Annotated in this window: 57 protein-coding genes, 1 pseudogene and 1 riboswitch (2 of these 59 cut by a window edge); of the genes and pseudogenes, 32 read left to right on the forward strand and 26 right to left on the reverse strand. The window is 37.2% G+C overall.

Annotated elements, in window-relative coordinates:
• The 6 genes from HNP36_RS09320 to namA form a co-directional block, all read right to left on the reverse strand.
• Positions 1–1,041, reverse strand: partial view of a phospholipase effector Tle1 domain-containing protein gene (locus tag HNP36_RS09320; RefSeq protein ID WP_184158173.1) — the 5' portion only. Its footprint begins 426 nt before the window's first position; only the first 1,041 of its 1,467 coding nucleotides appear in the window; it begins with the start codon at positions 1,039–1,041; its stop codon lies beyond the left edge, outside the window.
• A gap of 31 nt (positions 1,042–1,072) precedes the next feature.
• Entirely contained in the window at positions 1,073–1,243 is a 171-nt protein-coding gene (locus HNP36_RS09325) for a hypothetical protein (RefSeq protein WP_184158171.1), read from the reverse strand.
• Between the two features lies 1 nt (position 1,244).
• The gene (locus HNP36_RS09330) at positions 1,245–3,176 is read right to left on the reverse strand and encodes a type VI secretion system Vgr family protein (protein WP_184158169.1); all 1,932 of its coding nucleotides are present in this window, start codon (positions 3,174–3,176) and stop codon (positions 1,245–1,247) included.
• Between the two features lie 158 nt (positions 3,177–3,334).
• Entirely contained in the window at positions 3,335–3,739 is a 405-nt protein-coding gene (gene tssD / locus HNP36_RS09335) for a type VI secretion system tube protein TssD (protein ID WP_184158167.1), read from the reverse strand.
• A 182-nt stretch (positions 3,740–3,921) separates the two neighbouring features.
• The gene (locus tag HNP36_RS09340; protein ID WP_184158166.1) at positions 3,922–4,215 is read right to left on the reverse strand and encodes a DUF2752 domain-containing protein; all 294 of its coding nucleotides are present in this window, start codon (positions 4,213–4,215) and stop codon (positions 3,922–3,924) included.
• Positions 4,216–4,223: 8 nt separating this feature from the next.
• Positions 4,224–5,276 (reverse strand): NADPH dehydrogenase NamA, encoded by a 1,053-nt coding sequence (gene namA, locus HNP36_RS09345; RefSeq protein ID WP_184158164.1) that lies wholly within the window; start codon positions 5,274–5,276, stop codon positions 4,224–4,226.
• A gap of 103 nt (positions 5,277–5,379) precedes the next feature.
• On the opposite strand from namA, the gene cdd reads away from it, so the two are divergent.
• The 3 genes from cdd to HNP36_RS09360 all read left to right on the forward strand — a co-directional run bounded on the left by cdd (position 5,380) and on the right by HNP36_RS09360 (position 9,114).
• A complete protein-coding gene (gene cdd, locus HNP36_RS09350) occupies positions 5,380–5,862 on the forward strand; it encodes a cytidine deaminase (RefSeq protein WP_184158162.1) in 483 nt (160 codons plus the stop codon).
• Positions 5,863–6,008: 146 nt separating this feature from the next.
• Positions 6,009–6,185: riboswitch (cobalamin riboswitch) on the forward strand.
• Between the two features lie 30 nt (positions 6,186–6,215).
• Complete coding sequence (locus HNP36_RS09355; protein WP_184158160.1) at positions 6,216–8,057, forward strand: TonB-dependent receptor plug domain-containing protein; 1,842 nt, start codon at positions 6,216–6,218, stop codon at positions 8,055–8,057.
• A 13-nt stretch (positions 8,058–8,070) separates the two neighbouring features.
• Entirely contained in the window at positions 8,071–9,114 is a 1,044-nt protein-coding gene (locus HNP36_RS09360; RefSeq protein WP_184158158.1) for a hypothetical protein, read from the forward strand.
• Between the two features lie 167 nt (positions 9,115–9,281).
• Here HNP36_RS09360 and HNP36_RS09365 read toward each other — a convergent pair whose 3' ends face one another.
• From HNP36_RS09365 to HNP36_RS09410, 10 genes and pseudogenes are all read right to left on the reverse strand, one after another.
• Positions 9,282–10,703: a CCA tRNA nucleotidyltransferase gene (locus HNP36_RS09365; RefSeq protein ID WP_184158157.1), complete on the reverse strand. Its 1,422-nt coding sequence runs from the start codon at positions 10,701–10,703 to the stop codon at positions 9,282–9,284.
• Between the two features lie 44 nt (positions 10,704–10,747).
• Positions 10,748–11,092 (reverse strand): nuclear transport factor 2 family protein, encoded by a 345-nt coding sequence (locus tag HNP36_RS09370; protein ID WP_184158156.1) that lies wholly within the window; start codon positions 11,090–11,092, stop codon positions 10,748–10,750.
• 106 nt (positions 11,093–11,198) lie between these two features.
• Entirely contained in the window at positions 11,199–11,747 is a 549-nt protein-coding gene (locus HNP36_RS09375) for an L-threonylcarbamoyladenylate synthase (protein ID WP_184158155.1), read from the reverse strand.
• 300 nt (positions 11,748–12,047) lie between these two features.
• Positions 12,048–12,473 carry an IS200/IS605 family transposase gene (tnpA, locus tag HNP36_RS09380; RefSeq protein WP_184162154.1) on the reverse strand — a complete coding sequence of 142 codons (426 nt, stop codon included), beginning with the start codon at positions 12,471–12,473 and terminating at the stop codon, positions 12,048–12,050.
• A gap of 138 nt (positions 12,474–12,611) precedes the next feature.
• Positions 12,612–13,118, reverse strand: coding sequence for a DinB family protein (locus tag HNP36_RS09385; protein ID WP_184158154.1), 507 nt, complete (start codon positions 13,116–13,118; stop codon positions 12,612–12,614).
• An 84-nt stretch (positions 13,119–13,202) separates the two neighbouring features.
• Positions 13,203–13,655: a GNAT family N-acetyltransferase gene (locus HNP36_RS09390; protein ID WP_184158153.1), complete on the reverse strand. Its 453-nt coding sequence runs from the start codon at positions 13,653–13,655 to the stop codon at positions 13,203–13,205.
• Positions 13,656–13,660: 5 nt separating this feature from the next.
• The gene (locus HNP36_RS09395; protein WP_184158151.1) at positions 13,661–14,143 is read right to left on the reverse strand and encodes a nuclear transport factor 2 family protein; all 483 of its coding nucleotides are present in this window, start codon (positions 14,141–14,143) and stop codon (positions 13,661–13,663) included.
• Positions 14,144–14,162: 19 nt separating this feature from the next.
• Positions 14,163–15,305: pseudogene (locus tag HNP36_RS09400) on the reverse strand (cystathionine gamma-synthase); the annotation flags it as partial.
• 67 nt (positions 15,306–15,372) lie between these two features.
• Positions 15,373–15,699 (reverse strand): gliding motility protein GldC, encoded by a 327-nt coding sequence (gene gldC, locus HNP36_RS09405; protein ID WP_184158149.1) that lies wholly within the window; start codon positions 15,697–15,699, stop codon positions 15,373–15,375.
• A gap of 142 nt (positions 15,700–15,841) precedes the next feature.
• Positions 15,842–16,825: a gliding motility protein GldB gene (locus HNP36_RS09410; protein WP_184158148.1), complete on the reverse strand. Its 984-nt coding sequence runs from the start codon at positions 16,823–16,825 to the stop codon at positions 15,842–15,844.
• Between the two features lie 52 nt (positions 16,826–16,877).
• On the opposite strand from HNP36_RS09410, the gene HNP36_RS09415 reads away from it, so the two are divergent.
• The 7 genes from HNP36_RS09415 (at position 16,878) to HNP36_RS09445 (ending at position 20,829) form a co-directional block, all read left to right on the forward strand.
• The gene (locus HNP36_RS09415) at positions 16,878–17,519 is read left to right on the forward strand and encodes a leucine-rich repeat domain-containing protein (protein WP_184158147.1); all 642 of its coding nucleotides are present in this window, start codon (positions 16,878–16,880) and stop codon (positions 17,517–17,519) included.
• Positions 17,520–17,526: 7 nt separating this feature from the next.
• Positions 17,527–18,054 carry a GNAT family N-acetyltransferase gene (locus HNP36_RS09420; protein WP_184158146.1) on the forward strand — a complete coding sequence of 176 codons (528 nt, stop codon included), beginning with the start codon at positions 17,527–17,529 and terminating at the stop codon, positions 18,052–18,054.
• Between the two features lies 1 nt (position 18,055).
• The gene (locus HNP36_RS09425; RefSeq protein ID WP_184158145.1) at positions 18,056–18,589 is read left to right on the forward strand and encodes a GNAT family N-acetyltransferase; all 534 of its coding nucleotides are present in this window, start codon (positions 18,056–18,058) and stop codon (positions 18,587–18,589) included.
• 12 nt (positions 18,590–18,601) lie between these two features.
• Positions 18,602–19,396 (forward strand): NAD(+) synthase, encoded by a 795-nt coding sequence (nadE, locus tag HNP36_RS09430; RefSeq protein WP_184158144.1) that lies wholly within the window; start codon positions 18,602–18,604, stop codon positions 19,394–19,396.
• 26 nt (positions 19,397–19,422) lie between these two features.
• The gene (locus HNP36_RS09435; protein WP_184158142.1) at positions 19,423–19,923 is read left to right on the forward strand and encodes a ribonuclease domain-containing protein; all 501 of its coding nucleotides are present in this window, start codon (positions 19,423–19,425) and stop codon (positions 19,921–19,923) included.
• A gap of 76 nt (positions 19,924–19,999) precedes the next feature.
• Positions 20,000–20,521, forward strand: coding sequence for a matrixin family metalloprotease (locus HNP36_RS09440; RefSeq protein WP_184158140.1), 522 nt, complete (start codon positions 20,000–20,002; stop codon positions 20,519–20,521).
• Positions 20,518–20,829, forward strand: a complete 312-nt coding sequence (locus HNP36_RS09445) for a barstar family protein (RefSeq protein WP_184158138.1) — start codon at positions 20,518–20,520, stop codon at positions 20,827–20,829. Before HNP36_RS09440 ends, HNP36_RS09445 begins: the two co-directional genes overlap by 4 nt.
• A gap of 82 nt (positions 20,830–20,911) precedes the next feature.
• On the opposite strand, the gene HNP36_RS09450 is transcribed toward HNP36_RS09445, so the two are convergent.
• Positions 20,912–22,228: a T9SS type A sorting domain-containing protein gene (locus tag HNP36_RS09450; protein ID WP_184158136.1), complete on the reverse strand. Its 1,317-nt coding sequence runs from the start codon at positions 22,226–22,228 to the stop codon at positions 20,912–20,914.
• A 293-nt stretch (positions 22,229–22,521) separates the two neighbouring features.
• On the opposite strand from HNP36_RS09450, the gene HNP36_RS09455 reads away from it, so the two are divergent.
• Both HNP36_RS09455 and HNP36_RS09460 read left to right on the forward strand, forming a co-directional pair.
• On the forward strand, positions 22,522–24,027 hold the full coding sequence (locus HNP36_RS09455) for a helix-turn-helix domain-containing protein (protein ID WP_228456299.1): 1,506 nt from the start codon (positions 22,522–22,524) through the stop codon (positions 24,025–24,027).
• The gene (locus tag HNP36_RS09460) at positions 24,024–25,154 is read left to right on the forward strand and encodes a hypothetical protein (RefSeq protein WP_184158134.1); all 1,131 of its coding nucleotides are present in this window, start codon (positions 24,024–24,026) and stop codon (positions 25,152–25,154) included. The genes HNP36_RS09455 and HNP36_RS09460 overlap by 4 nt, the downstream gene beginning before the upstream one ends.
• Before the next feature lie 63 nt (positions 25,155–25,217).
• Here HNP36_RS09460 and pafA read toward each other — a convergent pair whose 3' ends face one another.
• On the reverse strand, positions 25,218–26,864 hold the full coding sequence (pafA, locus tag HNP36_RS09465) for an alkaline phosphatase PafA (RefSeq protein ID WP_184158133.1): 1,647 nt from the start codon (positions 26,862–26,864) through the stop codon (positions 25,218–25,220).
• 236 nt (positions 26,865–27,100) lie between these two features.
• Between pafA and HNP36_RS09470 the strand changes: the two genes are divergently transcribed.
• The 3 genes from HNP36_RS09470 (at position 27,101) to HNP36_RS09480 (ending at position 29,714) form a co-directional block, all read left to right on the forward strand.
• Entirely contained in the window at positions 27,101–27,634 is a 534-nt protein-coding gene (locus tag HNP36_RS09470) for a GNAT family N-acetyltransferase (protein WP_184158132.1), read from the forward strand.
• A gap of 249 nt (positions 27,635–27,883) precedes the next feature.
• On the forward strand, positions 27,884–28,783 hold the full coding sequence (locus HNP36_RS09475) for an NAD(P)H-binding protein (RefSeq protein WP_184158131.1): 900 nt from the start codon (positions 27,884–27,886) through the stop codon (positions 28,781–28,783).
• A 16-nt stretch (positions 28,784–28,799) separates the two neighbouring features.
• Entirely contained in the window at positions 28,800–29,714 is a 915-nt protein-coding gene (locus tag HNP36_RS09480; RefSeq protein ID WP_184158128.1) for a helix-turn-helix domain-containing protein, read from the forward strand.
• Between the two features lie 160 nt (positions 29,715–29,874).
• On the opposite strand, the gene HNP36_RS09485 is transcribed toward HNP36_RS09480, so the two are convergent.
• Both HNP36_RS09485 and HNP36_RS09490 read right to left on the reverse strand, forming a co-directional pair.
• Complete coding sequence (locus HNP36_RS09485) at positions 29,875–30,612, reverse strand: SDR family oxidoreductase (protein WP_184158126.1); 738 nt, start codon at positions 30,610–30,612, stop codon at positions 29,875–29,877.
• A 66-nt stretch (positions 30,613–30,678) separates the two neighbouring features.
• Positions 30,679–31,380 (reverse strand): helix-turn-helix domain-containing protein, encoded by a 702-nt coding sequence (locus tag HNP36_RS09490; protein ID WP_228456301.1) that lies wholly within the window; start codon positions 31,378–31,380, stop codon positions 30,679–30,681.
• 463 nt (positions 31,381–31,843) lie between these two features.
• Between HNP36_RS09490 and HNP36_RS09495 the strand changes: the two genes are divergently transcribed.
• The 3 genes from HNP36_RS09495 to HNP36_RS09505 all read left to right on the forward strand — a co-directional run bounded on the left by HNP36_RS09495 (position 31,844) and on the right by HNP36_RS09505 (position 34,252).
• On the forward strand, positions 31,844–32,761 hold the full coding sequence (locus tag HNP36_RS09495; protein ID WP_184158122.1) for an alpha/beta fold hydrolase: 918 nt from the start codon (positions 31,844–31,846) through the stop codon (positions 32,759–32,761).
• 146 nt (positions 32,762–32,907) lie between these two features.
• A complete protein-coding gene (locus HNP36_RS09500; RefSeq protein ID WP_184158120.1) occupies positions 32,908–33,474 on the forward strand; it encodes a hypothetical protein in 567 nt (188 codons plus the stop codon).
• 190 nt (positions 33,475–33,664) lie between these two features.
• A complete protein-coding gene (locus HNP36_RS09505; protein WP_184158118.1) occupies positions 33,665–34,252 on the forward strand; it encodes a hypothetical protein in 588 nt (195 codons plus the stop codon).
• 91 nt (positions 34,253–34,343) lie between these two features.
• Here HNP36_RS09505 and HNP36_RS09510 read toward each other — a convergent pair whose 3' ends face one another.
• The 3 genes from HNP36_RS09510 to HNP36_RS09520 all read right to left on the reverse strand — a co-directional run bounded on the left by HNP36_RS09510 (position 34,344) and on the right by HNP36_RS09520 (position 38,154).
• Positions 34,344–35,270 carry a malate dehydrogenase gene (locus tag HNP36_RS09510; RefSeq protein WP_184158116.1) on the reverse strand — a complete coding sequence of 309 codons (927 nt, stop codon included), beginning with the start codon at positions 35,268–35,270 and terminating at the stop codon, positions 34,344–34,346.
• A 116-nt stretch (positions 35,271–35,386) separates the two neighbouring features.
• Entirely contained in the window at positions 35,387–35,938 is a 552-nt protein-coding gene (locus HNP36_RS09515) for a biliverdin-producing heme oxygenase (RefSeq protein WP_184158113.1), read from the reverse strand.
• A 26-nt stretch (positions 35,939–35,964) separates the two neighbouring features.
• Positions 35,965–38,154, reverse strand: coding sequence for an ATP-binding protein (locus HNP36_RS09520; protein ID WP_184158111.1), 2,190 nt, complete (start codon positions 38,152–38,154; stop codon positions 35,965–35,967).
• A gap of 557 nt (positions 38,155–38,711) precedes the next feature.
• Here HNP36_RS09520 and HNP36_RS09525 point away from each other — a divergent pair.
• The 5 genes from HNP36_RS09525 (at position 38,712) to HNP36_RS09545 (ending at position 44,780) form a co-directional block, all read left to right on the forward strand.
• A complete protein-coding gene (locus HNP36_RS09525; protein WP_184158109.1) occupies positions 38,712–39,872 on the forward strand; it encodes a porin in 1,161 nt (386 codons plus the stop codon).
• A gap of 18 nt (positions 39,873–39,890) precedes the next feature.
• Entirely contained in the window at positions 39,891–41,321 is a 1,431-nt protein-coding gene (locus tag HNP36_RS09530; RefSeq protein ID WP_184158107.1) for an anion permease, read from the forward strand.
• Positions 41,322–41,338: 17 nt separating this feature from the next.
• A complete protein-coding gene (locus tag HNP36_RS09535; protein ID WP_184158105.1) occupies positions 41,339–41,995 on the forward strand; it encodes a succinate dehydrogenase cytochrome b subunit in 657 nt (218 codons plus the stop codon).
• 11 nt (positions 41,996–42,006) lie between these two features.
• Entirely contained in the window at positions 42,007–43,923 is a 1,917-nt protein-coding gene (locus HNP36_RS09540; protein ID WP_184158103.1) for a fumarate reductase/succinate dehydrogenase flavoprotein subunit, read from the forward strand.
• A gap of 104 nt (positions 43,924–44,027) precedes the next feature.
• On the forward strand, positions 44,028–44,780 hold the full coding sequence (locus HNP36_RS09545; protein ID WP_184158101.1) for a succinate dehydrogenase/fumarate reductase iron-sulfur subunit: 753 nt from the start codon (positions 44,028–44,030) through the stop codon (positions 44,778–44,780).
• Positions 44,781–44,847: 67 nt separating this feature from the next.
• Here HNP36_RS09545 and HNP36_RS09550 read toward each other — a convergent pair whose 3' ends face one another.
• A complete protein-coding gene (locus HNP36_RS09550; RefSeq protein WP_184158099.1) occupies positions 44,848–45,861 on the reverse strand; it encodes a nucleoid-associated protein in 1,014 nt (337 codons plus the stop codon).
• 541 nt (positions 45,862–46,402) lie between these two features.
• Here HNP36_RS09550 and HNP36_RS09555 point away from each other — a divergent pair.
• The 3 genes from HNP36_RS09555 (at position 46,403) to HNP36_RS09560 (ending at position 47,415) form a co-directional block, all read left to right on the forward strand.
• Positions 46,403–46,759 (forward strand): hypothetical protein, encoded by a 357-nt coding sequence (locus HNP36_RS09555; RefSeq protein WP_184158097.1) that lies wholly within the window; start codon positions 46,403–46,405, stop codon positions 46,757–46,759.
• 80 nt (positions 46,760–46,839) lie between these two features.
• The gene (locus tag HNP36_RS19300; RefSeq protein WP_262889252.1) at positions 46,840–46,971 is read left to right on the forward strand and encodes a hypothetical protein; all 132 of its coding nucleotides are present in this window, start codon (positions 46,840–46,842) and stop codon (positions 46,969–46,971) included.
• A 48-nt stretch (positions 46,972–47,019) separates the two neighbouring features.
• The gene (locus tag HNP36_RS09560; protein ID WP_184158095.1) at positions 47,020–47,415 is read left to right on the forward strand and encodes a hypothetical protein; all 396 of its coding nucleotides are present in this window, start codon (positions 47,020–47,022) and stop codon (positions 47,413–47,415) included.
• Positions 47,416–47,548: 133 nt separating this feature from the next.
• On the opposite strand, the gene HNP36_RS09565 is transcribed toward HNP36_RS09560, so the two are convergent.
• Positions 47,549–47,881, reverse strand: coding sequence for a hypothetical protein (locus HNP36_RS09565; protein WP_184158094.1), 333 nt, complete (start codon positions 47,879–47,881; stop codon positions 47,549–47,551).
• 275 nt (positions 47,882–48,156) lie between these two features.
• Entirely contained in the window at positions 48,157–50,046 is a 1,890-nt protein-coding gene (gene dnaK, locus HNP36_RS09570; RefSeq protein WP_184158092.1) for a molecular chaperone DnaK, read from the reverse strand.
• 256 nt (positions 50,047–50,302) lie between these two features.
• Between dnaK and ppk1 the strand changes: the two genes are divergently transcribed.
• From ppk1 to HNP36_RS09600, 6 genes are all read left to right on the forward strand, one after another.
• Positions 50,303–52,375 carry a polyphosphate kinase 1 gene (gene ppk1, locus HNP36_RS09575; RefSeq protein ID WP_184158090.1) on the forward strand — a complete coding sequence of 691 codons (2,073 nt, stop codon included), beginning with the start codon at positions 50,303–50,305 and terminating at the stop codon, positions 52,373–52,375.
• 64 nt (positions 52,376–52,439) lie between these two features.
• Positions 52,440–53,285 (forward strand): hypothetical protein, encoded by an 846-nt coding sequence (locus HNP36_RS09580; protein WP_184158088.1) that lies wholly within the window; start codon positions 52,440–52,442, stop codon positions 53,283–53,285.
• Entirely contained in the window at positions 53,282–55,141 is a 1,860-nt protein-coding gene (locus HNP36_RS09585) for a hypothetical protein (protein WP_184158087.1), read from the forward strand. The genes HNP36_RS09580 and HNP36_RS09585 overlap by 4 nt, the downstream gene beginning before the upstream one ends.
• A 4-nt stretch (positions 55,142–55,145) precedes the next feature.
• Positions 55,146–56,030 (forward strand): exopolyphosphatase, encoded by an 885-nt coding sequence (locus HNP36_RS09590; RefSeq protein ID WP_184158084.1) that lies wholly within the window; start codon positions 55,146–55,148, stop codon positions 56,028–56,030.
• A gap of 204 nt (positions 56,031–56,234) precedes the next feature.
• Positions 56,235–56,999 (forward strand): hypothetical protein, encoded by a 765-nt coding sequence (locus HNP36_RS09595; RefSeq protein ID WP_184158083.1) that lies wholly within the window; start codon positions 56,235–56,237, stop codon positions 56,997–56,999.
• 295 nt (positions 57,000–57,294) lie between these two features.
• A protein-coding gene (locus HNP36_RS09600; protein WP_184158080.1) for an NAD-dependent epimerase/dehydratase family protein crosses the window boundary here: on the forward strand, positions 57,295–57,671 show its 5' portion. Its footprint extends 277 nt past the window's final position; the window shows 377 of its 654 coding nt (coding positions 1–377); its start codon is at positions 57,295–57,297; its stop codon lies beyond the right edge, outside the window.

Below are 57,671 nucleotides of genomic sequence, written 5' to 3' on the forward strand. Positions count from 1 at the left end.
GTTGCTTATTTTTGCCCTGTTTATAAAGGTTTCATGCCAGGAATTGGGACCTGTAACTTCGCTGCGTTTAAACCATCCCTGTTCTATAAGGTTATTCAAATCATTATTCAGAATGGTATCATACTGCTCATCGCTCAATCCGTCTCTCCAGGTATTATCAAAGTCCATAATCTGTTTATTTTCTGACATATTATGGGTATAGCAGCCTCCGACATCTGAATGTACTCCCGGCAGGAAATAATCTGTCCCGCCTGCAAGCCTTACCCTGGTCAGCATAAAATTCTCTCTGTGTTCATCCGATGCGGCCAGGTGGATAATTTTCTGTGCTTTGAGGGTATTCAGATGCAGCTCTGTAACATCATTGGTAAAATCCGGGCTGATTGTGGATTCCTTAGCGTTAGGATCATAAGAGGAAACGGTATCATATATTCCTAAAAATCTTATTTTAATTGCTTCATATTTTATACCGCCGCCTTCCAGAAGACTGCCAAGCAATCCGTTTTTCGGTTTCGTCTGGGTAACTTCAAACGTAAAATGCCTCGCTGCCGCGGCTCCCCTGCTGAACCCGTAAACATCAAATGTAATGATGTTTATTTCAAAATTTCCTTTTAATGTTTTGATTACATCAAGCGCTTCGGTGCAGCCTTTTTCCACTTTAGCCCTGATTCCTGTGGAACCGGAACCGTAAGCCACACCTTTATGATCCAGCTTTTTATCTTTATCTCCCAGGGAATTTTCGGTCCCGATACCTTCAATATAGATTTTTCCTACAGATTTGCTTTTGTTTTCTTTGTACCAGTATTCCTTTCTTGCCACATTGGAAAGGTCGTTGGTATAGCTGTCATCTTCTTTATTAGAATATTTGTTGTAAGCTTCCCTTTGCTCCGGAGTGGGTTTATGCCCGGGTTCATTTCCTCCGGCCTGTGTATTATTCCTGTTGTTTTGTGTACCATCGAAAAAGATACCTATACGAATATCTATCTGCCCTTTCGGGGGCGATGACGGTGAATAATCTGAAAAAACTATATTTTCCTCTGACATTGATTATTTTTTTAAACAAACGGTTCTACAATTATTTATTCCCTTCGGACATTATTTTTTTATTGCTTGCCAGAACAAGGTTGTTCCTTTGTGCTTCAACATTCAGTTTCTGGGCAATTTTTTCAACTTTTTTACCAACATTCAGCTGATAAGAGTCTGCCACTTTTATCTGTATATTCTTAGCTGTTTTAATGATGGCCATATCAGAAAAGTTTTGATTTTTCAGCACTGTTGAACTCCACAATCTTACCGCTCTGCATCGTCATATTTTCCAGCTCGCTGAACATGGATATTTCTCCGGCTATTTCATTGGATGTTTCGGATTGTCTTTTGAATTCTTTTTCTACCATTTCCGTTCTGGTATCCGATGTTTCGCGGATATCTCCGGCAGCTGTCTGAACGATATCTTTTCCTGCCGTGGAAATAATACTGTCATTGGCAGAACTGTTGATTCCTTCTCCGGCACTGATTGATATTTCTTTTCCGGCGGTCATGCTGATATTATCTCCGGCATTCACTGTGAAATTCTTTGGTGCTGTCAGGCTTATGTTTCCGGCTCCGTCCATAAAGTAGATATTTCCGCTTGGATCCATAATCTTTACACTTCCTTCTTCATCATTCATTAAAATTCTGATCCCGCTTCTGGTCTGGATAGATTTCAGATGGTTATTGATTCCTCCGCCTAAAGCTATCCCTCCATGGAACATTCCTCCCATAACGAAAGGTCTGTCCGGATGGCTGTGAACAAAGTTAACCATAACCTGATCTCCGACTTCGGGGATTGCAACATATCCTCTGTTTTGTGTGATCTGATCTGTTCCTCCCGCATCCGGGCTCATCATCCTGATAAAGTGGGTTGTATCGCTTGTCTGCCAGTCAAACTGCACCTGTATCCTTCCCTGTCCTTCCGGATCTTCATTGGATATTACCACGGCGGTTTGCGGTTCGGCTTTGGGAATTTTGTATTCCGGTCTTGGAAGAAATCCTGTATCTGCGGCTATTCCTGTAAAGCTTCCTTTATAATGTCCTATTGTATCGATCTCATGTTCAGCTTCTGTGATCATGATTCTTGTAAAATAGGAGGTTTCATTAGAGTCCTGTTTTCTCATCTGAACATCAGCGATACATCCCGGATGAAGGAATGGAACCGTTGTATTTCCTGAAATAGAAAAAACATTCACCGCTCCGCTTCCTGAAGCACTTTTCTGTGAATATTCCACATCAAGGTGTGTGGTTGCTTTAATCGGAGCTATCTGAAGTGCAGGGGTTTTGTAAATATTATTGTTATGATCGTAAGCTGTTTTTGCGAGATCACTGACGTGCTGAATGGGAGTAACACCTGAAGTAAGCTTCTCATTTTTGTTACTGTTGTAGCCATAGAACTGAGGTTTTGTATGTATAGCTTTCAGTTCAACTTTGATATCATTGGCACTGCTTCCGTAGGTCAGGATGATAGGTTTGTTCTGAGGCGGCAGTTTTCCGAAATGCAGCACTTCACCGTCATAAAAGAACTGTTCCCCATATGCTTCGGCCATTCTTGCCAGGTAATTGTAGTGTGTTTCGTCGTATTGGCTGCTATAAATGATCTGTGAAAAATTATTGGCATCGATCCTGATATCAAAGCGGCCTTTATCAATTCCCTGCTTGATAACTTCTTCTGCAATAATTCCTATATTGACCGGCTGCCCTCCTCCGAAACTCTGAACATGGGAGGCTCCATCCAAAAGAATAGTAGGACTGCTTCCTGTAAGCACAATATTCCCCAGGCTCATTTTTTCCTGGCTGAAGGCTACCCCGGTAATGATTCCTACAAAGGTTCTTTCCGGGCTGTTATCTATATCTTTATAGGAAATAACTGCGGTGAGACGTTTTCCGAGGAATTTATTGGCTTCTTCCAGGGAATGGGTCTGGCGGTCGCCCAAGCTGTCATGTGCCAGGGTAAGTGTAAATTCATGATGACGCTGGGTGCTCTGCTTAAGTTTAAAGTGCTTATAAAATTTGATAATTTTTCCCTCTATAACTAAGGAAAGCTTTACGAGACGATTGATCCCGGTATGATGATTTTCGGATACCCCGTCTGCATTCTGTGCCGGGCGAAAACTCGTTCCTTTTGATTTTTCAGGTGTACTAGACATATTTTATAAAGTGATTTGTGTTAAAATGTGTATATTATTCATACAAGCGGGAATTTTTGAGAATAAACAAAGATTCCTTACCAGCAAATAGCATTCACAACAGGTAAAAAAAGACCGTCTTGAGGGACAGTCTCTTTGTATTTTGTACTATTCCGGATCTAGCTTAACGGCCAGAATCCGTCATATAATGAATTCCCATAACTGATGCTTTCCGCACTTATTACAAAGCTTACCAGCATATTATTACTGTCGATAGCATCAAAATCCACTTCATGCTGAATTACATATCCGTTCTCCCATTTCAGGGTAATCAGGGTTCCTTCTTCGTGAGATTTATTGAATGTAATTTCACCGCTTGTAGGTTTGTATTTGCTGTTCAATAAACTTTCAAGAATATCAGATTTTTCAGTTGCCTCAACGGTTATTTTTATCAAAGCATTTGAAGGGTCTGATGCCACACGTCCTGAAACATCTGTAGATCTCGATACGCTGTAATTAAGCTTCAACAGCTTTTGTCCTTCTCCTCCATTGAATTTTAAGATTCCTCTTGAATTTCCTGCCATATTCTTATATTTTCATCATTAAAGGTTATACAATTTATAAAGTTATTCTAACAAAGATAGACTTCATGCTCTAATTTAAAAAGTTTTTACCAAACAGATTTATATTTTGTAGTAATTCTACGACTTTTTTTCTACCTACTTCTATTAAGCATTAAAAAAATACAGTACTTACATTGATTTTATCAATGAGAATGGATATAAAAGTGTTTATAATAATAGGATGTGATCATGATGATGAGATTTACCACAACCATGATCATAAGGATTTTGCCATACTTCCTTTTTCTGTCTGTAAAGCTCAGCCCTAAGATAAAAAGAAACAGAAGCAATGTATAAACTGCCGGATACAATTGAAAAGCCTCTGAAAACTTCCCTTCAAATACCAGCAGAATTGCCCTCTGGGCACCACACCCCAGGCATTCTATTCCCAGAAACTTCTTGCTGGGACAGGTAAGCATAAAGTCTTCAATATCCATTCCCTGTATTATGATGAAATTTTTGCTCTTGTGTACTGGTGGGGAAAGAAGCAGTCTTCTTTCGTTTCAAATGATCCTTGAACGGCAATATATGGATTTCTCAGGATCTCCCGTGCAATAAATATGAGATCTGCATCTCCTTTTTGCAGAATATCTTCAGCCTGTTCCGCTTTTGTAATGAGTCCCACCGCGCCGGTTTTTACGTTTGCCTGTTTCTTGATCTGAGATGAAAAAGGAACCTGATAGCCATCAAATACAGCTATTTTAGCCCCATGAATATTTCCTCCGCTTGAAACATCTATCAAATCTACAGAATGTTCTTTCAAGATTTTGGAAAGTTCTGCGCTGTCGTTGATATTCCATCCGTTTTCAGCATATTCGGTACCGGAAATTCTTACAAAAAGAGCGGTATTTTCGTCAAGCTCTTCATTAACGGCATCTACAATTTCAATAAGGAAGCGGATTCTGTTTTCAAAACTCCCGCCATATTCGTCTGTCCTGATATTGGAAAGCGGTGATAAAAACTGGTGGATCAGGTATCCATGTGCTCCATGAATTTCTATGACATCAAAACCGGCTTTTACAGCCCTTTTTGCCGCGTTTTTAAAATTCTGAACCTGTTCTTTAATTTCAGTAACAGTTAAAACATGCGGAATCCTTTCAGCAGGATGATATGGAATGGCGCTTGGCGCTACCGTTTCCCAGCCTTCTTCAAGAGAAATCTGCAGATTATTCCAGGTAGAACCTTTTCTTCCTGCATGGGCAAGCTGTATCCCGATTTTACTTTCTGAACGGGAATGAACAAATTCAACAATTTTCTGCAGCTCTTCTGCCTGCTGATCGTTCCAGATTCCCATACAGTGGTTGGTAATCCTCCCCCGTGGTTCCACACCCGTAGCTTCAACCACGATAAGTCCTGTTCCGCCCTGGGATCTGCTTCCGTAATGTACGAAATGGAAATCGTTTGCAAGTCCGTTTTCGCATGAATACATACACATGGGAGACATTACCCATCTGTTTTTCAGCTCTATATTCCTGAATTGTATTGGTGTATATAACATTATTATCTTTTTGAATTTCAATTTAATGGATGAATAAAAAAAACGTTGTCCAACTGGTGAAAAAGGAGTAATTTTAGCCCCCATTTTTTAGTCTGACTAATATATGAAAAAAGACATACAGATCGGTTACGAGCACTTTAAAAACAGCAGTGAACTGAACGAAATAGAAAAAAAACTGTTCGAAAGAGCCAAAGAGGCCCGTGAAAATGCCTATGCTCCTTACTCGAATTTCCTTGTAGGATGTGCTGTCCTGCTGGAAAACGGTGAAATTTATTCCGGGAACAACCAGGAAAACGCGGCTTATCCGTCAGGGCTTTGCGCAGAAAGAACCACTCTTTTCTGGGTAGCAGCCAATTTTCCTGATGTAAAGGTGAAAAAGATCTTTGTTGTGGGAGGCCCAAAAGAATTCCATGAAAAAAATCCTCCTATCCCACCATGCGGAGCCTGCAGGCAAAGTTTAATAGAATATGAAACCAAGCAGCATGAAAACATCGATCTTTATTTTTCAAGCATGAATGATGAAGTGGTAAAGGTGCATTCTATTAAGGATCTGCTGCCGTTTTATTTTGATTCATCATTTTTGTAGGATGAAGTTTTGTCAATAGTGAATTTTGCTTTGCAAGTGAACATCCGGATTTGAAAAAGTCGTTTTATATTTCTCTTCAAAGCAAAATTGATCATTCATAATTCACAATTGACTTTTACCTTTTTTGTGGGATACATTTAAAAAGTTATCTTTGCAAAAATTTTGGTTTCCAGCATTTTGGAAATAATAGGGAATTGGGTGAAACGCCCAAACTGTCCCCGCAACTGTAGATCGCATTAAAAATTTCTGTAAAAAGTCACTGTTTACACGGGAAGGCACAGAAAGCGAAAGTCAGGAGACCTGCCAGAATTATAACTAAAAACGTATTACTTTCGGAGGAAAAGTAAAATAGTATGGATATAAAAAGGTCTTTATTACTGCTTTGTACATCTTACGGCAGCTTTCTTTTCGGACAGGAGAAAGCCATTGATACTATTTATATTTTCGACAGCCAGATGAGTAAAGTGAAACTTTTTCATCCGGTACGTACTCTTACTCCAAAAGATGTAGAAAAAAATTCAACTAATCTTTCTGAACTTTTACGTTTCCAATCTTCTATTTATGTTAAGGAAAACGGTCGTGGAGCTGTTTCTTCACCGTCATTCCGGGGAACTACTGCCCAGCAGACCGCTTTTGTATGGAATGGAATCAATATCAATTCCAGTTTTCTGGGACAGGGAGATGTGAATAATATTCCCCTTTTCGGATATGATCAGATTGATGTAAAAGCCGGTGGAGGAAGTGTGGTTTATGGAAGTGGTGCCATTGGAGGAAGTATTCATTTAAATAATATTCTGGATTTCAACAGAGGATTTAAAGCTTCTGTTTATTCGGAAGCGGCTTCTTTTGATACTTATAATAATTTTGTCCAGGCTTCTTTCAGCAATGATAAATTGAGTGTGAAAGTTTCCGGAAGTTATGTAACGAGCCAGAATGATTATAAAGTTCCTGAATTCGTTGTGGGAAATACGGGATTCAGTAATATCAACGGAAAGTATTATAATACTTCTGCAAATATCGGAGTATCCTATAAAATTGCTGATCATCAGACTATTTCATGGCAGAACCAAATGTTTGATGCCTCACAGCATTACCCTATTTTTGAGCAGAACGGCAATAAGACAAAATATAATGCACAGACTGTAAGAAGCCTGATTGCATGGGATATCAATAAAAGTAATCTTTCCAACAGCTTAAAAGCAGCTTATACGGAAGATAATTTCCAGTATTTCTCAGATCTTAACCAGCCTAAAACAAGCGGTGCGGAGGGAAAGAATTATATTTTCAAAAATGATTTCAACTACTTCATTTCCCCAAAAATAAACATCAATGCAATCGGTGAATTTCAGGTGAATAAAGGCAAAGGCTATCAGTCCGGAATTGGTTCTATCAGCAGAAATGTGGGTTCCTTATCCGGTTTGGTAAGATATTTTGCAACGAAAGATCTCCGTTTTGAAGGAGGAATCAAAAAGGATTTTGTAGAAGGTATTTCTTCTCCGCTTCTGTATTCTTTTTCAGGAAAATGGGATGCTTTACAATGGTATCATTTAGGGATTAATTTTTCAAGGAACTTCAGATTTCCTTCTTTTAATGATCTTTACTGGCAACCGGGAGGAAACCTGGATTTAAAGTCTGAAACTTCTACGAATGTTGACATGAATAATGAGTTCAGCTTCGGGGATTTTAAAGTGACTTTAAGTCCTTATTATATGGACATCAGGAATCTTATTAACTGGCTTCCGACGTCTTATGGATATTGGGCTCCCTTCAATACATCCCGGGTTGAATCTTACGGTCTGGAATCCCAGGTTACCTGGAATAAAAATTTCGGAAAACATGCTTTGAAAGTGGATGGAGGCTATACTTATTCGAAATCAATAAATAAAGAATCCCAAATGCAGATGATGTATGTTCCGGTTCATAAAGCTGTCGGAAATATAGAATATGGATATTCTTTCTTTAAGCTGTATGCTCAGGGATTATTTAACGGTCTTACCTATACTACTAGTGATGAGCAAAGATCAACAGCAATTGACCCTTATTTTATTTTAAATGCAGGAGTTTCTGCCACACTTTTCAAAAAATATACTTTAGGATTTAAAGTAAATAATATAACCAACACTGTTTACCAGACGGTATCTTATTATCCGATGCCGAAGAGAAATTACAGTGTTTATGCAGCCATTAATTTTTAAACTTAAAAATATTATGAAACTGAACAGATTTCTACATTTTCTTTTTGCTTTTGCACTTCTTTCGGGCATTGTGTCCTGTAACAGTGACAGTAATGATGAGCAGGAAATATTCTACGGCAACGGTTTTCTGATTGCCAATGAAGGTACTTTCGGGAAACCGGAAGCAGACGTAACGTTTGTAAGTGCAGACCTGAACCTTAAACAGGATAACGTTTTCGCCCTTAACAACGGTGGTGCCAAATTGGGTGACGTTTTACAGATGGTTGCTTTCAACGGTGAAAATGCTTATCTGCTATTGAATAACTCGAATAAAATCCAAATCGTAAACCGTTATAATTTCAAAGCAAACGGCGAAATTACAGCCGAACTTAATACTCCACGTTATATGGCTTTTGCCAACAATAATATTTATGTAACAAATGATAAATATTTAGGGGATAAGTTTGTGAGTATTTACAGGGTTTCAGACCGTTCTTTCATCAAAAAAATCTCTTTTACGGATGCTGCTGAAAGGATTGTGGAGGCAGGAAACAATATTTTCGTACAGAATGCTTCATTCGGTTATGGAAATAAAATTTCTTACATCAATACTTCTACTAATGATGTTCAGTCCACCATTACATTACCGGCCGGAAATATCAACAAGATCATTTCAAACAATCAAAATGTATATGCTATTGCAGCGGGAACTGCAGATTCTTATATCTACCAGATTTCAAGCACAGGCAGCATCACAAAAACAACTACTTTAACAGGTATTTCGAATGCTACCAATCTCGAAATTTCAAACGGTAAATATTATTTCACTTCAGGGAAAAAAGTATACGGTATGGATATGAGCGCCACAACAGTGCCTGCATCACCTTTGTTTACTGTTGCGAACGGTGTGGATGATTTTTCTCCTCTATACGGATTCAGCGTAATCAATGACAAGATTTTCACTTCGGATTCAAACGGATTCACACAGGCCAGTAAAATTGTAGTATACAGCACTTCAGGTTCTGTAATCAGATCATTTACTGCAGGTATCGGTTCAAATTCCGTTTATGCTAACTAAGAAATTTAATACTCCGGTATTATAATATAATTTTTTATTTTTTTTCATCATTTGTGTTTTTTTCCGGCTGCTTCTACGAAGCAGCCGGATTTTATTTCGGGGATTATTAAAAACGGGCTACGGCGGGACTTTGTCCCGCCGTAGCCCGTTTTTTTTATATTGTAAGTTTAGCTATATTTCAGCCCCAGTTTCTCAGCTTCGGCAATAACAAACTTTTCAGCTTCTTCTTTTTCGTTGGGAATCTCACCTTCCAGGATTGCTTCTTTCACTTTTTCTTTCAGAATTCCGATCTCTTTTCCAGGCTTAAGATTAAACATCTGCATAATCTCTTCTCCTGTGATCGGTGGCTGAAAGTTACGTACCTGATCTTTTTCTTCCACTTCTTTGATCTTCACTGCTACGTATTCGAAATTCTTTTTAAACCGTTCCTGTTTTCTGGAATTTTTGGTTGTAATATCTGCTTTACACAGGGTAAACAGGTCTTCCAGATCTTCACCTGCATCAAATAAAAGTCTTCTCAGTGCAGAATCTGAAGCGTCATCTGTAATCAGAGCAATGGGACGGGATGACAGTTTTACCATTTTCTGTACGTATTTCATATCGCTTCCCAGCGGCTGTTTCAATCTCTGGAAAAGGGTCTTTACCATTTTTGAGCCTAAGAATTCATGGCCATGGAAAGTCCATCCGGTTCCTTCAACAAATTTTTTGGTAGGAGCTTTTCCTATATCATGCAATAATGCTGACCAACGAAGCCACAAATTATCTGTATTTTCAGAAATATTGTCTACTACCTCCAATGTATGGTAGAAATTGTCTTTATGGGTCTGTCCTTCTACTTCTTCTATTCCCTTCAGTTCTATGAGTTCGGGAATAACCAGCTTTAAAAGTCCTGTTTCTTCCATTAATCCCAATCCTACGGAAGGTTTTTTGGACATCATGATCTTATTGAATTCAACCATGATTCTTTCCATAGAAACAATTTTGATTCTTTCTGCTTCCTGCTTTATAGCGTTCAGGGACTTTTCCTCAATTGTAAAGTTTAATGTTGAAGCAAAACGAACGGCTCTCATCATCCTCAAAGGATCATCAGAATAGGTTTGAGCGGGTTCCAGCGGAGTTCTTAAAATTTCTTTTTCCAGATCTTCAACTCCATTAAAGGGATCTACCAGCTCTCCGAAATTGGCTTTATTCAAAGAAATTGCCATCGCATTGATGGTAAAATCTCTTCTTTTCTGATCATCTTCCAGCGTTCCGCCTTCCACTTCCGGCTTGCGGCTGTTCTCGGTATAGCTTTCTTTTCTGGCTCCTACAAATTCCAGCTCAAGATCTCTGTATTTAATCATGGCAGTTCCGTATGTTTTGAAGACAGAAACTTTTAATTTAGGGTCAATATCCTTTGCAACAGTCTGCGCAAGCTCGATACCGCTTTGTTCTGTTACAAAATCAATATCCGTAGACGCTGTTCTTTTCATCAGAAGGTCACGGACATAACCGCCGACAATATATACCGACTGGTTGTTTTTTTCCGCAGCTTCAGCAATGATCTTGAAAAGCTTTAAATTTTTATTCTGGGCAAGATTAATTTTCATCTTTAATAAATAGGTCGTCCTTTTCTAGCAATGCATCTTTTCCATTAATCATAATGGGCATACATTTTATTAATTTTTCCTTCTTCATCAAAAAACATAACTTCCACAGCATGTTTATCCATAATAGATTTGTAAAAAAGTGCCACCGAATTTACTCCTCCTGTAGATTTTATCAGCTCAAAATGCAGGTCCGGAAATTTGTCCAGTGCTTTTTTCCAATATTCACGGACGGCATTCTTTCCTTTTAATGTACTTTCTTTTCCTCCCGTAGCTATTACGATCATGGGTGTTGTAATTTCAATATCTTCTGTATAATGAGAAAGTATATCTTCAAGGTCATGGGAATTCCAGGCACGGATCCATTCTTCAGCAAACTTTTGGTGGTTCATGGCATGTCTTTTATCAGTTGAAGAATGCAAAGATAGAAATTAAAAAAAAGAAATCCTGCCGGTATACACTGACAAGATTTTAAATTGAAGGAATTGTTGCAGAATTTTACTCTCGAAGCACCTTAATCCTGTTGTCGTTCCATATTTTTATTACTGAAGAACCTGAATATTTTGAAATCTTTTCCCTGTCTTCTTCTACCGCATAATCTACCAGCTTAATGATTTCCGCTGAAATGTCAGAAAACTTCAACGGACTTTTATCACCACTGAAATTGGCAGAAGTTGAAACAAGAGGTTTATTCAGTTTTGTAATCAGTTTTCTGCAGAAATCTGTTTTTATCAGTCTGATTCCTATGCTTCCGTCTTCAGCAAGAAGTTCTTTTGGAAGTCCGCGGGGATTTTCATAAACAATAGTTACCGGCTTTTCACTAAGATCAATAATTTCCCAGGCCATTTCCGGCACATCCACAAGTTCCTGAAGCCTCTTTTCAGACTCTACAAGAATAATCATGGATTTGTTTTTTTCCCTTTTCTTGATGTCAAATATTTTATTGACAGCTTCTATATTGGTAGCATCACAACCAATTCCCCAGATAGTGTCTGTAGGGTAAAGAATTGTTCCACCGGATTTTAATATTTCAATAATGTTTTCCATAATTTTCCAGGGCCTAAAACCTGCGTATAAAGGTAAAGAAACAACGAGATTCGGCCAAAAATATGAGGATAAATGTTCTGTTTAGATTATTAGATTTTGGCTAAAGCCCTATTAGAATTGATTTATTAAAAAAACGGGCTAAAGCCCGTTCCTATTGAATGATATACCGTTTAAATCTTTAAACCATGTTTTAGTATTTCAATCCTGACAGATGTCTTACCGAAAAAACCAACATATTCAATAGAAATGGGCTTTAGCCCATTAACAAAAAACATAAATTATCAAGGCTTCAGCCAAAATTTATTTAAAATTATTCTTTTCAAGAAATTCCTGATATTCTTCTGTAAAACTTTTTCTCTGATGATGTTTCTCTTGATTCTTAATATACTCTCTTACAGCTTCAACCTTCGACTCAGAAACGGACACAGCAAAATATTCGTCCTGCCATGAAAATTTATCTGCTGTAAGTTGATTTTTATTAATCCAATAAGAAGATTCACCTTTCAGAAGTTGAACTATCTTTTCTATATTTTGACCGGATCCTAAAGAAATCAGGCAATGACAATGATCAGAATAACCATTCACCATATCTAAAAATATTTCTTTTTTTGAAGCATTCTCTTTAATATGCCTCCATACTTTTATTCTTAAATCAAATGTATTCAAGTGAGGTATCCGGTTTTTTGTTGAAAAAACAAGATGAATATAAATTTTGATAAATGACATTTGTGTTGTTTTAACCAAAAATAATATTTTTTATTTAAGTTTTGGCTAAAGCCGGATTTAAATGGTTTTCATTAAAAAAACGGGCTAAAGCCCGTTCCTATTGAATTATGTATATCATTTAAATTTTTAATCTAGGTTTTATTTCAATCCCGGCAGATATCTTTCTTCAATAATATTTACATGATGGTAATTGTGTCCTACGATCAATTTTCCGATTGTCTCTGCTGCCAATTCATTTCCATTGGCAACTCCTATGCTCTTGAGAGCAGATGGTTCAAGGCTTTCAATAAGAATTTGGGAAGATTTTCTGACAAGTTTATATTCTTCCAGTAGAGATTCCAGGGATCTTTTATCTGCAAAAGAACTGGCGGCATAACCTTCTTCATCAAAGCCAGGCAATTCAGCTTTTTCGCCTCTTGCAAAAGCCAGAATCCTATATTGAAATACTCTTTCGGTATCTGATAAATGGAGTAAAAGTTCTTTCAGCGTCCATTTTCCTTCGGCATAAGCAAAAAGAGACTGTTCTTCTGTAAGGTTTGAATACAGTTTTACCGTTTTCTCACCTGAAATTTTTAATTCTTCGATCCAGTTTTCAGAAGGAATCTGGTCTAAATATCTTTGTACGTATTTTTGAAAATCTGACATATTTTTTTAACTATAAATGATGAGTAATAAGCAATGGGTGATCATTAACTAATATCGTAAAATTTACTATCGACCATTCCCATTTTAATTCTCTCTGTTCGTCCATTCATAAAAGTTCACAGCATCATAAAGCTCGAAGCCGCATGCGGGATATAACCGGTTCCCTACATCATTGCTTTTTCCTGTTTCCAGAAGGACTCCGCAGGCGTTTGATGATCTGCAAAGTTGTTTTGCTTCATCAATCAGTTCTTTGGAATAGCCTTTTCCTCTGTGGTTTTCATTTACATAAAGATCGTTCAGCAGCCAGTAACGCTGCATTCTTGTGGAGGAAAATATAGGATAAAGTTGAACAAATCCCGTAAGTTCACCATCTTTTTCTGAAACAAATATTTCGGAATCTTTATTGTTAATTCTTTCCTGTAGAAAGTTTCCAGCAGAAGAAATATCTGATTCTTTGTGATAAAAAATTCTGTACTGGTCAAACAGCCCTGCCAACTGATTCAGGTCTTGAATGGTAGCTTTTCTGGTATTTTTCATATTGATTATAAATGATGGTCGTAACTCAGTACTCTTTTCATTTTCCACTGTTTATTCTCCAGAAGCCATAAAATAGTAAATTTTGCACGGCTTCCTTTCACCCATTTTGCATTGGAAAATTCAAAAAATTCATGCTCTCCTTCCTGTACAAAAGCATACAGGGCATTATTGCTGTATAACGGGTAAACTTTCATGCTGTTGGGAACAAGATCTCTTCTTACTTTATTCGGACTTCCGCAGATATTGTTTTTAATGGAAGCAATGAAAGCTGTCTTTCCCTCTGTGATTCCGCCTTTATCATGATAAAATTCCAGATCATCACTGATGACAGTATCATAATGAGAAAGATCGCATTTATTAAATCCTATATCAAATATCAGGCTGTCCAGCTTTTTAGCTGTTTTATACAATTCATCGGTAGTTTTTACCTGAGAATATGCAATCTGGCTGAAAAAGCTTAAGATTAAAAATAACTGAATCCTTCTCATGATGATTGATGTTAAAGGATTAAGAAAATGCTCTCTCAAGATCTGCAATAAGATCTTCCGAGTCTTCAATACCAACGCTTAAACGAACCAAATCGTCTGTAATACCCAGCTCTTCACGTTTATCTGCCGGAATGGAAGCATGTGTCATCAATGCTGGATGATTCGCTAAAGATTCTACTCCTCCCAAAGATTCAGCCAAAGTAAATACTTTTAGTCTTTCCAGAAATTTAACAGCATCTTCTTTTTTACCTGATTTGAATGTGAAGGAAACCATTCCCCCTGATTCTTTCATCTGGGATTTGGCAAGTTCATACTGAGGATGAGATTCTAAACCAGGGTAAATTACTTTATCTACTGCCGGATGGGTTTCAAGATATTTTGCTACAGCGAGTCCGTTATCTGAATGACGCTGCATTCTTATTGCTAAAGTCTTGATTCCTCTTAAAACAAGGTAAGAATCGTGCGGACCTAAAATACCACCGCTTGCAAACTGAATAAAGTGAAGTTTTTCGCCCAACTCTGCATCTTTTGCAATCAAAGCTCCGGCAATTACATCGGAATGTCCGCCTAAATATTTCGTAGCTGAGTGCATTACGATATCTGCTCCAAGGTCAATAGGTCTCTGGATATAAGGTGTTGCAAAAGTATTGTCAACCGCTACAAGGATATCTTTTCCTTTCGCTATTTCAACTACTGCTTTAATATCTACCAACTTCATCAATGGGTTTGTTGGAGTTTCTATCCAGATCAGTTTTGTTTTGTCTGTAATAACATCTGCAATTTTGGAAACATCATCAAAATTCACGAACGTAAATTTAAGCTGATATTTTTCAAAAAGTCTTGTAAACATTCTGTAAGTGCCGCCATAAAGATCGTCTACCGCTACTACCTCATCTCCCGGATTTAATAATTTTAAAACACAGTCGATGGCAGCAAGTCCTGAACCGAAAGCAAGGCCCCTCGCTCCGTTCTCTATGCTCGCCAGAGAATCTTCCAAAGCCTGTCTTGTAGGATTGGCAGCTCTTGAATACTCATACCCGGAATGTACACCCGGACTTTTCTGAGCAAATGTAGAAGTTAAAAATACAGGAACATTTACAGAACCTGTTGCAGACTCGTGGTGCTGCCCTCCGTGAATTACTTTTGTATTAAAATTCATAACATTTTTATTTTTATAAGCCTGTCATAAGCAAATCAAGGCTTTTGAAAGTATTTTGTGACTGATTTGGTTACATTTTTATAGCAGATTTTACCGCAAATTCTTCAGCAATCTGCTCTATCCACTGTGCCACATCTTCTTCTCCGGTTGCTCTCTGGTAAGTATTTCCTAAAGATACCAAAATCTGATGGATAAACATCTTCATCTGATCTACCGGCATTTCTTTCGTCCAAAGATCAATTCTCAGAGCCTCCATTGTCTTGTCGTCCCAAACCGAGATCATTGTAGCTTTTGTTTCTTCTTTTTCCACACCGCCATCCTGGGCATTCCATGTTATACTTTCGGGAATGTGGTTCTCATCCAGCTCTACATCTATTGTAATCTGAGTTTTTCTCATATCAATTTAAAATTTTCCGCAAAGTTACTACTTCTTCGGCTTATCTAAAATTCCTTTGAAACTATCTTCACTGGTAAAAGGGATATTATATTAAAAAAAATAACCTCCAAATTGCTTTGAAGGTTATCATTTATTTTAACTATTATGGTGTTTTAGGCTTATACACTGCTTCATTAAATATTTTTGTGGCATCAAGCTTTAAAAAATCAACCAGTTTGGTTTCTGGTTTTTGTCTGAAATAGGCTTTACAGATTTGCCAGCCTGTAAAAATTCCGATCTGGGGGGAAGATTCGTTATCGATTTCTGTATAAAATTTCGAGAATGGCCCGGGAGAAATGAAACGTTCTACCAGTCTTGGATCATCTCCGAAGATCAGGTTACTTTCTACAAAATAATTCCAGATATTAGCTTCATTGGCTACTGCCCAGTCGTATTGTTTCTTGGTATAGTTCATTTTCAGGTAATCCGGTGTATCGGGAAGGAAAGCGTCCTGCAGTATCATGATTTTTCCGTTCAGAATAACCTGGTCAATGAATTTCTGATGATCGGGAGATTCCGTAACAATACTTTCAGCAAAGATCTGGGAAACTTTGGGAACGATATTCTGTGGATTCATTGATTTCTGGAAATACAGTTCAAGCCCTTTGTAATTGGCATTGCCATCCCCCATAAATCCGGTAATATCTATGAACAGAAGATTTCCCTTTGAATCATAAAAGATAGGGTCCTGAACCATCTGAAGTGCCGATGAAAAAAGGTAAACCTTAGGACTTTTAAACTGTGGAAAATAGTATTTGATGTGGGAAAACAAATCCTGAAGCTCATTCTGAAGTTTTGCCTGGTCTATTTTACCCGCTGCTTCTTTATAAATCCTGATTTCTTCCGCATCTGCGCGTCTTTTCCCAAAATCTGCATCGGAAACGGTTCCCTGAAACCACGGAAATTTAGCCTTAAACTGCTCTAAAGAAATATTCTGGTTATAAAATTCTTTGGAAATATCTGTAACTTCAATTTTTTCAGCAGGTGCTTTTACTTCTACTTTCCACTGGTTTTCGGCCTCTTTTTTGCAGGAATGCAAAGCAAGAACTAAAATGGAGGAAAGGGCAATAATTCTAAAAATCTTCATTATTTTTACATGAAATTTAAGGATACAAAAATAAGGATTAAAAACACAACCGATGATGAAAATGAAAATATTTGCAACTTTTGGTCTTGTTATTTCAGGATATTCACTTTTCTGTGCCCAAAAGATTAATTTCAAGGATCCTAACTTTGAAAAAGGCGTACTTGAAAATTTTGACCTCAACAAAAACGGCTCGCTGGAAAAACTGGAAGCTGATATGGTTACCAATTTATTTCTGGTTCAGAAAGGCATTACCTCGGCTGATGATGCACTCTTTTTCACCAATGCCAAAATGATTGTGCTTGATGATAATGCCATTCCTAATGTTTCTGTTACCGGTTTGCCCAATCTTGAACTGTTTTCATGTACGGGATGCAAAATTTCCTCTTTCAAGGCAGAAGGTCTTAAAAATTTAGCCTCCCTGTATCTTGACAATAATCTTCTGGAGAATATTTCATTAAAAGGAACTCCAAGAATTGACCAATTAACATTATCTTTAAATCAGTTAAAAACAATTGACATCACCTCTCTTAAAAATTTAAGAAAATTAAATATTGAACACAATAAAATCCAGAAACTTGATATTTCGGGAAATCCTGCCCTCCAAACACTGAATGTAGGCGGAAATACCATGAAGGAAACCGATATCAAGAAGGGAGCAAAAACAGATGTAACTATTTTTGGATTTGAACAATAACCATACTATGAAACTGGAAACAGAAAGACTGATTTTAAGACAACTTGAAGAAACGGATGTTGAACGTATGTTCCTGCTGGATTCTAACCCGGAAGTGATGAAATACATCGGTGTTCCGGTACTTACAGAGCAAAGCGAATCATTAAATGTAATCAGAATGATCCGGAAACAATATGAGGACAACGGTATAGGAAGACTTGCTGTCATTGAAAAGGAGACCGGACTTCTGATCGGCTGGAGTGGCCTGAAACTACTGACACAGGAAGTCAACGGTTATAAAAATGTAATTGAACTCGGCTATCGTTACCTGCCCGAATCATGGGGAAAAGGCTTTGCAATGGAAGCAGCAAAAGCATCGCTGGAACTTGGTTTTCATGAGATGAAGGCAGAGGTGATTTATGCCTATGCTCATTCAGAAAATGCAGGTTCCAATCATATTTTAAGGAAATTAGGCTTTGAGAAAACCAGTGAATTTACAGAACCTGACGGGATCTGTAACTGGTATGAGCTGAAACGTGAAAAATATGTACAATAATATGCTGACGATAAGACAGGAAGAGGAAAAAGACTATAAAAAAGTATTCAAGCTTACGGAAGAAGCTTTCAGAGGTATGGAACACAGTGATCATCAGGAACATTTCCTTGTGGAAAAATTAAGAAAATCTGATGCTTTCATTCCTGAACTTTCTCTTGTTGCCGAAACTGAAAATGGCGAAATTGCCGGACACATTCTGCTCACAAAACTTAAAATAGAGAACAGCCCTGAAATTTTCGAATCGCTGGCTTTGGCTCCTGTTTCTGTAAAACCTGAATTTCAGAATCAGGGAATTGGGGGACAGCTTATCCTGCGCGGTCATTCAATTGCCAGGGAACTTGGTTACCGTTCGGTTATTTTAATCGGGCATGAAAATTATTATCCTAAGTTTGGTTACGAAAAAACCAGTAATTTTGGAATTTCTTTTCCGTTTGAGATTCCTGAAGTTAACGGAATGGCAGTGGAACTGATCAAAGACGGATTAAAAAACATAACAGGCGTAGTAAAATACCCTAAAGAATTTGGAATAGATTAAAAAAAATAAATAATGCAGACCCAAAAAGTAATAAATCATATTGTAAACTGGTTAAAGGATTATGCTGTAAAAGCTAATGTAAAAGGATATGTTGTAGGTGTTTCCGGAGGAGTAGATTCCGGGGTGGTTTCTACACTTTGTGCCATGACAGGGCTTGAAGTACTGCTTCTTGAAATGCCGATCCGCCAGAAAGAAGACCAGGTAAACCGCGCCCAGGATCATATTGAAGACCTTAAGAAAAGATTCCCAAATGTTCAGGGAAAAACAATCAACCTGACTCCTACTTTTGAAGCTTTTGAAGATGTTGTTGAAAACCACGTTGAAGGAAGATGGAGTAATAATTTAGCTCTTGCCAATACCAGATCACGTTTCAGAATGGTGACTTTATACTATTTTGGACAACTGCACGGTTTATTGGTTTGTGGAACAGGAAATAAAGTGGAAGATTTCGGAATTGGCTTTTATACAAAGTATGGTGACGGAGGTGTAGATGTTTCGCCAATTGCTGATCTTTATAAAACTGAAGTTTACAAGCTTGCCAAAGAATTAAATCTTATCGAAAGTATCCAAAATGCAATCCCTACAGACGGACTTTGGGATTCCGACAGAACAGATGAAGACCAAATTGGGGCAACTTATCCTGAACTGGAAAAAATTCAGAAAGAATATGATACTAAAACTGTTGATGATTATGAAGGACGGGACAAGGAGGTATTTATCATTTTTGACAGAATGCATAAAGCGGCAAGACATAAAATGGTTCCTATCCCGATTTGTGATATTCCCGAGGAATGGAGAAATGATTAATATTGAGCTATAAATTATAAGTTTATATGAACGGTAAAACAAGATCAGTCTTTTTTATTTGCCTGGGACTTCTTTTCGGAATGTCTGTAATGTATATCTACAATAATTTTATTGCGGATAAAAAGGGAAATACAGAGACCGTGAACTATGGAAATACTTCTGCAGATTCTCAAAATATTCCCGGAAAATCTTCCTCACAGTCCATTGACCAGCTGACAGAGGAAAAAACGGTTATTAATTACGTAAAACAGCATCACACACTTCCCGATTATTATATCACCAAAAACGAGGCAAGAAAGCTGGGCTGGAATGCTTCCAAAGGAAATCTGTGTGAAATACTGCCCGGAAGAGCTATTGGCGGGGATAAATTCGGAAACAGGGAAAATAAGCTTCCCCAGAGTGAAAAATATTACGAAGCCGATGTTAATTACAGTTGCGGAAACAGAAATGCAGACCGGATTATCTTTACAAAAAACGGTGATGTTTACCTGACTAAAAATCATTATAAGAGTTTTGAAAAGCAGTAGTTTTTATATACTTATAGCATTATTCTCAGTATTTTCATGTTCGGAAAAGCAACAGAAGCATCTAGAGAATAAGCCGATGACCATATTGATTCAGCCATTCAAAGATTTCAGCGCTGAAAATGTGACTGAAACAGCAGAAGGAATCAGAAAGGTTTATCCGAATGTGAAAATTCTTAACGCAATTGACCTTCCGGAGAACGCTTATTACAAAGACAGAAACCGCTACAGGGCAGATTCTATTATTAAGTTTCTGGATGGAAGGACAAAAGAAGGCTTTGTAACTATTGGACTAACCTCAAAAGACATCAGTGTTACAAAAGGGAAAATAAAAGATTACGGCATTATGGGACTGGGCTACAGACCCGGAAAAGCCTGTGTAGCTTCCACCTACAGGCTGAACAAAAATAATACTGATGAACAGTTCTTTAAAATAGCCATTCATGAGCTCGGGCATACGCAGGGGCTAAAACACTGTCCTGAAAAAACATGTTTTATGAGAGATGCAGAAGGCGGAAATCCCACTAATGAAGAAAAAGATTTTTGTCCAACATGCAAAACTTTTTTAATCAATAAAAACTGGAAATTTAATTCTATATGAAGACAATATATATCGATTTTACAGACATAGGCGACTACGAAGATTTTTATACCCAATTAAAGGAAAAAGTAACGCTTCCCGAAGATTTTGGAGACAATCTTGACGCCCTGTCTGATGTTATTACCGGAGGACTGGAGCTGCCGCTTCACATTGAATTTGTTAATATGACGGTGGATCAGCTTGAGATTTTTGAAGATCTTCTTACTACCCTTGAAGATGCAGAAGATGAGACAGAAGATTTTACTTTCAGCTATTATCTGGAACAATATGAGGATGAGGATGAAAACGGTATTGAAGACGAAGAATAATTTTAATTCCATACAAACAAAACTCGCAGAAAAATTCTGCGAGTTTTTTAGTCAAGTCTTCTAAGTGTTTCTAATTTTTATTTTACTGCCTGATAAATTTAAAACTTTGTGAAGCTTCCCCCTTCACGAAAATCTCCAGAATATAATTTCCTTTTGATAAAGAAGAAACGTCTACTCTGCTTTCCACAGCATTGTCTGTTTTTACTTTCTGACCGACCATATTGTAAATTTCCACCTTATCAATCTTACTGATTCCTTTAATGTAAAGAACATCTTTTACAGGATTAGGATAAATGGATATAGTATTGTTATGTTTTGTACTTTCATTGGTAGCAAGCAGCACCTTAGAAAGATCCAGGAAAAAGGCAACAATCTGGTTGGATGCATTGGTTCCAACTCCTGCTATTCTTCTTCCGTCCTGGGATATTGCCAGAGGAAGTGACATATTCACGCCCTGGGTATTAATTCCCATGCTTACAGCATAATCATTCAGGTTTACACGTCCTCCTGCTGCTGTCCATATAAAGCCTTCTCCAGACATGGGAGGTGCTGCGAAAGGTCTGAAAAATCCGACTACTTTTTTACCGTCGGCAGAAATTCCGGTTGCTCCCCCTCTGAAGAAGGCTGAGGAATTTGGATGTGTTATGTATGTAAGACCGTTTACGCTGTTCCATACGTATGGATTAGGCATTGCGGCTCCTATGATTGTAGTTCCGTCTGCTGAAACATCTCCTGCTTCGCCTACATAATTACCGTTACTGTCGGTGATAAAGCTTTCTGCCCCGTTCACCCATTTGACACCACTTCTGGTTCCGTTATCCTGATCCTGCCATCCGACAATTACAGACCCGTCGGAATTGATGGCATTGGCTCTTGAGCTTCTGTTGGGCACAATGCTTCCAAGATCTGTTACTCCACTTGCAGCATTCCATTTTACGGCATGTGCGGTTCCTGCGGTAAGCCATCCCAGTCCTACAATTGTATTTCCGTCTGAAGTCATATCCCATGTAGAGCTTACGTGTCCGTCCCAACCGGTGGGAACCAATCCTCCGTGATTACTCCATGATGCTGAAGCCGTGTTATAGGTTGAAATTTCGTTAAAACTGGTTACGGTATTCGTGGTGGAAGAACCTATTTTAGTTCCATCGGCAGTGATGAGTGTTCTTCCGGCAGCGGGATATCCGTTGGATATAGAGCCTATTTGAACCAAACCATTTAGCTCGTCCCATTTATAGATCTGACCGGCACTTGTATGCATGCTGACAATTCCACCATCAGAAATACCGCCTACTGTATAATTTCCTACTGCCATGATGGTCAGCTGGGCATTAGCTATATAAAATCCAAACAGAAAGCAAGTATATAAAGCTTTCATTAAAATTTTGTAAATCTTTTTCATAATTACTTAAGTTTAATATTTTGAATTGGCTGAAACAATATTAATATTATATTTACCCTTTCAAAAGATATTGGCTTTCACAATTCGTGAAATTCAAAAGACTAAAAAATATAAATCATTAAAATACAACCATATAACAAAAATCTATTTTGAGGACAGATCATAGGGAAGCTGTAAGGAAAAAATCAAAAAAATCATCGTTTTGCCTAAATAACCGGATTCGAAACATTAATTTTCTGTTCATTATTCTGTGTTCAGTTTTTATCAGAGGACAGTCGGGGCCGGATTTCAGTATGTTGGCAGATAAGGCTTTTCAGAAATTATATCAGAATCCAGATGAGTGCATCAATTATTCCCAGAGCCTTCTCATCAGCGATCAGAATCCGGAACACAGGATTGTGCTGCAGAATATTATTTCCCAGGCTTATGCCATGAAAGGAGATTATGTGCAATCCGTGAATATTTACAGCCAGAAAGAAGATTCGCAGGAAAAAGAAAAGCTGTCCTATTTTCTTCAGGTAGCCGGTGATTATAATCTGGCAGACCAGTACCAGAATCTGGATCTTTACAACCAGTCGCAACAGATTATTTCCGGCCTTTTGGCTGATCCTAAATTACTAAAAGGTGATAATCCGAGGCTCAACGTGATTACAGGTAAACTTTACCAGCTTCAGGCTATTAACTGCGGGATTAAAAGAAATTATGACGATGCCCGGAAAAACCTCATCAAAAGTAATCATTACCTCAGTTTTAATAACCAGGAAAACCGGATCCTGAAAATAGAGAACATGATATTCGAAGCTTCTTTTTTAATGAAACAGAATAAACCGGAGGAAGCCAGGCAAATTTTAGAAAGCACACTTGCAATAGCTGAAAAAAATAAAGGCTACTACTTTCTTCAGGCATTTGCTTATGAAAATCTGTCACGGTATTATTTTTTAAAGGAAGACTACCGCACTGCCAACAAACTTCTTGAACAAGGACTTTCAAAAATAGAAAGTATTCCTTACAACAGTTTAAAAGTAAAGATCTATGAATCTTTATCCAAAAATTATTTTGCTCTCCGCAATGATGAAAAATACCATCAGTACAACAAACTTTATACTGAACTCCGGTCTAAATCAGATTCAAACACCAAAGAAGGCATACGGTATATTGTAAAACTGGTGGAAACCAATCAGAACAATAACCTGGAATTTCAGAACCAGAAACAGCTGAAAAAAATAAGCTGGATTTCTGTCACATTTCTGATTGTCATCATCGGGCTTCTGGCCTGTTTCATGATCTTAAAAAGCAGTCATAAAGACCTGAAAAAACAGTCTGAATTCTTTGAAAAACAGAAAAAACAGGAACTTACTTCACAGAAAGACATTCAGGATGCAAAGGAAATAGCTGAAACCAGCAAACCCCTCGAAAAAGACCCGAATAAAATATCTAAGGAAAAGGAAGATGAAATTCTTCAGAAGCTGGAAGAATGGGAAAAGCAGCAACGTTATCTCGACAAAAGCATGACCCTTTCCGTACTGTCTTCACAAATGGGTGTAAATACAAAATACCTTTCTGAAGCCATCAACAGCAGCAAAGGAAAAAATTTTAACAGCTATATTAATGAGCTAAGAATCAACCACATTGCACGTCTTTTGAGAACAGATCCGGTTTATCTCAATTATAAGGTAAGCTATCTCGCGGAATATTCAGGATTTTCTTCACACAGTGCTTTTACGACTGTTTTTAAATCCGTAACCGGAATGTCTCCAAACGTTTACATCCAGGAAATCAGTAAAAGCAGAGCATTATGAAAATTGTATTAAGAATTATTCCCGTCATTCTTTTATGTTTCCAGATCACGGTTTCGGGACAGAAGGTTCCTTTTGACTCTATGATGAAAAAAGCCCGCCTTGAAATCTTCGATAATCCGGACAATGCTATTAAAATTGGCAAAGATCTTCTCAGAAATGAAAAGGATATTCATAAGCAGATCAGTATTTATCAGCTGCTTTCCACTTCCAATATTGCAAAAAGGGATTTCGACCAGTCTTTACTCTATCTTTTAAAAGCTAAAGAAACGGCACAAAAAACAAATGATCTGAAGGTCCGCACCAGCGTATTGATCTCAGCTGCAATACAGTATCAGCAGATGGAACTTTTCAGCAAAAGTCTTGAAACCCTTAATGAAACAGATCAGCTTCTGGCTAAACTGCCTGACGATCTGCCTGAAAAACGTATTGAAACAGCAAGAAGCTATGCTATCCGCGGAATGATCTACAAAAGTCAGTCGAATCCTGAAATTGCGCTTGAAAAATTTTTGACCTCTATTAAGAATTTTGAAAAGATCAAACATAACCCAACCACGTATTCTAATATGAGTGTGGTTTACTATAATATAGGCTACTGTTACCTCAATCTGGCTCAACTTGAAAAAGCCCACCAGGCATTCATACAGTCTGCAGAATATGCCCGGAAAAACAAAGCGAAAAGCCTTGAAGCATTTGCTTTAAAAGGAATGGCGGAAATGTACAAACAGAGTAAAGAAAATGAAACAGCCCTTCAGTTATTGATCAAAGCAGAAGATCTGAGCAAAAACACAGGCGATCTTATCCTTAATGAGGGCATATACAAAGAAATGTCTGAAAATTATCTGGCTACCGGAAACCCTGAACTTTATCAGAAATACAGCAAAAAGTATTTTGAAATGCGTTTTCAGCGGGAGCAGAATGAATTAAAATCCATCAACCATTCAATTAATGACCATAATATGGAGACTCTTAAGAAAAGTAGTGAAATGAAGACCCATTATCATTATTTTACAGCAATTATTATTGGTACCGGCATTCTTGTGATTGCTGTATTGCTTTCTTTAATTTTCAGGATCAGGAGACAGAATTTTAAATACAGGAAAGAAATTCAGAGGCTGATAAGGTCATAAATAATGAGTGATGAAGTATGACTCACAAAAAAGCATTCCCAAAAGGAATGCTTTTTTGTGATTTTATTTTCCAATGACTTCTGTAATCGGGTTTCCTACATTTCCGCTCGGGAACTGGATTTTCAGCAATGATGAAACGGTAGGCGCAATATCAGTCATATTATAAGCTTTATTGCTTTCTCCTTTCTGGATTCCCCACCCCATAAAGATTAATGGAATGTGCGAATCATAAGAATTCCATACACTGTGTGTAGTTCCTGTCTTGGAATATGGAGGAAGCATTGAATCGTGGGAGATCAGCTGGATATCCCCGCTTCTCTGTCTGTTGATTCCGTTAATGATCCTCTGCTTGATGGGCTCCGGAATAGTAGCTTCCTGAACTTCATCTACAGATACTGCATATAAAACGGTAGGATCTTTCTGTAATTCCCTGATTGTGAAATCTCTCAGATCATCCAGTTCAATTTTATTATCCTGCATCAGCTTTCTGTCAAAATAAATCTGGTAATTGTCTACTGCATTGATCAGCTTATCAACTCCGAATTTATCCTTCAGCTTCTGATTAATGTCTTTTTCCATTCCTTCTCCGAAGAATCCTGTAGTGATTTTATGTTCTTTCAGGAATCCTACTGAGTGGGCTCCACCGTGGTCAGCGGAAAGAAAAACCGTATATTCCCCTTTTCCTACTTTTGAATCCAGGTAATTGAAAAATTCGGCAAGATCCTGATCAAGTCTTAAATAAACATCTTCCACTTCAATAGAGTTCGGGCCGAACTTATGTCCGGCATAATCTGTAGAAGCTAAATTGATTGCTAAAAAGTCAGTAATCTGGTCACCTCCCAATTTTTCTCCTTCCACAGAAGCTTCAGCTAGCTTAAGTGTCAATGTATTTCCAAAAGGTGTATAGCGGATGTTATCTTTTTTTGCCTGATAATCCTGAGCCAAATTACTGTAAGGAAAAACAGGTGTTTTTGCACTTCCCAGCAATCCTTCCCATGAAGAATTATCCGGTGAACTTTCTGTGTACTGATTGATCGGAAGTAAGGTGTTCCATCCGTTTGCCACTAATTTTTCAGGCAGGTTCTGTGAGTTGAATGACTTCATCCACTGAGGCAAATCATTCATATACCATGTACTTGTAATGAAGTTACCTGTACTGTCGTCAAACCAGAAAGCTCCGTTTGGCGTATGTCCTGTGGGAAGAATTGAAGCACGGTCTTTTAATGAAACCCCGATTACTTTTCCCTGGAAGTTGGTAGCCAGTCTTAATTCATCCGTTACCGTTGTGGACCAAAGGTTTTTCGGTGAATGACTTCCTGTTCTGGTATTGGTTGTTCCTACGGGTTGAACACTTTCATCTGCGGTACAGTAAACGTTCTTTCCGGTTTCCTTATCCGTCCAGTCGTTTCCGGCAATGCCGTGAATTGCAGGTACGGAACCTGTATAGATGCACGTATGTCCCAAAGCTGTAATAGTAGGTACATAATTGATATGAACATTATTTAAAGAATATCCGGTATTCAGAAGTCTTTTAAAGCCATCATTCCCGTATTTATTATAAAAACGGTACAGATAGTCCCACCTCATCTGGTCTACCACCAATCCTACGACTAATTTGGGTCTTTCTAACTGAGAATTTTTGTTCTTCTGAGCATTGATTGTAATCACGGACAATAAAGCTGCCGCCGCAATTGAAATTTTCCTAAGCATCTAGTAAATTTTTGTTGACCACAAATTTAAGAGTTTTGAAAGTTTTGGAGTGTGAAATTTTATTTAAATTTGAATTAATCATCTGTATAAAGCTTTGGAAAGGAATACGCATTTAATAACAGTCAATTCAATACATGAATTTCCCGATATTCATTCTTTACAGAAGAAATCTTCTGAATGAGAATTACTGGTGAAAATTTACCTAAAAATTTAATAAAATAAAATCCCCCATTTTCATGGAAATAAAAAAATTAGAGAAGCTGATTGAAAATCCCAGTTTAGATTGGGGAATAAACGGCTACACTACAGATAAAATACTTGCCATTTCTGCTGTAGAATTTGCCGGTTCTTTTGAATTTGTTCTAAAAGAAAAATCCATACCCTATTCCAAAACCTGGGAAACCGTTTCAGATGATATTGAAGAGCTTAATGAAATCATTAAAAAAGGACATTCTTTCGGTATTTATGAAGATGAAAAATTATTAGGCTGGATCATTTGTGAACACAGAACATGGAATAACAGTTTTTATATTGAAAATATTCTGGTCAGTGAAAATGTAAGAAGACAGGGAGCCGGAGCCCGGTTAATAAAAAGTGCTGTCCGGGAAGCCAGAACTTTAAATTGCAGGCTCATTGAACTTGAAACACAGAATACCAACTATCCCGCAATACAGTTTTACAGGAAAATGGGTTTTGCTATCACAGGATTGAATACAAGGCTTTATGAAAATACGGAAGAAACTGCTTTATTTATGACTTTGGACTTATAACATGATTCACCAATATTTTTTAACACACTTTTTGGTGTTTTAAAAATATTTTATATATTCGTAATAAGTTGAGTGGGATTAAATGCGGATGTGTTTACTTGAAAAATATTGTTAGTTGATAAGGGGCGGTTTTTACCGCTCTTTTTTTTGATATTACTTCTTGCCTGTTTTGGCTACGAGAAAAGCAGATCCGGCTACATTTACTTTTTGATAATTACGGAATTTTGTTTCAACAAAAAACAAAGTCAAATGAAAATTATCGTAACAGGTTCATTAGGAAATATCAGCAAACCGCTGACGAAAGAATTAATTAGCAAAGGACATTCTGTAACCGTTATCAGCAGCAGCAATGAAAGACAGTCTGAAATTGAAGCTTTAGGAGCAAAAGCAACGATCGGGTCTATGGAAAATGTAGATTTTTTAGCGGAAACTTTCAGAGGGGCAGATATGGTATATGCCATGGAAGCTCTGAATGCCGGGGTCTTTTTTGATCATACTGTTGATTTCATAGAAGCCAATACCCAAATCGGAAGAAACTACAAAGAGGCTTTTGAAAAGTCAGGAGTAAAAAAAATTATTCATCTGAGCAGCATTGGAGCACATATGAGTGAAGGAAACGGTATTCTTACCTTTCATTATAATGTAGAACAAATATTAAATGAACTTCCGGGAGATGTTTCTATAAAATTCATGCGTCCGGTCGGATTTTATTACAATATGTTTTCCTTCATTCCCACAATTAAATCACAAAACTTAATTATCCAGAATTATGGAGGGGATAAAAAAGAGCCCTGGGTCTCACCTCTCGACATTGCCCATACAATTGCTGAGGAAATTGAAAAACCATTCAACGGAAGAGAGATCCGCTACATTGCAAGTGAAGAAATTTCACCTGACGAAATTGCCCGAACATTGGGTAAAGCCATCGGAAAAAACGATCTTAAATGGCTTACTGTTTCTGATGAAGACCTCCTGAATGGCATGGTGAACGCCGGAATGAACCCAAAAACAGCCAAAGGTTTTGTGGAAATGAATGCAGCAAGAGGAAACGGTATTTTATATGAAGACTATTACCTGCACCAACCTGTTTTAGGAAAGGTAAAGCTGAAAGATTTTGCAGAAGAATTTGCAGCAGCGTATCATCAATAATAACTAGTTTTGTGATATGAAACAGCCCGTAAGAATCAAAACCATCAGTGAATTTCATCAGTTCCGGGGTTTGGCAAAACCTGAGCATCCGCTTATCAGTGTTGTAGATTACAGTAAAATAAAGGATGATGCAAAGGAAACCGAACTGAGCTGGATACTGGATTTTTATTCTATTTCCGTTAAAAGAACTTCTGCCACCAAAATAAAATACGGTCAGCAGCAATATGATTTTGATGAGGGCTTTATGTTTTTTATGGCTCCGGGACAGGTTTTCAGGATTAAAAGAGATCCGGATTCGGTTGTGAAACATACGGGATGGATCCTGCTCATTCATCCTGATTTTCTTTGGCACACTCCTTTGGCAAAGACCATAAAAAATTATGAATACTTTGATTATTCCGTGAATGAGGCTTTGTTTCTATCCGAAAAAGAAGAAAATGTAATTTATAATATTGTTCAGAATATTCATCAGGAATATCATTCCAATATTGATACATTCAGCCAGAATATTATTATTTCACAGATTGAAACCCTGCTTAATTATTCGGAACGCTTTTACCAGCGGCAGTTTATCACCCGTAAAATTTCCAACCATAAAATCCTTGATTCCCTGGAAACAGTACTTACCGATTATTTTAACAGTGAAGATCTGGTTACCAAAGGACTTCCAGGCGTTCAGTATATCGCGGACCAACTGAATGTATCTCCGGGTTATCTAACGGGACTGCTAAAAGTACTTACCGGCCAGAATACCCAACAGCATATTCACGAAAAACTGATCGGAAAAGCAAAGGAAAAATTATCCACCACCCGGTTATCGGTTAGTGAGATAGCCTACGAATTGGGGTTTGAGCATCCTCAGTCATTCAGTAAATTATTTAAAAGTAAAACAAGCCTTTCTCCTCTGGAATTTAGAAAGTCTTTTAGCTGAATGTTTTCATATACTTATTAGAAACGCACCTGTCCGGTGCGTTTTTATTTCATATCCATACAACCGATATTGTATAGTCAATTTAAATATCTTTTATATTTTGATTTCTTTGTGGAACACTGTCAATTTCAGTGTAGTAAAGTTTTTGTTTTATCGGTTTTTACCACGGTATTTCACTGGTTTCAGGATTATTTTCCTCACTAAAAAATTTCCCTGTGGCTCCGTCATTACCAATCAAAGCATATTTTACAATCCTTTTCCCGGCATCTTCTATACTTCCCGGCCCGCGGTGACCATTGAAATCTGTTTTGGTATATCCCGGACAAACAGCATTTATTTTGAAAGCGGTGTTTTTTAATTCGTAGGCCAGAACAACGGTAAACATATTCATCGCTGATTTTGAAGAAAGATACACAACTCCTTTGTAGTCGTAGTATTTATATGCAGGATCGCTGTGAAGGGTAATCGAACCCTGGCTTGAGCTTACATTTACAATACGGGGCTCCGGAGATTTTTTCAGCAAATCAATAAATGCCTGCGTAACTCTTACTACGCCATAAAGATTTGCATCATAAGTTGCTTTAAACTGGTCAATAGTTGCGTCAAGTGCAGTTTGTGGATACCCTCCGTAAATACCTGCATTATTAATAAGTATGTCCAGTACTTTTGTTTTACTGCCTATTTCTGAACGGGCATTTTTTACTGATTCGTCATCTGTAATGTCAAGCTGAATAGCTTCTACATTGTTGAGCCCTTCCGCTCTCAGTTTATCAACGGCTGCCATACCGTTTTGTAAGTTGCGGCTGCCGAGGTAAACATAAATTCCTTTCTGAGCAAGCTGCTTTACTACTTCAAAGCCAATGCTTTTGTTTGCTCCTGTTACTAATGCTGATTTCATTTCTTTGTTTTAAAATTATGAAGCAAATGTATGGTGCCAAACAAGAAGTGAGATGGACAAATCATTTTATTTACCCGACAAATCCCGGGTGTTTTCTAAAAACTCGGTCACACTTTTTCCTGTACATTTTTTGAAAAGCTTAGAAAAATAATCTGCATCGTTAAACCCTAACTCGTAAGCAAGCTCTTTTACGGAAAGATTAGAATAATGCAGTTTTCGCTGTGCTTCTATCATCAGGCGGCCAGTAAAAAAATTCTTGGGTGAAACACCTGAATATTCTTTTACAATGCGGTATAAACTATTGGTGGTAAGGGCTAGTTTTTCAGCAATGGTATTGATGGAAGGCTGCTCAATGAGATGTGTTTCAACCGCTAATTTAAACTCAATAAATTTTGACAGGTTGGCGTTTAAAATATTTACGGGTTCTTTATTTTTGAAATAGGCGCTATTTAATTCTGTCAGTAATGAGTTCAAATAAGCTAATACTACTTCTGTATCCGGTTGGTTTTTATCTGTTTGAAGCAATTGATTTAAAATTTCAAAAACTTTTTGTATACGTTGCCTCGTGACATCATCAAATATTATTTTTTGCGTGTTTAAAGGATTGACTAAAAAAGAAAATTGCTGCGGAAGCAATGCCAAGGTGTTTTCATCAAACAGCACCTTAAAATATTTAAGACCATCTGTATTATCCGGCGGTGTAAAAACCTGATTGGGCATTGCAAAAAGCAATTGTCCGTCTGTGAGAGTAATGTCCTGCAAATCCAATTTATAACGGATGGAACCACTTTCAATCAGTACAATAAAATATGAAGACAACTTACCGGGCTGAAGGAATTTTTGCTGAATATCAGCAGAAAGGTAAGGGTTTTCAGCTGAATTGAATTGTATGCCCAACTTATCGTGCTGTTGTACACTGTCATGCATTCCGTCTGTTTTTTTCATGCTGTATATATTAATGGTTATAGAGGTGCATTGCTGCTCTCTTTGTATTGTAAATTTATAACTTATCCGCTTGATTTTCATTTAGATTGATGCAATTTTTCAATATTGTAGCCGTAATATTATCATCAAAACATACATCCTGATAACTGATGAGCTTTTCAAATGATATTTTTACAGTTTAAAAGGATCTGCAGATATGTGCAAACTTCACAGCAGATTAAATGACCGGATTCTGTTTTTGTATTTTTATAAGTAATAAACCATCTTACTTAACTGTTATTATAATATGAAAACGATCCAATCAATTATATTTCTTTTTCTTACAGCTATTTTTGTCTCCGCCCAGAGTCATGGCAATAAAGATTTTTTTGAAACCTCCGACCATGTCAGAATTAAATATGAAGTTTCAGGAAAAGGAGAAGCCTGCATTTATATTCCGGGAGGCCCCGGCCAGGGATACGCTTCTTTTGAGCTGTTGGGAGGAAACAATCTGGAAAAAAATATGCAAATGATTTACATGGATCAGCGGGGATCAGGAAAATCCGGGACATCAGAAAATTACCATCTGGAAGCAATGGTTCAGGACATTGAAGAATTGAGGCAACATCTGAAGCTTGACAAGGTTTTTCTGCTGGCTCATTCTTTCGGGGGAATTATTGCAGTAAACTATGCTAAAAAATATTCGCAACATACAAAAGGACTTATCCTAGCTAATATCACGCTTCATTTTCTTAATAACGAATCTCTGAAAGAACAGATAGAATACGGAAACAGCCTTCTTCAACAAAAGAATAAAATAATTTCCGAAGACAGTCTTTCTTCAGAATTATCAAAAGTCAGTGCTGCATTGAGAAAGAAAAGAATTGGGTACAAATTTCTCACCGAAGATATTGAAACCATCAAGCAAATGGATAAAATAGATTCTCTTCATCCCAGAATTATAGATTTCGGTATGGCCGTTATTTCCAAGCCTAAAGATTTCCCGGAGTATTATGCAAATTATGCTCCAATCACTAAAGATATTAAGGTTCCGACATTAATTATTACCGGAAAAAGGGATAAAGCCGTAGGAACTCAACATTATAAAACGTTTCAATTTCCGGATCAGAAGGTGGTTTCTATTGATGGCGGACATCTTCTGTATTATGAAAAGAATAAGGATTTCGTAAATGCTGTAACCGGTTTTGTGAACAAAATAAAGTAGTATAAACATTTAGAATTTTACAGTAAGTGGGTTTCGGCGCGGCTTTCAGCCGCGCCGAAACAATTTATATTTTTAAGAATATGGGTTTCCATAATTTCCAATGATCGAATATTCTTATATTTAAAAATTACAAACTACAAATTCCTATGAAGAAAATCATTACAACCTCATTCTTTTTGCTTTTTTTACATTTTTCCGCACAGCAAAAAGATCAATCAAATTCCAGCACAAGAAAATTCATTAATGGTGCTGATTTTACCCAAGTCAATAAAAATTGGAATGTTACCGCTGATTTTAAATCAGGCATTGGAGAAGAAGTTTCATTCTTTCCGGTTGAAGCAATTGATTTAAAAACAAATCAGAAAATGAAATCTATTCAGATAGACATGGATGCAAAATATGATTTTATGGGAAAGTCAAGACGTTTTTTTAAAACTTCATGGCTTGATTTAAATGAAGTAGAAGAATTTATTCAGTTTATAGAATTATATGTTATACCCAACATAAATGATAAGACAGAAAAAAAACAGTCCACAACTTATATTTTCAATTCTAAGGAAATTTCTTTCAATTTTTATATTGAAAAAAATACAAAAAGAATTTCAATTTATTTAAAAGATTCTGGTATAATTGATAATGACCATTATTTCTGGACCGAATCACAGGTAAATAAAATCCCTGAGTTATTAGAAGTTTTAAAACAAATAAAATGAATCTACTATAAAGAGTTCAGGGCGGCCTTCGGCCGCCCTGAACTCTTTTAAACAATATCTTTCACTTATCCTTTAAATCCTCACAATCTTTAAAAATCGTAGCTTGTAAAATCCTGAATGTGAGTTTCCATAATCATACGATCAATAAAAATTATATATTTATAAGCTAATAAAAAAACCAATATTTACTATGAAAAAAATATTTCTAATTGTATCTTTCTATGCATTAATAAGTTGCAGCAATGATAAAAAGAATGAAACCATAACAGGTGAAGATGAAGCTGTAACAATCCAGACTAAAGAAATAAATCCATCTGAGCTAAAAAAATATAAGTCTGTAAAAGAAATGTTGGAAGATGCTCATGATTTTACAGTTGAGCAGGGAACATTAAAATTTATAAATAATGATGAAAATAACTTACATATTCAGGTTTCAAAACCTATTTTGGAGAATGATTCAGACAAAATGATCAATGATATAGTTAAAAGGGACATTGTATATGCTGCATTTCAGTCGTTTGCTCAAACTCCGATTAACAAAATTACGATAACATCAATTCCTATTGATCTCAATAACAAGAAAAAATATTATAACGAATACAAAAAAACGGTTATAGTAACAAAAGAGAAGGCAGACCGAATCATGCAGAAGGAATTTGGCTCTACTGACTATTCCATACTTTTTACTACTTTAAATGGACTTCAGGTTCCTGGTGATAAATTTAGTAAATTGAAATTTCAAGATCTTGATTTCGTTTATAAAGAATTATCCAAATAGAAACACAATTTCTAAGCAGAATTTATTTTAAAATAAATACATAAAAAATCGCGCCCTTTGGGCGCGATTTTTAATATAAAGTTTAATTTGATTAAAACTTAAGATCTCCGTTTATTTCTCTTACAGCGTTAGCCGCTTCAGCAAACTTCAATTGCTCGTCCGCAGTAAGCGTTAAGTTAACAATTTTTTCCACTCCGTTTGCCCCGATAATGGCAGGAACACCCAAGCAGATATCGTTTTGTCCGTATTCGCCTTCAAGCATTAAAGAACAAGGGATCATTTTTTTCTGATCGCAGGCAATTGCCTGAACCATTACAGAAACTGCTGCACCTGGTGCATACCAAGCTGAAGTTCCTAATAATTTTGTTAATGTAGCACCTCCAACTTTAGTTTCCTCGATTACATATTTTTGTTGCTCATCGCTTAAGAATTCAGTTACAGGAACACCATTTCTTGTAGCTTTGCTTAATAATGGAAGCATTCCGGTATCACTGTGTGCAGCGATTACCATACCGTCTACGTCAGAGATAGGGCTTTCCAGTGCTTCAGCCAATCTGTATTTGAATCTTGCAGAATCCAGTGCACCACCCATTCCGATGATTTTGTGCTTAGGAAGACCTGAAGTTTTGTGTACAAGATATGCCATGGTATCCATTGGGTTAGAAACCACAATAATGATTACCTCCGGAGAATGTTTTACCAGGTTTTCAGTAACCTCTTTCACGATACCTGCGTTGATACCGATTAATTCTTCTCTTGTCATTCCCGGTTTTCTTGGAATACCTGAAGTAATTACTGCTACGTGAGAACCTGCAGTTTTGCTGTAATCTCCTGTTGTTCCGGTAATTTTTGTATCAAATCCGTTAAGAGATGCTGTCTGCATCAAATCCATTGCTTTACCTTCAGCAAATCCTTCTTTAATGTCTACTAAAACTACTTCCGAGCAGAAGTTTTTCATTGCGATGTATTCTGCACAGCTTGCTCCTACAGCGCCTGCACCTACTACAGTTACTTTCATATTGTATACTTTTTTTAAATTATTTTTTAGTTCAGTTTAAAAATTGAAACCCCCAAATTTAACAATTCCTGAAAAAATAGGCAATTTTTCAGGAATGTAATTGGGGTTCAATATAATTAATTGACGTTCAGTAAAAATTTATATAGTTTTTTTGCTCCCGACAGGACTTCATTATAGTTTTCCTCAGCAACTTCAGTGTCCAGAACCTCTTTAAAGTTTTTCCACATCGGTCCCGTATTTTCCTGGTAACATCCGAAGAAATTGAAGGTGATATTATCAAAACCTTCTGTTTTGGAAAGCTGTTTTGCAATTACATTTCCACCTAAAGTAGACCCCTCAATCACATACATTGCTCCTAAAGCCTCATGTTCGTTATCAAATTCCAGATTGTGGGAAGCCGTCTGATTTTCCAAAGAAAGACTTTCGAGATCCTTCTCAATAAGAGAAAGTTTCTTTCTGTTGCTAAGCTGAAGCTTTTCCGAATATTTATCCGAAAGACTTCTGAATATTTTATCTTCACTGTGAAGAAGCATCAGGTAATTGGTATTGATGATCTTTCTGTAATCTTCCAGTGTGAAGGTTTTATTAAAAATTTTCTCAGAATTGAAAAGTTTCTCCGCAGCATCGTGATATTCCGCTGTATTCTGCTTAAGATACTCTGATACCATAAGTAAGGTTTTAAAGTTTCCCAAATTTACGGTTTTTTAAACGTTAAAATAAAGCATGTTCCCTCTTTATTGCTCTCATAATCCACATTTCCCCCTATCCGGTTCATAATTCTGTGTACAATAGACAATCCTACTCCATTTCCTTTGAATGTTTTGGCATTATCCATCCGGTTAAAAATTTTGAACATCTTATGTTTTTCCTGCTCAGGAATTCCAATGCCGTTGTCCGAAATCCTGTACACAACAGTTTCACCTTCCACGGTTCCGCGGATTTCCACTTTTGGCTCTTCCTGGTGGGAAGTATATTTTACGGCATTATTGATGACATTCAGAAATACCTGGTTAAGCATCGTTTTATCCGCAAGCACTTCAGGGGATTCTTTGATCACAACTTCAGTTTTCGGACTGTCGAAAGTGATTTTTGCATTTTCCGATATCTTACGGATCATATTCACAGGAGCCAGACGCTCAAGCTCTATCTCACTGTGTTTGGCCCGGCTGAGCTGAAGTACATCGTGCATCATTTCCGCCATATTGTCGATTTCCTCAACAATAGAGTTCAGCTTATTTTTATTTTTTTCTGTTTCTTCAAAATTCGCAAGCAGCATCTGTGCATTCAGCTTCATTACAGTAAGAGGAGTTCCCAGATCATGCGAAATTGTATATGAAAAACTGTCAAGCTCTTCATTTACCTGTCTCAGTTCATTATTCAGCGCTTTGATCGCGTTATACTGCTTATGTGAAGTCTCCAGGATTACGTCCCTTACAGCCTGCACGGAACTGACATTCCGGGAATTCCACCTCTTTGAATTTCCTTTAATGTTCTCTGTAAAAATATGGAAAGAAGTTCTTGGCGAGACCATCTGTTTTTCTTCCCCATCTTTCATGAATATTTCAATTTTTTTCTCAGGATTCCCGGCCCAGTTGATATGTTCATCAAACTCTTTACGGAACCAGATCAGCATTTCTTTCTTACTTCTCTCAATAAAATAGATAATGACTCCCGCAACATTTTCATCTAATTTCAGTTCCTTTCCGTAATCTTTAAGGAAACTCCTGCTTACAAAAATACTTTCCGTCGTATTCTCAAGGGCCCAATGAGCAACAGCATCAATTGTTTCATTTTCAGGAACTGCTCCCACAGTGACTGTATTTCCTTCTGAAATAATAGCAAGACCGTCCGCTTCAGGCAGCTTCATGATCTTTCCTTTATTTTCTGCAAGGGAATCAAACAGATTGTTATGTTTCAAAAATTCCGCTTTCAGCTGAGATGCTTTTTCGTTCAGTTCCAGGCGGTATTTCAGTTCATTTTTAGATTTGAATGAAGAATAGGCATTGGAAGCCAAAGCCGTGAAAATTCCGGCCTGTACCCTATCTTCAAGGTCAATATGTTTAAACTCAGAATTCTGGCAGGTAACCAGTCCCCAAAGATAATCATCAATAATAATAGATATACTGAAACTGGAAGCCGCTCCGGAATTTTTAATATACTGCCCATGAATAGGCGACATTCCACGGGAAGCCGCAAAAGTAAGATCTATGTTTTCTTTAGACCTGCTTATAAGCGGAACCGTTTCTGCATATACGTTACTGAATATTCTTTTTCTTTTTCTTAAATAAAGCTCTCTTGCCTGTCTGGGAATATCAGATTCCGGATAATGAAGCCCCATGTAGCTCTCCATATGATTATGCCTTCTTTCTGCCACTACCTTTCCTGAACCATCCATCATAAATTTATAAACCATCATCCGGTCATAATTCACAATTTTAGAAAGTGTGCTCAGCAGCTGTTCCCAAATTTCCTTTTCATTGTCTATAGCATAGAAATTATCATACTTATTGGAAATACGTTTATTCGGATTTTCCAGTACCTCTTCAAACTCAAGGAAGATATGTTTACCGCTTCTGAAAACAGAAAAATGATATTCTTTTTCCCCAATAAATACCTTATCAAAGTGGGTTTCATTTTCTCTTTTTGTAAAGCTATGAAGGGAAGCATAAAGATCCGAATCAATAACAGGCCGGAAGATTTCAGGAAAATCCGTAAGCCTCCTGTCGAAAAGCTGTTCTGCATTTCCGATTCCGAATATATCCGTGATATTCCTGCTGAAAAAAGTAATGGAGTGCGACTCTGCATCAATGCCAAACAGGTATCCGAAACTTTGTATATACCCAGGAATATGGATGGGCTCCTCATGACACTCTACAAAATTCATATTTTTCTTTAATCTATCAAATATAATGATTTTTTTAACGGCATATTACTTTGTGGTATGAAATCACGGAAGTCCTTAAAACACCATTATCCCTGTAATTAATGAGTGAAGTTCTGCCTGGATTTCACCTGTCGGATGATCCTGATTTATCAATATCCATTACAGATTTTGAATTATAATATAGTAAAATTTTCATGAAAGGTCAAGTCTGATTTTCAGATCATGATTCATCGCACAAATCCAAGATTAAAACTTAAATAATTATGTTAATTAAACAAAATTTATTAAATTTATATCACCAAATAATGAATACATTTAAAGATTGTTGATCTTTTTTACATTATTTTTAATAAAACCTTCACTTAAATTCAAATAATATCGCTATGAAAAAGTTCCCTTTAATTATTCTCACATTCATCCCTGCATCAGGAATGAATATGAAAACTGCACAGTTACAATTTCCAGACCTACAACGGAAAAGTGAACAGGGATTTTAAGTAATCACTTCTTTTAAATTTCCCGGCTCTTAAATAATACATTCACTAAACACAAATACTATGACCCTTTTTTCAATAAAAAAGAGATGCCTCTTACTATGTGCTTTACTGGCTGCTTTTTCAGTCAGTGCACAGATCCAGGATTCACTCCGCCCCGACAAGCAGGAGGAAGACCAGGTGAAATATCCTGTCCTCCAGATCAAAGGTCTTTTTCAGGCACGTTACCTCGTAGGTATGTCCAAAGATGTAGATGTAAACGGCCTGCATCATGCAGACGGATCAGGAACCAGCAATAATTTCATGCTCAAATACATGAGGGTTCAGGTACGTGCGCAGATCAGTAAAAGAACCGAAGTGGTAGCACTTGCCAATCTTGCCGACTTTAAAAACGATCCCAAAAGCAGGGTACTTGAAAATGCTTATCTGAAATATACTTTCAGTCCCAAATTAGCCTTTACCGCCGGGCAGTTCAGACCCTGGTTCGGGATTGAAGAGACTTATCCTATTGATATCATTAAATCTCTGGATTGGTCCAACCAATATACAGAATTTGGAAAACTGGGCTGGACAAGCTTCCAGATCGGACTTTCTGCAACAGGACAGCTTCAGCTGGGTGAAATCCCGTTTCAATATGCCGTTTCAGTTGTCAATGGAAATGGAAAAAATCAGATTAATGATAATGACAATGGAAAGCAATATTCTACGAGACTGGTTTTTGGCCTGTCAAAAAAATATAATTTCAATGTCGGCCTGAATGGCGGTATCGGCGAGGTTATGAGCAAAAAAGTATATGCAGTGGGGATTGATCTGAGCTCTATGATCCAGTTTGATCCAAAATGGAGCCTTGATATGCAACTGGAAGCCAAACAGGCAACCAACCATGTACTTTATAACACAATTGATCCGGAACTGAGACCTTCCAATCCTGACCAATACCTGATCCGGGGAGCTTATTTCCTTCCCAATCTAAGGTACGAGATCAATCACAAAAACCTCAGCGCCTTTGAACTGTCTTGCCGTTATGAATACCTGGATACCAATTTCAGGTTGAACTCCAATCCAAGACAGACCATTACTCCTATGTTCGGGCTGGAATTCCTCAAAAACTATGGAGCAAGAATCCAGCTGGGTGTACAGTTTGACCGTTACAAACTCCAGGTGGAAAATACATCACAATACAACAACAATCTGTTCATCGTTCAGGTACAGAGCAGATTTTAACCGCTTAAATTTTAAATCATGAAAGAAATTAATATCACCAATATCGCGATAACATTTGCCGTTGCACTGGCCATCTGGTTTATCCCCGCGCCAGAAGGTGTCGCTGAAAATGCCTGGCATCTGTTTGCTATTTTTGCGGCAACTATCCTGGGAATTATTCTCAAAGCAGCTCCAATGGGTACCATGTGTATGATGGCTATTGCATTTACGGCCCTTACGCAGGTTGTGGCTCCCGGAGATGCAGGAAAATCAATTACGAAAGCACTTTCCGGATTCGGAGATAAAGTAATCTGGCTGATCGGGATATCATTCTTTATTGCCAGAGGATTTATCAAAACAGGACTAGGGAACCGGATTGCTTTTTTATTTATCAGGATCTTCGGTAAAAGCTCTCTCGGACTGGCTTACGGACTTGGACTTGCTGATGTCTGCCTGGCTCCTGCTATTCCCAGTAATACCGCAAGAGGAGGCGGAATTATCTACCCCATCATGAAATCTATGGCCATAAGCTTTGATTCTGTTCCTGAAAAACCGGAAACCCACAGAAAATTAGGTTCTTTCCTTACCCTGAACAGTTATTATATGAACCTCATCGCTTCTTCCATGTTCCTTACCGGGACTGCAAGTAACCCGATGTGCCAGAAATTTGCAGCCAATCTAGGAATCAATATCACCTGGATGTCATGGGCTGCTGCCGGTTTCGTTCCGGGATTAGTGGCATTCTTTGTTGTCCCTTTGGTTTTGTACAAATTATACCCGCCTGAACTGAAAAAAACAGGCGATGCACCTAAAATGGCAGCTCAGAAACTAAAAGAAATGGGGCCTATTTCCAGAAATGAGTGGCTGATGCTATTGGCTTTCTTTATTCTTTTAGCCCTTTGGATATTTGGAGGAGCACTGTCTATTGATGCTACCACTACAGCTTTCATAGGTCTTACTTTATTGTTATTAACCTCAGTACTGACCTGGGAAGATATTAAAGGCGAAAAAGGGGCATGGGACACCATTGTTTGGTTTGCCGTTCTGGTGATGATGGCCAGTTCTTTAAATGAGCTTGGTTTCATTGGCTGGTTCAGTGATCTTATTAAAGTAAAAATAGGTGGATTAAGCTGGCAGGTTGCTTTTCCGGTAATTATTGTCGTATACTTTTTCAGTCATTATATTTTTGCGAGTGCAACAGCTCATGTGGCTGCCATGTATGCGGCCTTACTGGGAGTTGGTGTTTCTTTGGGAATTCCGCCGATGCTGCTGGCTATGATGCTTGGATTCCTGGGCTCAATTTATGGGGTACTTACCCATTACGGTCATGGCCCGGCCCCGGTATTCTACGGAAGCGGTTATGTTGAACTAAAAGCCTGGTGGCTGAGAGGTCTTGAAATCGGGATCGTATTACTTATCATCTATATGGTAATCGGAGGACTTTGGATGAAAGTTTTAGGATACTATTAATTATTTAAATCAAAAATATGCTGTCAACCTTGTCGAGAAAAATGCTGATGTGCCTTACAGGACTTTTCCTGAGCTTTTTCCTGCTGATCCACTTCCTGGGAAATCTTCAGCTGTTTCTTCCTCCGGAGCAGGCGCACCTGCAGTTTAATGCTTACTCACATTTTCTGTCTGGGAATATTCTGATCAAGATAGTTTCATACGTACTGTATGCAAGTATTATTCTGCATGCTTTGGACGGACTTATCATTACCTTAAAAAATAAAAAATCGGGAGGCAGCTATCAGTCGAAAAGGCGCGGAAGAGCCAGCAAATGGTATTCCCGCAATATGGGAATTTTAGGTACTCTGATCCTGATCTTTCTTGTCATTCATTTCCAAAACTTCTGGTACGTCTACAAATTTGGAAACACTCCACTGGATGAAAACGGAAATAAAGACCTGTATATTCTTGTCGTGACAGTCTTCAAAGAATGGTGGTACGTCATTATTTATGTATTGTCAATGGCGGCGCTTTGTTATCATTTGATCCATGGAATTCACAGTGCAGCCAGAACGCTGGGACTTTATCATCCCAAGTTTGTAAAATGGTTCAAAACCGTCGGAATTGTATATTCAGTGGTGATCAGCATAGGTTTCGCGCTGATGCCTGTTTATGTATTCTTTACATCCAATTAAACAGAAAAGTCATGATTTTAGATTCAAAAATACCTGAGGGCCCGTTAGAACAAAAATGGGATAATTATAAAAAGAAAGCCAAACTCGTCAACCCCGCCAACCGCAAAAAACTGGATATTATTGTTGTGGGAACAGGCCTTGCCGGAAGTTCTGTTGCTGCTTCTCTAGGAGAAATGGGCTATAACGTCAAATCATTCTGCTTCCAGGACAGCCCGAGAAGAGCACATTCCGTAGCAGCACAAGGTGGCGTGAATGCGGCTAAAAATTATAAAAATGATGGTGACAGCATCTACAGAATGTTTGTTGACACTTTAAAAGGCGGAGATTTCCGTGCGCGTGAAGCCAATGTTTACCGGATGGCAGAATGTTCTTTAAACCTCATCGATCAGGCCGTAGCACAAGGCGTTCCGTTTGGGCGTGAGTATGGAGGCTATCTTAACAACCGTTCATTCGGTGGCGTTCAGGTGAGCAGGACTTTTTATGCAAGAGGACAAACCGGGCAACAGTTACTTCTGGGAGCGTATCAGGCATTGATGAGACAAGTCGGAAAAGGTACGGTACAACTCTATTCAAGACATGAAATGCTCGATCTTGTTATGATTGACGGCAAAGCAAGGGGAATTATCGTCAGAAACTTAGATACTGGAGAAATTGAAAGACATGCGGCACACGCCGTTATTCTGGCGACCGGAGGCTATGGGAAAATTTACTATCTCTCAACCTTAGCGATGGGCTGCAATGGCTCTGCAATCTGGCGGGCTCATAAAAAAGGAGCTTTGATGGCTTCTCCAAGCTGGATTCAGGTGCACCCTACTTCCCTTCCTCAATCTGGAGATTATCAGTCTAAACTGACTTTGATGTCAGAGTCATTGCGTAACGACGGAAGAATCTGGGTTCCTTCAAAAGCTGATGAAACGAGGCAGCCCAATGATATTCCGGAAAACGAAAGAGATTATTATCTGGAAAGACGGTATCCTGCATTTGGAAACCTGGCTCCAAGGGATATTTCATCCCGTGCCGCTAAGGAAAGAATTGATGCCGGCTATGGCATCGGACCTTTGAAAAACGCTGTGTATCTTGATTTTTCCAAAGCAATACAGGAACAGGGAAAAGAAAAGATCAAGGAGAAATATGGAAATTTATTTGATATGTACCTTAAGATCACGGGATACAATGCCTATAATGAACCCATGATGATCTCACCATCTGCCCACTTTTCAATGGGTGGCCTCTGGGTAGATTATGAATTAATGACCACTATCCCCGGATTGTTTGCATTGGGAGAAGCTAATTTTGCAGACCACGGAGCCAACAGATTAGGAGCCAACTCGCTTCTGCAGGCTTCCGTGGACGGATATTTTATTGCTCCGTACACAATTGCCAACTATTTAGCCAATGAAATTCATACCGGGAAGATTTCACCGGATACCCCTGAATTTGAAACTGCAGAACAAGCGGTAAAACAACAGATTCAGGATTTCATGAACATCAAAGGAACTAAAACCGTTGATTATTTCCATAAAACATTGGGAAAACTTCTATACGATTACTGTGGCCTTGCCAGAAATGAAAAAGGTCTGAAATACGCTATCGAAGAAATCAGAAGGTTAAAGCAGGAATTTTACAAAGATGTAAGGGTTTCCGGACAGGGGGACAAAATGAATACGGAACTTGAAAAAGCTGGCCGTGTTGCCGATTATTTCGAAATTGGAGAATTAATGTGCTATGATGCATTAACCAGAAATGAATCCTGCGGGGCTCACTTCCGGGAAGAATTTCAGACCCCGGACGGAGAAGCATTGAGAAATGATACTGAATATCAGTTTATCTCTGCGTGGGCATGGAAAGGCGAAAACAATGAACCTGAACTGATAAAAGAACCGCTTATTTTTGAGGAAATACAACCAACGGTGAGGAGTTACAAATAACATAAAAGGCATAGAAAGCTGATAAAGAGAATAAATTTTAAGCAAAAAAACTTTCCTTTATAAGCTTCTTAGCCATCTTTGCTTCAACTAAAACACAAAAAATTATGGATTTACATCTTAAGATATGGAGACAGAAAGACAGACAAAGTGAGGGAAAACTGGTCAGTTACGACCTGAAAGAACTCAATCCTCATATGTCTTTCCTGGAAATGCTGGATACTTTAAATGAAAAACTCATTACTGAAGGTGACGAGCCTGTAGAATTCGATCACGATTGCCGTGAGGGAATCTGCGGACAGTGCGGCATGATGATCAACGGAATTGCCCACGGCCCTTTAAAAAATACAACGACCTGCCAGCTTCATTTACGTTCTTTCAGGGATGGGGAAACGGTTTTGATTGAACCTTTCCGGGCAGGGGCTTTTCCTGTCAAGAAAGACCTCAAAGTAGACAGGTCTGCTTTTGACAGGATTATTTCTTCGGGCGGTTTTGTCTCCATTAATACAGGACAGGCTCCTGATGCCACAGCTGTTGCCGTAACCCATCAAACTGCTGAGGAAGCTTTCGATGCTGCAGCTTGTATTGGATGTGGAGCATGTGTGGCTACCTGCAAAAATGGCAGCGCTGCTTTATTTACTTCTGCAAAAATTACGCATATGGTTCTGCTTCCGCAAGGTAAAGAGGAAAGGAGCGAACGTGTCCTGAATATGGTTACCCAGATGGATAAAGAATTATTCGGGCACTGCTCCAATACGGAAGCCTGTGAAGTGGAATGTCCACAGGGAATTTCTGTACTGAATATTGCCAGAATGAATTATGAATATGGAAGAGCTTTGTTTTTCAGGCGAAAAGGCTAAATAGGCAAAGAAGGCTGATAAGCAAATTTACAGATCAGCTTTCTTTGCTTCTTATCGTTATACTTTCTTAAACTTCTTTATCAAAGTAAAGTCTGTAGTATTTCCCTTTGTCGTCCTCTCCCATTTCAAGTTTCTGTCTGTCACCGTGGATATAAATATGGAAATTTTTGTCCAGTTTGATAATACTTTTGAAATGGCGCTGGGTTTTCTTTACCGCAGCTTCACTAATTGGGAATTCTTCAGCAATATTCACCTGCATATCCTGCTCATAATCTGTTTTGAAATTGACGAAGCTTTCGATGACGTGCTGGTCTCCCAAAACTTCATTGGCAAAATCATCCAGTTTAAATTCTTCTTTTTCTTTGAAGAAATTGATGGATTTGTTTAAGAAATCTGCCTGGTCTGCTTTTGAAACTTCAAATTCCTGCGGAAGCTGTTTGGTGATATAATCTTTATAAACCATCAAAGCTTCCTGAGTGTGGAAGTATTCATCATCACGCTGTTTTACTTTCAGGAAGTCTTCGAACCAGTAGTACATGTCTCCGTTTTTGTTGTTATCAACCACAGAAAGTACATATCCCGTTTCTTTGTCGTTGTTGTAGATCAAAGCAGCTTTATCAATTTTAGACAAACCGATTCCCTGGTCTTTTTCAATGTCAAAAGTTTCTTCCTGAGGCGAAATTTTCAGGAAAGATTCTCTTTTTTCTGTTTTAAAGATCCCGATTTTATCTACTTTATCCGGACGGTCGCTTTCTTCTTCAAAAAGAACAATAAACAGCTCTCCTCCCTGAACTCTGGGGTTTTCTGCTGCTTCGAAAAGATGCTTGGCAATATTTTCGGATTCCCATAGAAATTTAGCTTTATCTTCAAAAATCTCAGATATAGAGCTGTATACAGGATTATTAACCAGATAAGTATCACTGTAAAAGTGAAAAGTTTCTTCTGATTTAAAAGAACCTAAAAAGTAATCTTCAAGCAGTTCTGCCATTCCTTCCTCCAGCTTCAGCTCTTCCTGAGACAGTGTTAAAGATTCTCCGTTGATTTTATTTCCTACTCTGTGTACTATAATTTTTGAAAACATGTCCTGAATAATTTGGAGTGCAAAGATATTGATTCTATTCTTTCCATCATACAAATAAGATAATCTCAAAAGCCAAAAATTCATATAGTAATTCAGCTGTATCTGCAATTAAATATTAAAAAAATCTGCTCAATCCATAGAGCCAATAAGGTATTAATCTCCATAAAAAGACAATATATTTTTAGTTTCCGCAGGTTTTACGGATTGAGCAGATGATCATGTATGCTGTTCGTTTTGATAAAACCTTATCATTTTGACATGATTTTTTTGATTTCAATCACTTTCATAAAACCTACAACATTCTGATTTTTAATAAATTAAAACAAATTTATATTCAAAGGAACATCATTCGCTTCATCATCTTCAAAATATACACAATGGATTTAAAGACTTTAAACCGTATTTACAAGCTGAGGAGATTAAAAAGTAAAGGGCCGGAAACCCCGAAATGGCTGAAACCTTACCATTTACTTCTTATAGCTTTTTTTATTGTGTTGGTCTTTGGAATCATCATTAAACTTTAAGAACAAAATCATTCAATATGAACTATACAGAAGCCGTTCAGGAAATTGCAGAAATCATTCCTGACTTTGAAAATGAACTTATGAAAGATGCACCGCAAAACTCATACAGCGTGATCCAAATTTTCACGGAACGTATTAAAAATATGATCCGATATAACGATCAAAATATTTTATTCGAAAGCCTTCAAAAAATGGATAAAATTTACACAAACGGAGATATTGCTTTAAAAAATGCAGTGGAAGGAATTTTCATTTATTCCCTGGACAATTTTACAGCTTTTTGCGGCGGAGAATACAGGAAAGTGATCTTTAGTCACATTTCAAAGGATTTACAGCAGATTTATTCGAGACAGATTTACAATCATGGCATATAAAGTTTTATTACATTTTTCATCCGTTTCATTACAGAATCACTTTTTATATCAAAATTAAAGCTACTCAAATTCAACAAGTTATGAAAACAAAAATCAGAAGAATATCCGACTGGAAAACATGGAAAACAACCACCAACAGGCACAATACAGAGGTATTGCTCACTCATATTGCCGTGATTATAGGTGTTTTTATTTTTGCTGCTGTACTATAGGTTTTGGTACGCATTTCGCTGCAAGATAAGTACTGAAAAATATTAATTATGATGAAAGTACAAATGCAGGCTATCAATAAAAAAATAGCTGTTGAATACTTAAAATTTTTCTATGCACCACTCCGGAATGAGATCACGCAGTTATCTGTTCAGGAAAATTTTGCCGGTGTTATTCAGGCTACGGTCAATTATTTAAAGGATATGTTGCAGGAATCTAAGATTTACATTGTAGCCCATCACATCAAACTGATGGACTGGATCTACAGAAATGCCGATTCTTATGTGAGAACTGTCATTGAAAACCTGTTTGTAAGGTCGCTGGAAAGCTTTAAAAAGCATACCAAGATTCAACACTGGAAACTTCTTTATCAGTATATGCCGGACAGCTTTCTGGTTATTTACAACCAACAGCAGAAACAGGACCAGATCTTTTTCGGTAAGTAAGAAATAATTTAATTTGTAAATAGGCTCTTCAGACAATTTGTTTGAGGAGCTTTTTTAGAAATAATCAGGAAATATAATAATAAAAAAACGACTCCCTTTGTTGAAGTCGTTTCTTACTATTTCTTCAGAAAAATTATTTTTTTAAATCTGCTTTTACATCTTTATAACCATCTGAAACTGCATCTGCTCCTTTTACAGCAACATTTTTAACACTTTTTGCGCCTTTGGTAGCGGTTTTGCCAACCCAATTTGCACCATTTTTAACACCCTTTTTTGTAGCTTTTGCCCCTTTCCGGGTTTTATCTCCAACCCATCCTGCACCATTTTTCACTCCTTTTTCTGTTGCCTTTGCTCCTTTTTGAATGGCATTGCCTACATTTTTTGTTTCTTGTTTTACAGTTTCCTGAGCATTAATAGCCGTTGCAAATAGTCCAAAGGCTAATAAGGTGAACAATTTCTTTTTCATATTGTCATTTTTTTTTAATTAACTTGGTGAATATAGCATAAAACAAGCCAAATTTTTATCATCAAAAAAATTAATAAAAATAGCTTATTCTTCTCTTTTAAATATCATGTAAAATCTTTCAGCTAGGCGAAGGCACGGCTGGCTTTGAAAACCGTCAGCATAAATATGACACAAATGTTGAATTTTGTAATTGAGGGATTAGGAATAAAAAAACCGCTGTAAACATAATGTTCACAGCGGTTTTATAATTATTTCCAATTGATGTTAATCAATCATTATTTCACTTCTTCGAAATCAGCATCCTGTACATCATCTGCTGTTCCTGCATTACCTCCAGGGTTCTGAGCCCCTGCATCTGCACCCTGTCCTGCTGCATAAAGTTCTTCTGAAGCTGCCATCCATGCTGCATCCAAAGCTTCTGTTTTAGCTTTTATATCGTCTGAATTTTTAGCTTCGAAAGCTGTTTTCAATTCTCCGTGAGCTGCTTCAATTGCTGCTTTTTTGTCCGCAGAAAGCTTTTCACCGAATTCTTTCAACTGTTTTTCAGTCTGGAAGATCAATCCGTCTGCTTTGTTGAAAATTTCAACGTCTTCTTTTTTCTTGGCATCAGCTGCAGAGTTTTCCTGAGCTTCTTTTTTCATTCTTTCGATTTCTTCGTCAGAAAGACCTGAAGAAGCCTGGATTTTGATTGTTTGCTCTTTTCCTGTTCCTTTATCTTTAGCAGAAACACTTAGGATACCGTTAGCATCAATATCGAAAGTTACTTCGATCTGAGGAACTCCTCTTGGTGCCGGTGGAATATCTGCAAGGTCGAATCTACCGATCTCTTTATTATCATTGAACATTGGTCTTTCCCCCTGTCCTACTCTGATGCTCACAGCTGGCTGGTTGTCAGAAGCTGTAGAGAATACTTCAGATTTTTTAGTTGGGATGGTAGTGTTCGCGTCAATTAATTTAGTGAAAACAGATCCCATTGTTTCGATACCTAAAGAAAGTGGTGTAACGTCAAGAAGTAATACGTCTTTTACGTCTCCTGTCAATACCCCTCCCTGGATAGCAGCACCAATTGCTACCACCTCATCAGGGTTAACTCCTTTAGATGGTTTTTTTCCGAAGAATTTTTCCACTTCTTCCTGAATGATCGGGATTCTTGTAGAACCACCTACTAAGATTACCTCATCGATATCTGAAGTTGATAAACCTGCATCTTTTAATGCTTTAGCAACCGGCTCCATAGATCTTCTTACAAGATCAGCAGATAACTGCTCGAATTTAGCCTTAGTTAAAGTCTTAACCAAGTGCTTAGGACCTGTAGCCGTAGCCGTGATGTACGGAAGGTTGATTTCAGTCTGAGGAGAAGAAGATAACTCAATTTTAGCTTTTTCAGCAGCTTCTTTCAATCTTTGTAATGCAATGGCATCAGATTTTAAATCAACACCTTCTTCAGCTTTGAATTCATCAGCCATCCAGTTGATGATCACATCATCAAAGTCATCACCACCTAGGTGGGTATCACCGTTTGTAGACAATACTTCGAATACTCCATCTCCCAAATCAAGGATAGAGATATCAAAAGTACCACCTCCAAGGTCATATACAGCGATCTTCTGATCTTTATGGTTTTTATCCAAACCGTAAGCCAAAGCTGCAGCTGTAGGTTCGTTGATGATTCTTTCTACTTTAAGGCCTGCAATTTCTCCTGCTTCTTTGGTAGCCTGTCTCTGTGCATCATTAAAGTAAGCCGGAACAGTGATTACCGCTCTTGTTACTTCCTGACCAAGATAATCTTCAGCAGTCTTCTTCATCTTCTGAAGCGTCATAGCTGAAATTTCCTGTGGTGTATATTCTCTGTCGTCGATTTTTACTTTTACTGTATCATTTGGTCCTGATACTACTTCATAAGGCACTCTTGAAATTTCTTTAGCATCTTCCTTAAAATGAGTACCGATAAATCTTTTGATAGAGTATACAGTTTTCTTTGGATTCGTTACAGCCTGTCTTTTTGCAGGATCCCCTACTTTTCTTTCACCATCTTCAGTAAATGCTACAATAGACGGAGTTGTTCTTTTACCTTCTGCGTTAGGAATAACAACAGGGTCTTTCCCCTCCATTACAGCAACACACGAGTTGGTTGTTCCTAGGTCAATTCCAATTATTTTACTCATAATATTTATATTTTTTCTAATTTTTATATTTTAATTTACACTCTCAATTTCTCAATATCTGTACCATCTCTCTTTTTGTGACAAAATGACAGAATGAAAAATAGACAAGGTTGAAAATATTTGCCAGATTATGTTAAATGATACTATTCAAGACAGTTTTAATATTAAAAATCTTAAAAAATTAATTAAAGTTTAACCTTAGAAATGTGAATTAAACTTTACGAATTGTTATTTTTGATGAAATATAAACTTTAGAATGTCAGTACACTTCAATCCGCGAGATATTACATGGCTTGCTTTCAATGAGAGGGTTTTACAGGAAGCTATGGACGAAAATGTCCCTTTGCACTTAAGAATACGTTTCCTGGGAATTTTTTCCAACAATTTAGATGAATTTTTCAGGGTACGTGTGGCCGGATTAAAGCGCGCAATGGATTTTAAAGAAAAAGTAATTGCCGAATCTTTCTACCAGCCGCCTTCAAAAATTCTTCAGCGGATTAATGAAATTGTAATCAGGCAACAGCAGAACTTTGACAAGACATGGAAACATATTCAGTCTGAAATGGCCGGCCATAAAGTTTTCATTAAAAACTCTAAAAACCTGACTACCAGACAAAAAGAATTTGTAAGGCAGTATTTCGATGAAGTGGTAGAATCCAATGTGATCCCAATCCTGCTTCACGAAAATACACCAATGCCCTATCTGAGGGACAAAAGTTTATACCTGGGCGTTGCCATGAGAAAAAAAGACTGGCAGTATTCCAGTAATTATGCCATTATTGAAATTCCGTCACGCTTTGTAGGAAGATTTGTCCTGTTGCCAACAGAAGATCCGGAAGAAAAAAACGTTATGCTGCTGGAAGATGTTATTACCTTCAATCTTCCTCATATTTTCTCATACTTCGGATATGACGAATTTGCGGCCAATGCTTTTAAAGTAACAAAAGATGCCGAGCTTGAGCTGGATAATGATATCCGGACCAATTTCGCAGAGAAAATAGAAAAAGGGCTTAAAAACAGAAGAAAAGGAAAGCCGACCCGGTTTGTCTTTGATAAGGATATGGACAAAGCCCTGCTGGAGCTTTTGATCAGAAAATTAAATTTAACAAAGAAAGACAGCATTATTCCCGGAGGAAAAATCCATAATTTCAAACACTTTATGGATTTTCCTGATGTTTTTGAAACATATGCAAGACCGGTAGAAAGAACTTCTTTTACCCATCAGGCATTTGAACATGGCGAAAGGGTGACAGATGTTATCTTAAAAGAAGACGTCCTGCTCACTTTTCCTTATCACAAATACAATCCGGTTATTGACCTCCTGCGTGAAGCTGCAATGGACCCCGATGTAAAATCCATTCAGATCACGGCCTACCGTCTCGCCAGCAGCTCAAAGATCAGCAATGCTCTCATCTATGCCGCAAGAAACGGTAAAGAAGTAACGGTAATGCTGGAACTTCAGGCAAGATTTGATGAAGAATCCAACCTGCAGTGGAAAGAAATGTTTGAACCTGAGGGAATTACTGTTCTCGTAGGCATTCCGAATAAAAAGGTACATGCCAAACTCTGTATAATTAAGAAAAGATCACATAACAAAACCATTCAATACGGTTTTGTGAGTACCGGAAACTTCAATGAAAAAACTGCCCGTATCTACGGAGATCATTTGCTGATGACCTCTGACAGGGGTATTATGGCAGATATCAATAAGGTATTCAATGTTCTGAAAAAACCGAAGGACGACTATCTTCCGGTTCTGAAAACCTGCAAAAACTTAATGGTCTGCCCGCAATTCATGCGTGAAAAGATCGTTCATCATATAGATAAGGAAATTGAAGAGGCCAAAGCCGGGAGAAAAGCTGAGATCATTGTCAAAGTTAATTCCATGAGCGACAGGGCCCTTATCGAAAAACTATATGAAGCTGCCAATGCCGGAGTGGTGACAAGAGCTATTGTAAGAGGAATTTACTGCGCTGTTAATCAGAAAGAATTTAAAGAAAAAATAAAAGCCATAAGCATTGTTGATGAATATCTTGAACATGCAAGGGTAATGTATTTTTACAACAAAGGGGCGGAAGACATGTACATTTCCTCTGCGGACTGGATGACCCGAAACCTGGATTACAGAATTGAAGCCGCTGCAAAGATTACAGATAAGGGTCTTAAAAAAGAATTGAAAGACATTCTGGACATTCAGTTGAGAGATAACGTAAAAGCCCGGATTTTAGATAAAAAACTGAGCAACGAGTATGTAAGGAATGATAAGAAGGAATGCCGTTCTCAAATAGAAACCTACAGATATTTAAAAGCTAAAACAGTGAAAAAATAGTTTTTGCTGAATATTTTAAAGACAGAGAAGTTACTTTAGACATCCTAAAAACACAGCTTTAAAAGTGACAAAATATATTTATTTATTCCCATTCTTTTCTGTTCTCTTTTATGCACAGCAAAGAGCAGTTTCTCCTTTCCCGCTAAAGGAGTACGAACGTATGAAAAATATTTACCTTCAAAAAGCAGCTGAAAACAAAGATCATTTGCTTTATCTGGATTATAAATACCATTCTACTCAAAAGCTTGACAGCCTGTTGTTAATTAAACATCAATTAAAGAAGGAATACTGGATTGACCATGGCAAAAAAGCTGAAGAGATTACTGAAAATGACCTCAGACAACTCAAAGATGAATTTATCCTGCCTAAAGCCATTTTTACCATAAAGGAAAATGATAACGAATTTTACTGTATCAATTATGATTCACCTGTAATCTTTATTGAAACAAAAGATGGAAAATCAATCAATCTTACCTTCAATCATGATGGTTTTACAGAAGGAATTGATGATAAAGTTTCAAAACTTAGCACAGGAAATTATTATTACCCGAATGGCCAGCTGAAACGAACAGAAACCATTTTCAACGGTAATAAAAAAGTAGGATTACTTCAGGAATATGATATTTCGGGAAAACTGACAAAAGAAATTGATTGGAAAAAAGAATTTTCCATTCCGGAAAAGCAGGCTGAAAATATTGCCAGAAAAGAAATCCTTAATTTTCTGATCAATAAATATAAAGATAACCCTGAAATCATTACAAAATTCCAGCAATCCAATGTAAAAGTTTATAAAAATCTGTATGAAGACAAAAAGCCTGTATGGTTTTTCGTTTACACTAATATAGAAGGTTCAATAGATGCAAAAACAGGTAAAATTTTATCATTAAACCAGGAAATTTCTATTCCATGATGCCCAAAATAAAAATATGTATTTTGTTGTCTGCTGTTTTTTCAGGATGGGTTTCTGCACAAAAATATAACCATACAGACAGCGAAAAAATTATCGTTGACAATACTGTTACGAGTGAGAAATATGGCATAAAAGATATCAGCGGAAACTGGGTTTTAAAGCCTTCCTATTATTTTATTGAAGATTTTTATGATAACGAGCTCAATGCTAAAGACAGTGTTGCTGTATTTTACGACAGTAAATTTTATAAAAACTCAAATATTTTTCTCGGTAATAAATGCGGCCTGATTTCCGAAAAAGGAAAAATAATCATTCCCGGTATATATGATAAATTGATCTGTTACAAAGGTTCCTGCGCTGCCACTTCAGATAACAAAACCTACATCATCGACTATCAGAACAATAAAAAAGAAGAGTTTGAGGGAAAAGTAAAATATTATAAAGATTCTTTGCTTATTTTAGAAAATAAACAGAACAATTACTACGTAAGGAACCTTAGGTTAAAAAAATTTGAAGGTCCTTTTTACGAGGCAAAAATTTTAAATAACAAAAACATTTATTACACAGCTGATAAAAATGAAAGAACTTTCCACAGATTAAATGGTGAATTGCTTTTAACATCCGATGAAATCGCTCATCACTACGATGACAATTTCTTTGCCGATGATGTGTATATTGCTTATAAGAACCCCAGGATGTTTTTCAAAAATTTAAAAGGCAAAATATTCTACCAAAGCTTTGATGACATCAGTATAAACAAAAGTGAAATCTTCGAAATCTGTCCTGGAACCCAAAGCGGTGGTGATTACAGATATTGCCCGACAAAAAAAAAGCTTACTATTTTTGATATTTTGAAAGGCCTGGGAGAAATTGACGGCTTCAATAATAATATGTATGGCGAAGTCAATTTTGATGAAAGCGCTTATGATCGTGAAAACATTCCCTTGTATAATATTGTAAGAAAAAACAACAGCTATGCCCTCGCCAACTCCAAAGGAGAGATTATAAGTGAGTTTTACACCGTTTTGAAACCCTCTTTTCTGGAAAATGAAGACACATTCTATTTTGAAAAAAACATTAACGGAAAAATCCAAAGCGGAATTATTGAAGACGGCAGAGAAACGTTAAAGACAAACCTGAAAGTACTCCATTTTCTTGGGAATAACCTTCTGGTTTCTGACAGAGAAAACAATAAACTAAAAATAATTTCCAAAGAAAAAGAGATTACCGTCAGTGAAAATTTAGCCGCCCCAACTTTTGCAGGAATTCCCATTGAATCCAACCTTTATACCCTTCAAAGCCAGGATACATATGTTACGGTTAACCCAAAAGGAAAACTAAAACACACAAAATTCTCAAAACTGAGTAATTTTTACAGGAATTATGCTTTTGCAATGACGAAACAAGGAGATATCCATATTATCAACGAAAAATTAAAATCCGTAAACACCCTAAAAGATAAAAGCTATATTTCTGACAATGTAGAAATTAATAAAAACGGAAATACTATTTTTGAAAATAAGGAAAACAGAAATAATCAATTCCTGATTAATTACAAAGGAGAAATAATTATTGATAAAAACAATGCAGAAATTGCACGTACAAATGATTACTTATACCAGATCAGAGACATAAACTATAATTATGGAGGTTACACATTTGTAGATAAAAACGGAAAACCATTTTATGGTGACGGAGAAAATTTAATTAACTGCAGAATATTCAGAAGGAAAAATTATTTTTACATAAGAGTAGACAGCAGAAATTATGGCCCGGATTTTTATTTTTTCGATAATCTGGGACAGTTTCTTGGGAAAAACTTACCTTTATACAAACAAACTTTAAAAGATTACTAAACTTATGATCATCGCTGCTATAGACATAGGAAGCAACGCCGCCCGACTTTTAATCAATGAGGTAAAAATCAATAATAAAAAACCTGAATTTATAAAGCTGAACCTTTTGAGAATCCCACTGAGGCTGGGTATGGATGTGTTCACTATGGGAACGATTGGTGAGGAAAGAGAAAAAATGGTGATCGACTCTATGAAGATTTTCAGTGATCTTATGAAAATTTATAAAGTAGACCATTACAGAGCCTGTGCCACCAGTGCCATGCGTGATGCCTCCAATGGAAATGAAATTATAAAACTGGTTCAGGAAACTTCAGGGATCAATATTGAGATTATATCCGGAGACGAAGAAGCGACACTTGTCTATGAAAATCACGTCGCAGAAGGCCTCGACAAAGAATTTGCCTATTTATATATAGATGTAGGAGGAGGTTCTACAGAGCTTACTTTTTACGAAAACGGAAAAATGGTCTATGAAAAATCCTTTAATATCGGGACTATCCGCCTTCTGAACAACCTGGTATCTGCAGAAAACTGGCACGAGATGAAGGAGGAGATCAAAAAAAATATTGTCAGCAAAAAGCCTATTGTGGCCATCGGTTCCGGAGGAAATATCAATAAAGTTTTCTCGATGAGTAAAACGAAAGACGGAAAGCCAATGACACTTTCTCATCTTAAAAAAGTGTATAAAGAATTTAATGAACTTTCCGTAGAAGAAAGAATGACAAAATATACCCTCAGAGAAGACAGGGCCGATGTTCTCGTACATGCTTTGAGAATTTTCAACAACGTCATGTCCTGGTCGGATATCAACAGGATATTTGTTCCTAAGATCTCCGTAGCTGACGGCTTGATCCATAATATTTACAGCAAACTGCACGAAAAAAAATAATACTTTTTTACACGATATAAAGCAAAAGCCGGCCAGAGAATGGTCGGTTTCCATTTTCATGACAGTCATTGAAAGAAATTACCCCTGTACAGGTTTAGAATGGGAAATATTTTAAACTCATTGAAATATTCTTTATTTTTGAACTCATTTTGTTAGCAGAGATAACAAATAACTTAAATAATGATGAAAAAAACACTTGCACTCATGTCAATAATATTGGCCTCAATATTATTTGCACAGAATCTGAAGATAAAAAAAGAAGTAATACTTTTAGATTCAAATCCCATCGCTAAGATTACAGACAAAAAAGGAGTCTATACCTTCCATAATTTAGACGGTACACCGGTTTATACCATGAATATAATATATTCAAAAATTGATGAAGATACCAGAGATAATTATATATTGCTCGAAAGCATCAATAATCCGGGGAAAAAGATCGAATTAAACTACGAAGCTTCCGCATTTGGAACTGATGAAAAAATTGTACTTCAAAATTCATTCAAAAAATATGAATTATTGAATTCCAAAGGCATCAATCAGGCAAAACTGGATGAAATTCTGAACAACCCTGATTACAAAAGAGAAGTATCTCCTGAAAAAGCAGCTATAATTGAATCCAACAAAAGGGTAACAGAATTCAAACCTTACATAAATAAAGATGGAGAAATACTAAAAGGTGGAGAACAGGGTACAAAAGTTGGTTATGTTAAAGGCCTGAAGCTTCCACTTTACAGGTATGATGATAAAATACTTGATAAAAATACCATATTAACCTTTTATGATAACAACAATACTAAAATAGCAGAATTTAATCCTGCTTCATTTAAAGTAACAGCCAATAATGGCAATTCATATACTTTCTTTAAAGGACTGTCAGGTAATACCAATGCCACTTCAATGGATTTTGTGTCTTATAAACAGGTCTTAATAAAGGTTATCAAACTTGATGAAAATTTTGGAAAATAATTAACTGTTATACTTCTGCTAACAATGTACAGCATATACAAAACACCAGCCTCTTTTGACTGGTGTTTCTTTATTAAATTACCAGGTGCAGCGAATCAATATACTTAATATTTTTAACTTCTAAATTTTTTCTTAACGGTTAGAATTTTACGTTTCAGATTGCTTCACTTCCATTCCAATCATAAAATATAATAAACTGTCAGTCAATATTATATTTTAAAAATGTAATATTTTATCATAAATTTAAAGTAAAAGTAAACGTCAATACGTCATACATAACATCAACAGAAAAAAAATGAATCCAATCAAAATAATTCTTACGGGAGCAACCGGTATGGTAGGTGAAGGTGTTTTAATGGAATGCCTCGAAAACCCTGATATCTCCGAAATATTAAGTGTAAGCAGGAAGCCTTCAGGGAAAACACATGCCAAGCTCAAAGAATATCTGGTTCCCGATTTTCTCTCTATAAGCCTGAATGATGAAAACCTCAAAGGCTACGATGCCTGTTTCTTCTGTGCAGGAATCAGCAGCGTAGGAATGAATGAAGAAGACTATACTAAAATTACCTACGAAACCACCATTCACTTTGCCCAGGCAGTTCTGAACCAAAACCCGGAAATGGTCTTCAATTATGTTTCGGGAGCTTCTACCGACAGTACGGAAAGCGGAAA

The organism is Chryseobacterium shigense (genome assembly GCF_014207845.1).
Taxonomy (GTDB): domain Bacteria; phylum Bacteroidota; class Bacteroidia; order Flavobacteriales; family Weeksellaceae; genus Chryseobacterium; species Chryseobacterium shigense_A.

Excerpts from the sequence above, each read along its gene's own strand:
- HNP36_RS09325 (WP_184158171.1), bottom strand. The coding sequence starts at position 1,243 with ATGGCCATCATTAAAACAGCTAAGAATATACAGATAAAAGTGGCAGAC.
- HNP36_RS09330 (WP_184158169.1), bottom strand. The coding sequence starts at position 3,176 with ATGTCTAGTACACCTGAAAAATCAAAAGGAACGAGTTTTCGCCCGGCA.
- tssD (WP_184158167.1), bottom strand. The coding sequence starts at position 3,739 with ATGGCAGGAAATTCAAGAGGAATCTTAAAATTCAATGGAGGAGAAGGA.
- HNP36_RS09340 (WP_184158166.1), bottom strand. The coding sequence starts at position 4,215 with ATGGATATTGAAGACTTTATGCTTACCTGTCCCAGCAAGAAGTTTCTG.
- namA (WP_184158164.1), bottom strand. The coding sequence starts at position 5,276 with ATGTTATATACACCAATACAATTCAGGAATATAGAGCTGAAAAACAGA.
- cdd (WP_184158162.1), top strand. The coding sequence starts at position 5,380 with ATGAAAAAAGACATACAGATCGGTTACGAGCACTTTAAAAACAGCAGT.
- HNP36_RS09355 (WP_184158160.1), top strand. The coding sequence starts at position 6,216 with ATGGATATAAAAAGGTCTTTATTACTGCTTTGTACATCTTACGGCAGC.
- HNP36_RS09360 (WP_184158158.1), top strand. The coding sequence starts at position 8,071 with ATGAAACTGAACAGATTTCTACATTTTCTTTTTGCTTTTGCACTTCTT.
- HNP36_RS09365 (WP_184158157.1), bottom strand. The coding sequence starts at position 10,703 with ATGAAAATTAATCTTGCCCAGAATAAAAATTTAAAGCTTTTCAAGATC.
- HNP36_RS09370 (WP_184158156.1), bottom strand. The coding sequence starts at position 11,092 with ATGAACCACCAAAAGTTTGCTGAAGAATGGATCCGTGCCTGGAATTCC.
- HNP36_RS09375 (WP_184158155.1), bottom strand. The coding sequence starts at position 11,747 with ATGGAAAACATTATTGAAATATTAAAATCCGGTGGAACAATTCTTTAC.
- tnpA (WP_184162154.1), bottom strand. The coding sequence starts at position 12,473 with ATGTCATTTATCAAAATTTATATTCATCTTGTTTTTTCAACAAAAAAC.
- HNP36_RS09385 (WP_184158154.1), bottom strand. The coding sequence starts at position 13,118 with ATGTCAGATTTTCAAAAATACGTACAAAGATATTTAGACCAGATTCCT.
- HNP36_RS09390 (WP_184158153.1), bottom strand. The coding sequence starts at position 13,655 with ATGAAAAATACCAGAAAAGCTACCATTCAAGACCTGAATCAGTTGGCA.
- HNP36_RS09395 (WP_184158151.1), bottom strand. The coding sequence starts at position 14,143 with ATGAGAAGGATTCAGTTATTTTTAATCTTAAGCTTTTTCAGCCAGATT.
- gldC (WP_184158149.1), bottom strand. The coding sequence starts at position 15,699 with ATGAGAAAAACTCAGATTACAATAGATGTAGAGCTGGATGAGAACCAC.
- HNP36_RS09410 (WP_184158148.1), bottom strand. The coding sequence starts at position 16,825 with ATGAAGATTTTTAGAATTATTGCCCTTTCCTCCATTTTAGTTCTTGCT.
- HNP36_RS09415 (WP_184158147.1), top strand. The coding sequence starts at position 16,878 with ATGATGAAAATGAAAATATTTGCAACTTTTGGTCTTGTTATTTCAGGA.
- HNP36_RS09420 (WP_184158146.1), top strand. The coding sequence starts at position 17,527 with ATGAAACTGGAAACAGAAAGACTGATTTTAAGACAACTTGAAGAAACG.
- HNP36_RS09425 (WP_184158145.1), top strand. The coding sequence starts at position 18,056 with ATGCTGACGATAAGACAGGAAGAGGAAAAAGACTATAAAAAAGTATTC.
- nadE (WP_184158144.1), top strand. The coding sequence starts at position 18,602 with ATGCAGACCCAAAAAGTAATAAATCATATTGTAAACTGGTTAAAGGAT.
- HNP36_RS09435 (WP_184158142.1), top strand. The coding sequence starts at position 19,423 with ATGAACGGTAAAACAAGATCAGTCTTTTTTATTTGCCTGGGACTTCTT.
- HNP36_RS09440 (WP_184158140.1), top strand. The coding sequence starts at position 20,000 with ATGACCATATTGATTCAGCCATTCAAAGATTTCAGCGCTGAAAATGTG.
- HNP36_RS09445 (WP_184158138.1), top strand. The coding sequence starts at position 20,518 with ATGAAGACAATATATATCGATTTTACAGACATAGGCGACTACGAAGAT.
- HNP36_RS09450 (WP_184158136.1), bottom strand. The coding sequence starts at position 22,228 with ATGAAAAAGATTTACAAAATTTTAATGAAAGCTTTATATACTTGCTTT.
- HNP36_RS09455 (WP_228456299.1), top strand. The coding sequence starts at position 22,522 with ATGTTGGCAGATAAGGCTTTTCAGAAATTATATCAGAATCCAGATGAG.
- HNP36_RS09460 (WP_184158134.1), top strand. The coding sequence starts at position 24,024 with ATGAAAATTGTATTAAGAATTATTCCCGTCATTCTTTTATGTTTCCAG.
- pafA (WP_184158133.1), bottom strand. The coding sequence starts at position 26,864 with ATGCTTAGGAAAATTTCAATTGCGGCGGCAGCTTTATTGTCCGTGATT.
- HNP36_RS09470 (WP_184158132.1), top strand. The coding sequence starts at position 27,101 with ATGGAAATAAAAAAATTAGAGAAGCTGATTGAAAATCCCAGTTTAGAT.
- HNP36_RS09475 (WP_184158131.1), top strand. The coding sequence starts at position 27,884 with ATGAAAATTATCGTAACAGGTTCATTAGGAAATATCAGCAAACCGCTG.
- HNP36_RS09480 (WP_184158128.1), top strand. The coding sequence starts at position 28,800 with ATGAAACAGCCCGTAAGAATCAAAACCATCAGTGAATTTCATCAGTTC.
- HNP36_RS09485 (WP_184158126.1), bottom strand. The coding sequence starts at position 30,612 with ATGAAATCAGCATTAGTAACAGGAGCAAACAAAAGCATTGGCTTTGAA.
- HNP36_RS09495 (WP_184158122.1), top strand. The coding sequence starts at position 31,844 with ATGAAAACGATCCAATCAATTATATTTCTTTTTCTTACAGCTATTTTT.
- HNP36_RS09500 (WP_184158120.1), top strand. The coding sequence starts at position 32,908 with ATGAAGAAAATCATTACAACCTCATTCTTTTTGCTTTTTTTACATTTT.
- HNP36_RS09505 (WP_184158118.1), top strand. The coding sequence starts at position 33,665 with ATGAAAAAAATATTTCTAATTGTATCTTTCTATGCATTAATAAGTTGC.
- HNP36_RS09510 (WP_184158116.1), bottom strand. The coding sequence starts at position 35,270 with ATGAAAGTAACTGTAGTAGGTGCAGGCGCTGTAGGAGCAAGCTGTGCA.
- HNP36_RS09515 (WP_184158113.1), bottom strand. The coding sequence starts at position 35,938 with ATGGTATCAGAGTATCTTAAGCAGAATACAGCGGAATATCACGATGCT.
- HNP36_RS09520 (WP_184158111.1), bottom strand. The coding sequence starts at position 38,154 with ATGAATTTTGTAGAGTGTCATGAGGAGCCCATCCATATTCCTGGGTAT.
- HNP36_RS09525 (WP_184158109.1), top strand. The coding sequence starts at position 38,712 with ATGACCCTTTTTTCAATAAAAAAGAGATGCCTCTTACTATGTGCTTTA.
- HNP36_RS09530 (WP_184158107.1), top strand. The coding sequence starts at position 39,891 with ATGAAAGAAATTAATATCACCAATATCGCGATAACATTTGCCGTTGCA.
- HNP36_RS09535 (WP_184158105.1), top strand. The coding sequence starts at position 41,339 with ATGCTGTCAACCTTGTCGAGAAAAATGCTGATGTGCCTTACAGGACTT.
- HNP36_RS09540 (WP_184158103.1), top strand. The coding sequence starts at position 42,007 with ATGATTTTAGATTCAAAAATACCTGAGGGCCCGTTAGAACAAAAATGG.
- HNP36_RS09545 (WP_184158101.1), top strand. The coding sequence starts at position 44,028 with ATGGATTTACATCTTAAGATATGGAGACAGAAAGACAGACAAAGTGAG.
- HNP36_RS09550 (WP_184158099.1), bottom strand. The coding sequence starts at position 45,861 with ATGTTTTCAAAAATTATAGTACACAGAGTAGGAAATAAAATCAACGGA.
- HNP36_RS09555 (WP_184158097.1), top strand. The coding sequence starts at position 46,403 with ATGAACTATACAGAAGCCGTTCAGGAAATTGCAGAAATCATTCCTGAC.
- HNP36_RS19300 (WP_262889252.1), top strand. The coding sequence starts at position 46,840 with ATGAAAACAAAAATCAGAAGAATATCCGACTGGAAAACATGGAAAACA.
- HNP36_RS09560 (WP_184158095.1), top strand. The coding sequence starts at position 47,020 with ATGATGAAAGTACAAATGCAGGCTATCAATAAAAAAATAGCTGTTGAA.
- HNP36_RS09565 (WP_184158094.1), bottom strand. The coding sequence starts at position 47,881 with ATGAAAAAGAAATTGTTCACCTTATTAGCCTTTGGACTATTTGCAACG.
- dnaK (WP_184158092.1), bottom strand. The coding sequence starts at position 50,046 with ATGAGTAAAATAATTGGAATTGACCTAGGAACAACCAACTCGTGTGTT.
- ppk1 (WP_184158090.1), top strand. The coding sequence starts at position 50,303 with ATGTCAGTACACTTCAATCCGCGAGATATTACATGGCTTGCTTTCAAT.
- HNP36_RS09585 (WP_184158087.1), top strand. The coding sequence starts at position 53,282 with ATGATGCCCAAAATAAAAATATGTATTTTGTTGTCTGCTGTTTTTTCA.
- HNP36_RS09590 (WP_184158084.1), top strand. The coding sequence starts at position 55,146 with ATGATCATCGCTGCTATAGACATAGGAAGCAACGCCGCCCGACTTTTA.
- HNP36_RS09595 (WP_184158083.1), top strand. The coding sequence starts at position 56,235 with ATGTCAATAATATTGGCCTCAATATTATTTGCACAGAATCTGAAGATA.